Origin of the sequence: Pseudomonas gingeri (genome assembly GCF_013385635.1) — a bacterium.
Classification (GTDB): domain Bacteria; phylum Pseudomonadota; class Gammaproteobacteria; order Pseudomonadales; family Pseudomonadaceae; genus Aquipseudomonas; species Aquipseudomonas gingeri_A.
The window spans coordinates 57,672-102,099 of the sequence record NZ_JACAPR010000023.1; the positions used below are offsets into that span (position 1 = coordinate 57,672).

Genomic DNA, 44,428 nt, shown 5'->3' on the forward strand with positions numbered 1-44,428 from the left:
GCTCCTGGTCGCCCAACCGATGGCTGCCGATTTCCCCGGCTTGCGCCAGGGTCTGGCGCACCGACTTGGCGACGAACGCCTTGCGTTGTCGCACATGATGGATCGCCACCGGCAGTTCGGCGGCGAGACTGGCCTTGCTCAACAGTCCCATGACGCCCAGGTCCAGGATGTAGCGGAACAGCCCGGCATTGTTGAGCATGGTGACCACCAGGATCGGCAGGTCAGGGTAGTGTCGGACCAGGGCCTCGATCATTCGCAGGCCGTCATTCTGATCCGCTGTCGGCATCATGAAATCGGTGATCAGCACGTCGCACGGGCACTCGCCGAGCAGGTCGAAGAGCGCCTGTGGGGTGCTGGCTTCGCCGACCACGCTCAAGCCGGGGTCGCGCTCCAGTACGGCGCGCAAGCCAATCAGGAAAATCGGGTGATCATCCGCCAGGACAATCCGTAGTGGCGTGGGTGGGGGTGAACTCAAGACAGGTCTCCGGTGAACGCGACGGTGAGGCGGGTGAGAACAGGGCAACAAACCAGATGCCTCGCTGCATGTCTGTGAGCAAAGCCGACGCGGCCTGTAGTAAAAGGCTTAAAAGCCATTGATCTGATTCTAGCCAGTGCGGCCCCTGACTGTTTTTTCTCTGTCATCTTTCTCGTTCATGCTCGATAGACGTCGATCAGCTCGTGCGGCCCTGCGAGGACCAACGAACTTTCTTCTCTGACTGGCGGTCATTGACTCCAGGTTCTCTTGTTTTCGACCTTCCGGGTTTTCGACTATTGAGTGGTGATCGAGATGGAAAGTATCAGCCTGTTGCTCAACGAGGCATTGAGTCCGTATCCGGTGACCCTGACGCCATCCGGCGGCCATGGTGAGTGCTTGGTGAGTGTGAAGAGTGTTGCCGGCCTACTGCTGGTGGAGCGTGAAGTCAATCAGGCGCAACTGACGGACAAGCGTCTGCTGACGGACGTGGTCGATGGCTTGCATCGTGATCTTCGAATCGCCGAGGGGCGCCTGGAGCCCTGCGTGATTGCTGCCCTGCGTAATGCCGCCGAACACCGGGTGTTCCGCGCCGCCGGCCGTTAGAATTTTTTTTGGAACCTTCCTTCCCAAGAGGGTGTCAGATTTTATAACGGCAAGAGCAGGCATTGTGCTCCGGTGTGTGTGGCTTGTCGTACTGGTCTTTGTAGGCCACGTTTAACCCCGAGTCGTTTCCCCACTTCTCGGGGTTTCTTTTGCCCGCAATTTGTCATTGCTCTTCGGGTGCGAGGAAAAATTCCCTGGCGTCTTCCCGGTACTTGTCCCGTTCTGGCGGTGCAAGCCAGTGCGCATAGAGTTCGACCAGCGTCTGCCGGCGCAGTCCGCGCAGAATCTCGTTGATATGGGGAATCGCTGCCCGGCCTTGTGGGGTATTGGAGCAGGCGACACGGATGAACTGATAGTTGGCCGTGCCCTTGATGGGATAGAACACCAGGTCATCATCAGCGATCTGTTGCTGCTGGGCCTGATAGTGGATTTCCGCCCAGTAGCCAAGCAGTGCCTTCAATCGTCCCAGGCGTTGCATCTGCAACAGGCTGCCAAGGGCATCGTTGCCGTAGTGCGGGACCAGGTTTTGCGCGCGGGTGTGATGCAGCACGTCATCGATCGGATGGCCGTAGCTGCGTTCGGCGACGATACCCAGTTGCAGGCTGTTGCTGCCCAGCAGCGCAGCGAGATCGACCCGGCCGTCGAATACAAAGGGCGCGATCAGCGCCTGGTCGACCGGTCGAATCACCAGGCCATTGCTGGTGGTGCCCATGCTGGGGATGGAAAAGAGCATTTTCTGCGCCCGCGCCGCGTTCCACAGCAGCGCCGGGTCGCAGGTGAACAAAGGTCCGCCGAGCATCTGCATGCCTCGTGCCCGGTTGACCCGCAGCACCGTGTGCTCGTACTCCGGCAGCGCCGCCATCAACAGCGGCAGCATCCGGTCCACCGCCCCCTGGCCTTCTTTCGGGCCGTCGAAAATGCTCAGGGGCGGCAGGTCCCGCAGCAGCCAGGTCAAGGCCTCCCTGGCCTGGCCGGTTTGCGGCAGGGCACAGATCAGCACGGCCAACAGCGGGAGACCAAGGTGTCGCCACAAGGCACTGGGAGTCATGAGCTGGATACCTTCCCGGGTTCAAACCAGTCGTTGATGCACTTAGCAAGGCACGAGACGCTAGATGGCGCCGCTTTCACGCAGCCGTGCAATCGCTACCTTGTCATAACCGAGGCTGCCCAGCACCTCGCCATTGTGTTCGCCCAACTGCGGGCCGACCCATTCGCTGGAGCCCGGTGTCTGCGAGAGTTTCGGCACAATACCGGGCATCTTGAAGTCCTTGCCGCCGGGCAGCTTGGCCTGCAGGAACATTTCCCGGGCGAGGAACTGCGGATCGCTGAACATGTCTTCGGCGCTGTAGATACGGCTGGCGGGGACATCGGCGCTGTTCAGGGCGGCGATCACCACGTCCAGGGGCAGTGAATTGACCCAGCGGTCGATCACCCCGTAGATCTCGTCGCGCCGGCTGTCACGCCCGTCGTTGCTGGTCAGCAGCGGGTCGTTCGCCAGGTCTTCACGGCCGATGGCCTGCATGAAACGCTTGAAGATCGCATCGCCGTTGGCGCCGATCTGCACGTGCCGGCCATCGGCCGTGGTGTGGATCGACGAGGGGGTGATGCCGGGCATGATATTGCCGGTGCGTTCGCGGATGAAACCGAACACATCGAATTCCGGGACCATGCTTTCCATCATCGCGAAGATGGCTTCATACAGCGCGACATCCACCACTTGCCCCTGGCCGCCGTTCACTTCGCGATGACGCAGTGCCATCAGGGCGCCAATCACGCCCCACAGCGCGGCAATCGAGTCGCCGATGGAAATCCCGGTACGCACCGGCGGGCGATCCTCGAAGCCGGTGATATAGCGCAGCCCGCCCATGGACTCGCCGACCGCGCCAAACCCCGGCTGGTCCTTCATCGGTCCGGTCTGGCCGAATCCCGACAGGCGTACCATCACCAGCTTCGGGTTCAGCGCATGCAGGGTTTCCCAGCCCAGGCCAAGTTTTTCCAGGACGCCGGGGCGAAAGTTCTCGATCAGGATGTCGGCTTCGCCAAGCAACTGTTTGAGGATCGCCAGGCCGTCCGGATTCTTCAGGTTCAGTGTCAGGGATTTCTTGTTACGCGCCTGGACAAACCACCACAGTGACGTGCCTTCGTACAGCTTGCGCCATTTGCGCAACGGGTCGCCGCCGTCCGGCGATTCGACCTTGACCACCTCGGCGCCGAATTCGGCGCAGATCCGCGAGGCGAAAGGGCCGGCAATCAGGGTTCCGAGCTCGATGACTTTCAGGCCGGAGAGGGGTTTGGCGGTGAACGGCATGGGCGATCCTGTAGGACAAGACGAGGGCAGTAGAGCCTTTTAACATGACGCGCGCCATCTTCATAACCATCAACAGTCGTTGATTGACCCGCGTATCGGTTAGACTTGGCGCCTTTCCTCGTCTCTAGAAGCCCCGTTCATGGCCCAGCCGTCCACGACCTACAAGTTCGAACTCAACCTCACCGACCTGGATCGCAGCGTCTACGAAAGCGTCAAGCAGACCATTGCCCGCCATCCTTCGGAAACGGAAGAGCGGATGACCGTGCGTTTGCTGGCCTACGCCCTCTGGTACAACGAACTGCTGGCTTTTGGTCGTGGTCTGTCGGAAGTGGATGAACCGGCCCTGTGGGAAAAAAGCCTGGATGATCGCGTCCTGCACTGGATCGAAGTCGGCCAGCCGGATGCCGATCGCCTGACCTGGTGCTCGCGTCGTACCGAGCGCACCAGCCTGTTGGCCTACGGCAGTCTGCGGGTCTGGGAAACCAAGGTGGTCCCGGCGGTGAAGAACCTGAAAAACGTCAATATCGCCGCAGTGCCGCAGGAAGTCCTGGAAACCCTCGCCAAGGACATGCCGCGGGTCATCAAGTGGGACGTGATGATCAGCGAAGGCACGATCTTCGTCACCGACGATCGCGGCCAGCATGAAGTCCAGCTCGAATGGCTGATGGGCGAGCGCGGTTAAGCGCGGCGCCGCCGTTTCAACTCCTGTGTATTGAAGAGAACGTCCGCCAACGCCATGCGTATCGAACCCCGCCCGCTGCCCGCCACCCTGCCTTTTCTCGGCGACCTGCCGCCACTGCTGACCCGTTTGTACGCGGCGCGGGGGGTCGAATCGGCTGCCGAGCTGGACAAGAGCCTGGCGCGCTTGATTCCCTTCCAGCAACTCAAGGGGATCGACGCCGCGGTTGACCTGCTGGTGGTGGCGCTGGAGCAGCGCCAGCGGATCCTGATCGTCGGCGACTTCGACGCCGATGGCGCGACCGCCAGCACCGTGGGCTTACTGGGCCTGCGCCTGCTGGGCGCGGCCCATGTCGATTACCTGGTGCCGAACCGTTTCGAGTACGGCTACGGCCTGACCCCGGAAATCGTCGCCGTGGCGTTGCAGCGCGAGCCGCAATTGCTGATCACCGTCGACAACGGCATCTCCAGTATCGAAGGGGTGCTGGCGGCCAAGGCGGCTGGCCTGAAGGTGCTGGTGACCGATCACCACTTGCCGGGCAACGAACTGCCGGCGGCCGATGCCATCGTCAACCCGAACCAGCCCGGTTGCGAGTTTCCGAGCAAGGCGCTGGCCGGGGTCGGGGTGATCTTTTATGTGCTGATGGCCCTGCGCGCGCGTCTGCGCGGCCTGGGCCGGTATGAAAACCAGCCGCAGCCGAATATCGGTGAACTGCTCGATCTGGTGGCGTTGGGCAGCGTGGCCGATGTGGTGCCGCTGGACGCCAACAACCGCATCCTGGTGCATCAGGGTCTGGAGCGTATCCGCGCCGGTCGGGCCCGGCCGGGGCTCAAAGCGATCCTCGAAGTGGCCAAGCGCGATCACTCGCGCCTGACCTCCACCGACCTGGGGTTTATCCTCGGCCCGCGCCTGAACGCGGCGGGACGCCTGGACGACATGAGCCTGGGCATCGAGTGCCTGCTGGCCGAAGACCCGGCATTGGCCCAGGAAATGGCCACCCAGCTGGATGAAATGAACAAGGACCGCAAGTCCATCGAGCAGGGCATGCAGCGCGAAGCCCTGGCGCAGCTCAAGGACTTGCCGGTGGAGTCGATGCCGTTCGGCCTGTGCCTGTTCGATCCGGACTGGCACCAGGGGGTGATCGGGATTCTCGCCTCACGCATGAAAGAGCGTTATCACCGCCCGACCATCGCCTTCGCCGATGCTGGCGACGGCATGCTCAAGGGCTCCGGTCGTTCGGTCGCCGGGTTCCACATTCGCGATGCCCTGAGCGTGGTGGCGGCGCAGCACCCGGACCTGATGGGCAAGTACGGTGGCCACGCCATGGCCGCCGGCCTGAGCCTGCCGCAGGAAAACTTCCCGCTGTTCGCCGAAGCCTTCGATGCCGAAGTGCGTCGTCAGCTCAGCGAGGAAGACCTGACCGGACGCTTGCAGACCGACGGTACGCTGGCCCTGGAAGAGTTCAACCTGGAACTGGCGCGGGCCCTGCGTAACGCCGGCCCCTGGGGCCAGCATTTCCCCGAACCGTTGTTCCACGGGGTATTCCAGCTGGTGGAAAAGCGCATCGTCGGCGAGCGGCATCTGAAGGTGGTGCTGAAAAGCGAGTGTGGCTCGGTGAAGCTCGATGGCATTGCCTTTGGCATCGACCCGGAAATCTGGGCAAACGCACGGGTCGACTGGGTCGAGCTGGCCTACAAGCTCGATCTCAACGAGTTCCGTGGCAAGGAAAGCGTGCAACTGATGATTGCCCACATCGAACCGCGCTGAGCTTTAAATCGGCTGAACCCTCCGGCGTCCGTCATTGTCGACTAGGCTCTAAGCACTGTCTGAATGGTCTTGTGACGTTGTCTTCCTTATTGACCCGCCGGGGGGGCGGACGCCCACTTTTTCCTGTCACTCGTCGACGTTCTCACAGAACCCTGGAGCCAGCCCACTTGATTTGAGAGGTGCCCCATGAGTCTGCTGCTTGAACCCTATACCCTTCGTCAATTGACCCTGCTGAACCGCATCGCGGTCTCGCCGATGTGCCAGTACTCCAGCGTCGACGGCCTGGCCAATGACTGGCACCTGGTCCACCTCGGCAGCCGTGCGGTCGGCGGTGCCGGACTGATCTTTACCGAAGCCACGGCGGTGACCGCCGATGGCCGCATCACCGCCCAGGACCTGGGCCTGTGGAATGACCAACAGATCGAACCACTGCAACGCATCACCCGCTTTGTCACGGCCCAGGGCGCCGTCGCCGGGATCCAGCTGGCCCATGCCGGGCGCAAGGCCAGCACCCATCGGCCCTGGCTGGGCAAACATGGCAGCGTCAAGCCCGAGGACGGTGGCTGGACGCCGGTCGGACCGTCGCCGATTGCCTTTGACCCGCAGCACACGCCACCGCTACAACTGGATGAAGGGCAGATCGCCGAGGTGATCGAGGCGTTTGTCGCCGCTGCCAAACGCGCTCTGGTCGCCGGTTTCAAGGTGGTCGAGGTGCATGCCGCCCACGGTTACCTGCTGCACCAGTTCCTTTCACCCCTGAGCAATCAGCGGCGTGACCAGTACGGCGGTTCGTTCGAAAACCGTATTCGCCTGGTCCTGCAGGTCACCGAGGCGGTCAGGGCGGTGTGGCCCGAGGAGTTGCCGTTGTTCGTGCGCGTCTCGGCCACCGACTGGGTGGAAGACGGCTGGAACCCGGATGAAACCGTGGAGCTGGCACGGCGCCTGAAAGACCTGGGCGTCGACCTGATCGACGTGTCCTCGGGTGGCACCGCCGCCAATGCGGAAATCCCCACGGGGCCGGGTTACCAGACCCGTTTCGCCGAGCGCGTGCGCAAGGAGTCCGGCATCGCCACCGGCACAGTCGGGCTGATCACCGAGCCGGCCCAGGCAGAACATATCCTGCGTACCTGCCAGGCCGACATCATCCTGCTCGCCCGTGAACTGCTGCGTGATCCGTATTGGCCGCTGCATGCCGACGACGACCTGGGCGGGCGCAAGGCGACCTGGCCGGCGCAGTACCAGCGCGCGACCCATCGCGACCAGCCGATCCATGAATCGGATCTGCGTGAGTGACGGGTTGAGGTGCCCGCCGTGAAAACACCGAAGCCCGCCGACAAGGCGGGTTTTCTATGCATTGCATGATTTTTCTTCTGTAAATTCCGAAATGATCTTAGCTGAATGCGGATTCTTCCTACCCTTAGGCTATGTCTGAGACGGCCTGTCCAGACGGTTCCTGTGTAGTCACAGAAGGAAATCGTCCATGTCAAAGGAGCGAAGTATCCTCGGGTTCATGCTGTTTCTCTGGACATTCAGGGCGCCACCCCGCGCCAGGGTGCGCAGGCTCAGCGATGAAGAGCGGCAATTGGTGGAGCATTACCGGACCTTGACGGCAGAGGATCGCAATGCGCTGCACTGCCTGTTGAATGCGATGGGGAGTGTGTCGCGGTTTTGAGCTGTTCGATACCGCAGGCTTTGCCATCCTCGGGCGTTCGGCGGGCCGAGCGCCCAAGGGGTTCAGGCTGGGCTATACGGGGCTTTATCCCACTTCCCCCACCGCCCGCCAGGCTTCGTCGATCGCCGCATGGGCATACGCGCTCCAGGCCGCGTCCGAGTTGGCGATGCTGACCCGGCCCAGCGGCTTGCGTGCCAGCTTCATCAGTTTTTCGCTTTCGTCGGCGTCGTCGAACAGGCTGTTGGAGAAGTACGCGTAACCGTGGGACCAGCGGTTGACGGTGATCGCCAGGATATCGGTTTCATGATTGAAGCCGCCCGGGCCGAGCATGCGTTGCAACTGGTCGCGCAATTGCGCCTCCAGTTGCTCGAAGGTCTGGCCGTAGAGCTTGCCGCGTCCGGCCCGTGCCTGGTCGCGGGCGTTCATGCCGCTGTTCGGGCTGGTCGGCACGTAGACCATGTGCAGGCCGATCGGCTGGCTCGGGTCCCGCGTATGCTCGTAGCCGCCCATGCTCACCGGATAGTCGAGCTTGATCCGGCTGTAGGGCTGGGTGGCCGCGTAGATTTCGTGCACGCCGAGTTTCTGGAACGACTGCCAGTTGCGGATCACCACCTTGGTGTACACCAGCGGGAATTTCACATTCTGGCTCAGGGCATGGGCCTGGGGCGCCGGCAGGTCGCGCAGCAGATAGGGGATCATCATGTTGTAGCAGGCCAGGATGCAGTGCTTGCCGCGTACCTGGCTCAACTGGCCGCCGCGGCTGTAGCCGATGTTCACGCCCTTGCCGACATTTCGCACACTGACCACGGTGCTGTTCAGGCGCAGTTGCACCGGGGCCTTCGGCTGGTCGAGGCGGGCGTAGTCGAACGGTGCCAGCACGATGTCGTCCATGGTGTGCCCCGGCGCCACCGAGGGAATCAGGCTGCGCACCAGCAGACGCGCCAGGGACGCGTTGCCGTCCGGGAAATGGTAGATGTACGGCTCTTCCATTTCCGCCCTGGATTCTTCGCTGATGGGCTCCAGATTCATCGCGCCGAAACCGGGAAAACCGACGTTGTAGGCGTCGAACGCCGCCACCGCGTCGATGCTCAGGGCCGAGAAGTCATTGGTGCGGCTCTGGAAGTATTTCACCGCGTTTTCCGACAGGCCGACGTCCTTGAGCAGGAAGTCGCGGTAGCTGGTGGCGGCCAGGTGCTGGGCCTTCTCCGCGGCGCTCTTGCCTCGCAGGTAGTCACGGGGCGACTGGTGCAGTTCGATCAGCGCCTGGCGATCCGATTCGGGCAGCGGGAAATCATTGATGAAGTCGCGGATAGGGCGGGCATTCAGTTGCTGCGGAGCGATATCGTCGGCGACCATCGGTGTCGGGTCGCCGCTCACCAGTTTGTCCTCGCCGAAGTTCTCCTTGTCGAAGAACACCCCGCGGGACAGGCCCAGGCCCGGGTAGAACGGCCGGTCGAAGGCGGTTTCGAAGCGCTTGATATCGACCCCGAGCTTCTTCAGCAGGCCGTTGACCTGCTTGCTGTACAGATGGTTCGGCGACTGGAAGGCTTCGCTACCGCCGTAGCCGAGGATCATGCGTCCCCCGGCGGAGAATTCGTTGCGCTTGGCGTGACCGCCGAAGTCGTCGTGGTTTTCCAGGATCAGGATACGTGCCTTGGGGTGTTTCTCCCGGTAGAACCACGCCGCCGACAAGCCGCTCAGGCCACCGCCGACCACCACCAGGTCGTACTCTGCGGCAATGGGCAGGTGCGCGGTGTCGAAGACCTTTTTCTCCCAGCCCATCTGGTGGGCGACCTCGAAGGAGCCGACGTGGCTGCCCCGCAGGCCGGTCAGGGCCGGTGGGTAATAACGTCCGTCGGGCGCGGCCTGGAGCAGTTGCAGCGGGGTCATGCCGGCGGCGATGGTGATGGCGACGCCGTTGAGGAAGTCGCGGCGGGTGATATCCATGATAGATCCTTGTTTTTTATTGTTGGAACGACCCGGGCAGCCAGTGCACCGCCCGGGCGCCTGCCGTTACCGGCTGATTTTCCAGGCGTCGCCGGCGGGTGCGGTGCCGCGGTCGTAGGGCTTGCCCAGCCACATGTAGAGCAGGCCCAGACCAATGACGATAGCGGTGCTCAGGACCATGGCGTAGTTGATGTACCAGGCGGCATCCGGCGTACGTGGCCAGGCCATGTTGACGATGGCGCCGACGCCATAGACCAGTGCCCCGATATTCACCGGCAGGCCCCAGGCTCCCAGGGTGAACTTGCCACTGGGTTTCCAGCCACGCGCGCGGGCGAACAGGGCGGCGAGCACGATCATCTGGAAGGCCAGGTAGATGCCGATGGCGGCGAAGCTGACGATGGTCGCCACGGCGTCCTGGAGGAAGAAACCGAGGGCGATGATCAGCGCCGGCAGGACCCCGGAGACGAACAGCGCCGCCACCGGCACCTGGGTGGTCGGCGAAATCCGCTTCAGCAGGTTGCTGCCGATGACCATCTCATCACGGGCGTAGGAATACAGCAGGCGGCTGGCGGCGGCTTGCAGACTGATCACGCAGGAGATGAAGGAAATCATCACCACGCCCATCACCACTTTCGAACCGACGCTGCCGAAGGCATTGTTGAGGATGGTAGTGACCGGGTCCTTGTCGGTGCCGTTGATCACCGCCTGCATGTCCGGTACGGCGAGGATCAGCGCCAGGCAGGCGAACATCGCCGCGATACCGCCGATGTAGATGGTCATGCGCATGGCCACCGGGATCTGCTTGCTCGGGTTCGGGGTTTCCTCGGCGACATCACCGCAGGCTTCGAAGCCGTAGTAGAGGAACATGCCCGCCAGCGATGCGGTGAGGAATGCCGGCAGGTAGGAACCGTCGACACGGATATCGAAGGTGTTGAACAGCACGCTGATGGGCTGGTGGCGTTCGAACACCAGCAGGTACACGCCGACGATCACCGCGCCGACCAGTTCGCAGAGAAAGCCGAACATGGCGATGCGTGCCAGGACCTTGGTGCCGCTGAGGTTGACCAGGGTGGCGAACAGCGTCAGCAGCAGGGCGATGACGATGTTGGTGTTGTTGCTCGGCTCGAAACCGAGCATCGCCGCGAGGTAAGGACCGGCACCGACCGCAACGGCGGCAATGGTCACGCACAGGGCGATGGAGTAGATCCAACCGACCATCCACGCCCAGCGTTTACCCACCAGGCGCCGGGCCCAGGGATAGACACCACCGGAAATCGGGAACTGCGAGACCACCTCGCCGAAGATCAGGCACACCAGCAGTTGCCCGCAGCCCACCAGCAGGTAGGCCCAGAACATCGGTGGGCCGCCGGCGGCCAGGCACAGGCCGAACAGGGTGTAGACGCCGACCACCGGCGAGAGGTAGGTAAAGCCCAGGGCGAAGTTTTCCCACAGGCTCATGCTGCGATTGAAGTTCGAGGTGTAGCCGAGTTTGCGCAGCTGTTCGGCATCGCTGTCGGCTTCTGCGCCGAGGTGGGGTTGTGCACTCATGACGGTGTTGCTCCAGAAAATCGGCAGATTTCGGATGTCCGAGACCATGGCCGGGCCATGACGGCCCGTCCCGGTTCGGTATTCTTGTAGTGGAATTGTGCTTAGTGCTTGAGCATCACATGTGGCGAGCGGGCTTGCCCGCGCCGGGGCGCGAAGCGGCCCTGAAACCAGCGAATTCGGTCTATCAGGAAAACTGAGATAGCCGATTTTACGACTGCTTCGCAGCCGAGCGCGGGCAAGCCCGCTCGCCACAGGGATATCGGTGCTCGGGTAGATCTGTGTTCAGTGCTTGAACATCACATGCCGCACGGTGGTGTAGTCCTCCAGGCCGTACATGGACATGTCCTTGCCATAGCCGGACAGCTTCTGACCGCCGTGAGGCATCTCGCTGACCAGCATGAAGTGGGTGTTGACCCAGGTGCAGCCGTATTGCAGTCGAGCGGCCAGGCGGTGGGCGCGACCGACATCGGCGGTCCATACCGAGGACGCCAGGCCATAGTCCGAATCGTTGGCCCAGCCCAGTACCTGGGCCTCGTCGTTGAAGCGGGTGACCGAGACCACCGGGCCGAACACTTCGCGACGGACGATTTCGTCGTCCTGCTGGGCATCTGCCAGCACTGTCGGTTCGAAGAAGAAACCGTTGCCTTCCACGGCCTTGCCGCCGGTCACCAGGCGGATATGCGCCTGCGCCACGGCGCGCTCGACGAAACCGGCGACACGATCACGGTGCTGCGCGGTGATCAGCGGGCCCAGTTCGGTGGTCGGATCATCCTGCAGGCCGTATTTGATGGTGCTCACGGCCGCGCCGAGTTTCTCGACGAACTTCTCGTAGATGCCGTCCTGGGCGTACACGCGGCAGGCGGCGGTGCAGTCCTGGCCGGCGTTGTAGAAACCGAAGGTGCGGATGCCTTCCACGGCGGCGTCGATATCGGCGTCGTCGAAGATGATCACCGGGGCCTTGCCGCCCAGTTCCATGTGCATGCGCTTGACGCTGTCGGCGGTGCTGGAAATGATGTTCGAGCCGGTGGCAATGGAGCCGGTCAACGACACCATGCGTACTTTCGGATGGGTCACCAGCGGGCTGCCGACGCTCGGACCACGACCGAACACCAGGTTGAGCACGCCGGCCGGGAAAATCTCTGCCGCCAGTTCGGCCAGGCGCAACGCGGTCAGCGGGGTCTGCTCCGAGGGCTTGAGCACCACGGTATTGCCGGCAGCCAGGGCCGGGGCGATTTTCCAGGCGACCATCATCAGCGGGTAGTTCCACGGCGCGATGGACGCGATCACGCCCACCGGGTCACGGCGGATCATCGAGGTGTGGCCCGGCAGGTATTCGCCGCCGGCCGAACCGTTCATGCAGCGGCTGGCGCCGGCGAAGAAACGGAACACATCGGCAATCGCCGGGATTTCATCGTTGAGCGCCGCGCTCAGGGGCTTGCCGCAGTTGTCCGACTCCAGCTTGGCCAGCTCCGCGCCATGGGCCTCGATGGCATCGGCGAGCTTGAGCAGCAACAGCGAGCGGTCCTTCGGTGCGGTCTGCGACCAGTTGTCGAAGGCGGCATCGGCGGCGCGCACGGCGGCATCGACCTGGGCTTCGCTGGCTTCGTTGATTTCCACCAGCACGCGGCCCAGGGCCGGGTTGAACACGGGTTGTGCAGGGCCTTCGCCAGCGACGAGTTGGCCGTTGATCAGCAGTTTGGTTTGCATGGTTATGTCCTCATGACTCAATCAGGTATTTCGATGAACACCGAATCTCTTGGCGTACTTCACTGTAGGAGCCGGGTTTGCCCGCGAAGCTGTTGGCGATCTTGAGGGCCCTTTCGCGGATCAGCCCGGCTCCTACGGGTTCAGGTTTGGTTTCAAGATTCAGGTTCGGTTTTCATCCTTGGAAATCGGTTATTTGCCGCCACTGCCGGCCACGCTTTCACCGCCGCGGGTCAGGTAATAGGCGCCGAGGATCGGCAGCATGGTGACCATCATCACCAGCATCGCGACCACGTTGGTGACCGGTACATCCCTTGGTCGACTGAGCTGGTTGAGCAGCCAGATCGGCAGGGTGCGTTCATGCCCGGCGGTAAAGGTGGTGACGATGATCTCGTCGAACGACAGGGCGAACGCCAGCATGCCGCCAGCCAGCAGCGCCGAGCCGAGGTTCGGCAGGACGATGTAGCGGAAGGTCTGCCAACCATCGGCACCGAGGTCCATCGAGGCTTCGATCAGGCTGTGGGAGGTGCGCCGCAGCCGGGCAATGACGTTGTTGTAGACGATCACCACGCAGAAGGTCGCGTGGCCGACGATGATGGTGAACATCCCCGGCTCGATCCCCAGCGTCTTGAAGGTCGCCAGCAAGGCGATCCCGGTGATGATCCCCGGCAGGGCGATCGGCAGGATCAGCATCAGCGAGATGCCCTGCTTGCCGAAGAAGTCCCGGCGATACAGCGCGGCCGAGGCCAGGGTGCCGAGGACCATGGCGATCAGGGTGGCGATGGCGGCGATCTGCAGCGACAACTTGATCGCTTCCAGCACGTCCGGACGCGCGAAGGCCACGCTGAACCACTTCAGGGTGAAGCCCTGGGGCGGGAAGCTGAACGCGGCATCCTCGGTGTTGAAGGCGTACATGAAGATGATCAGGATCGGGAAATGCAGGAACACCAGCCCGCCCCAGGCCGCGATACGCAGGCCCAGGGACGCCCTGTCCCCGTGCTTTTCTGATTTAGAGTGCATCGAAGGCCCCCAGGCGTTTGACGATGGACAGGTACACGGCGATCAGCACGATCGGCACCAGGGTGAAGGCGGCCGCCATCGGCATGTTGCCGATGGCCCCTTGCTGGGCGTAGACCATGCTGCCGACGAAGTAGCCGGGCGGGCCGATCAGCTGCGGCACGATAAAGTCGCCCAGGGTCAGCGAGAAGGTGAAGATCGAGCCGGCGGCAATTCCCGGGATCGACAGTGGCAGGATCACCTGCATGAAGGTCTGGCGCGGCTTTGCCCCGAGGTCGGCGGAGGCTTGCAACAGGGACGGTGGCAGGCGTTCCAGGGATGCCTGGATCGGCAGGATCATGAACGGCAGCCAGATGTAGACGAACACCATGAAGCGGCCCAGGTGCGAGGTCGACAGGGTGCTGCCGCCGACTCCTGGGATACCCAGGACGAATTGCAGCAGCGGTTCCAGCCCCAGGTGCTGGACAAACCACTGGGCGACGCCGCCCTTGGCCAGCAGCAGGGTCCAGGCATAGGCCTTGACGATGTAGCTGGCCCACATCGGCATCATCACCGCGATGTAGAAGAACGCCTTGGTCTTGCCGGTGGTGTAGCGCGCCATGTAGTAGGCAATGGGAAAGGCGACGATCCCGGAGGCGATCGACACCACCACCGCCATGCTCAGGGTGCGCACGATGATGTCGAAGTTCGACGGATTGAACAGCGCGGCGAAGTTCGCCAGGGTCAGGTCGGGAGTGACCGCCATGGTGAAGTCGTCGAAGGTGTAGAAGCCCTGCCAGAGCAGGGTCAGCAGCGAGCCGAGATAGATCGCGCCGAACCAGATCAGTGGCGGCACCAGCAGCAGCGCCAGGTAGAAGTTGGGGCGACGGTAGAGCAGGTTGGAAAACCGCCGCAGCAGCGACGGGTTTGCCGTCGTGGGAGTCAGGGCCAGGGCGCTCATGTCAGACCTCGCTCGCCAGCACGGTCATGGCTTCCCGCGCCCAGCGCGCGGTGATGCGCTGGCCGGTCTGATGTTGGGCACTGGTGTCCAGCCACTGGGTATTGGCCTGGCTGATATTCAGGGTCTGGCCGTTTTCCAGCTTCAGTTCATAGCGGGTGGCGCTGCCCTGGTACTGGATATCGTGCAGCAGGCCGCTGACTTCGATTTCGTGGCCTTGTACCGGGCCTTCGGCGAAGCGCACGTGTTCCGGGCGGATGGAGAAAGGCAGGTCGCTGCCACTCAACTGCCGGGCCAGATCACCGCGAATCACGTTGGAGGTGCCGACGAATTCGGCGACGAAGGCAGTGGCCGGTTTCATGTAGAGGTTGCGCGGTGTGTCGACCTGCTCGATGCGACCCTTGTTGAACACCGCCACGCGATCGGACATCGACAGCGCTTCGGTCTGGTCGTGGGTGACGAAGATAAAGGTGATGCCCAGCTGGCGCTGCAGCTTCTTCAGTTCGCCCTGCATCTGTTCGCGCAGCTTGAGGTCCAGCGCGCCCAGGGGTTCGTCGAGCAGCAGCACCCGTGGGCGATTGACCAGGGCGCGGGCCAGGGCCACGCGCTGGCGCTGGCCGCCGGACAACTGCACCGGCTTGCGCTCGCCGTAGCCGCCGAGGGCGACCATGCCCAGGGCTTCTTCGGCGCGCTTGTGGCGTTCGCTCTTGCCGACGCCTTTGACTTTCAGGCCGTAGGCGACGTTGTCGCGCACGTTCATATGGGGGAACAGCGCGTAATCCTGGAACACGGTGTTCACGTCACGCTGGTAAGGCGGCAGCCCGGCGGCTTCTTCGCCGTGGATGCGGATCGAACCGGCGCTGGGTTGTTCGAAGCCGGCGATCAGGCGCAGGCAGGTGGTCTTGCCCGAGCCGGAAGGGCCGAGCATGGAAAAGAACTCGCCGTCCTGGATATCGATGGAAACCCGGTCAACGGCTTTCACTTCGCCGAACTGACGGGAAACGTGGGTGAACTGGACTGCAAGCGTCATGATGCGGTGCTCCAAAAAGGCGAGGGCCGTCGCAGCGGCCCGTCCTGGACTTCTGAAAATTCTGAAACGGTGAAGGGCGATCTGACTGGCATCGCGATCCTTTGTAGGAGCCGGCTTGCCGGCGATGAGGCCCTTGAGCCTTGCATCGCCTATCCGGACGCCATCGCCGGCAAGCCGGCTCCTACAGGATTTGTGTCGTACGCACATTCGGTGTTTGACACGGCCCCCCTGTAGGAGCTGGCTTGCCAGCGATGAGGCCCTTGAGCCTTGCATCGCCCATCCGGACGCCATCGCCGGCAAGCCGGCTCCTACAGGATTTGTGTCGTACGCACATTCGGTGTTTGACACGGCCCCCTGTAGGAGCTGGCTTGCCAGCGATGAGGCCTATGAGCCTTGCATCGCCCATCCGGACGCCATCGCCGGCAAGCCGGCTCCTACAGGTTCGTCATTACCCCCAATCCGGGGAATTACCTGCCGCCCATGATCGCAATGTAGTCCTGGGTCCAGCGGCTGTACGGCACGAACTTGCCGCCCTCGGCCTGTGGGGTTTTCCAGAAGGCGATCTTGTCGAAGGAATCGAAGCCGTTGGTCTTGCAGCCCTCGGCACCGAGCAGTTCGCTGCCCTTGCACGCCGCGGGAACCGCCGGCAGGGAACCGAACCAGGCCGCTACGTCACCCTGGACCTTGGGTTGCAGCGACCAGTCCATCCACTTGTAGGCGCAATTGGGGTGCTTGGCATCGGCGTGCAGCATGGTGGTGTCGGCCCAGCCGGTGACGCCTTCCTTCGGAATGGTCGAGGCCACTGGCTGTTTATCGGCCTGCAGGCCGTTGACCATGTAGCCCCAAGAGCTGGAGGCGGCGACGCCTTCGTTCTTGAAGTCACTCATCTGCACGGTCGCGTCGTGCCAGTAGCGGTGGATCAGCGGCTGCTGCGCACGCAACAGGTCGAGGACGGCCTTGTACTGGGTCTCGGTCAGTTCATAGGGGTTCTGGATCCCCAGTTCCGGCTTGGCGGACTTGAGGTACAGCGCCGCGTCGGCGATATAGATCGGGCCGTCATAGGCCTGCACGCGACCCTTGTTCGGCTTGCCGTCCGGCAGGTTCTGCGCGTCGAAGATCACCGCCCAGCTGGTCGGTGCCTGCTTGAACACGCTGGTGTTGTACATCAGCACGTTCGGGCCCCACTGGTAGGGAGTGCCGTAGGTCTGCTTGTTGACCACGTACCACGGCGCATCCTTGAGGCGCGGGTCGAGGTTCTTCCAGTTCGGGATCAACTCGGGGTTGATCGGCTGCACCCGCTTGCCGACGATCAGGCGCAGCGACGCGTCGCCCGAAGCGGTGACCAGGTCGTAGCCGCCCTTGGCCATCAGGCTGACCATCTCATCGGAGGTGGCGGCGGTCTTAACACTGACCTTGCAGCCGGTTTCTTTTTCGAAACCGGTGACCCAGTCATAGGCCTTGTCGCTTTCACCCCGTTCGATATAGCCCGGCCAGGCGACGATATCGAGTTGGCCTTCGCCGGCACCGACAGCTTTCAGCGGTTCGGCGGCCTGGAGACTGGCGCTGGCCAGCAAGGCGGTGGTGAGTGCACTGAGCAGTGCGGTCTTGTGCGCGAACATGGGGTTTCCCTCTACTTTAATTATGGTCGGGGCAGTCGAACGGGTATTACATGCCGGTTGTGGCTTCTTGTTAGCGTAGTGCGTGTTACAGATGCTGGCCGTGGCGCGCCATGATATGGCGCACCACGCTGTAGTCCTGGAGCGAATCGCTGGACAGGTCCTTGCCGTAGCCGGAGCGTTTCAGGCCGCCGTGGGGCATTTCGCTGACCAGCATGAAATGGCTGTTGATCCAGGTGCAGCCGTACTGCAGGCGCGAGGCGACCTGCATCGCTTTATCCAGGTTCTGGGTCCAGACCGACGAGGCCAGGCCGTATTCCGAATCGTTGGCCCAGTCCACCGCCTGGCTCAGTTCGTCGAAGCGGGTCACGGTGACCACCGGTCCGAAGACTTCGCGCTGGACGATCTCGTCGCTCTGCCGGCAGCCGGCGAGCAGGGTGGGCTGGTAATAGAAGCCGGCGCCGGAGTGCACGGCGGCACCGGTGACGCGCTCGATGTGCGGCTGGCCCAGGGCCCGTTCGACGAAACTGGCGACGCGGTCGCGCTGGCGGGTACTGATCAGCGGGCCGATCTCGTTGTCGGCGTCGCGTTTGCCGGCAAAGCGCAGGCTGCTGACGGCGGCCCCGAGTTCGGCCACCAGGCGGTCGTGGATGCCGGCCTGGGCGTAGATCCGGCAGGCGGCGGTGCAGTCCTGGCCGGCGTTGTAGTAACCATAGTTGCGCACGCCTTCGACCACCGCCTGGATATCCGCGTCGTTGCAGACGATCACCGGGGCCTTGCCGCCGAGTTCCAGATGGGTGCGCTTGACGCTTTTCGCGGCGGCCTGGAGGATCTTCTGGCCGGTGACGATATCGCCGGTCAGCGACACCATGCGCACCTTCGGATGGCTGACCAGATGGCTGCCGACGCCTTCGCCGCCGCCGCAGACGATATTGATCACCCCCGCCGGCAACAACTGCGCCAGCGCCGGGGCCAGGGCCAGGATCGACAGCGGCGTGTGTTCGGAAGGCTTGAACACCAGCGTGTTGCCGGCGGCCAGGGCCGGGGCGATTTTCCATGCGGCCATCATGATCGGGTAGTTCCACGGCGCGATGGAGGCGACCACGCCAATCGGGTCGCGACGGACCATGCTGGTGTAGCCCGGCAGGTATTCGCCGGACAGTTGCCCGGTCTGGCAGCGCACGGCCCCGGCGAAGAAGCGGAACACGTCGACGGTCGCGCTCAGGTCATCCTGGCGGGCCAGGTGCAGCGGCTTGCCGCAGTTCAGCGATTCCAGGCGGGCCAGCAGGTCGGCGTTTTTCTCCACCGCGTCGGCAATGGCCAGGAGGATGTTCGAGCGTTGTTGCGGGGTGGTTCGCGACCAGCCGGCAAAGGCCCGGTGGGCGGCGAGGATGGCGCTTTCGACCTGTTCGGTGCTGGCTTCGGCGATGTGCGTGAGGACCTCCCCCGTGGCCGGGTTTAGGATCGGTTCGACGAAACCAAGGCCGGCAACGAGTTCACCGTCGATCAGCAACGAGGTAAACAGTGGGGTCGGGTGCGCGCCAGCCATTTTGCGAATTCTCTTTTCTTGTGTGGCCATGGGAGCTTCCCTTGCAGCTGGAGTCCGGCCTTTCTCTATATGGACAGGAAGAGACTAGTGGCCGAACGAGAGGTCGACAAATACTAAATACTGAAAGTAGCGTTCGATTAAATAGATGGCTTGCGTCCGCCGTGGGGCTGTTCACGGGCGACGGTCAGGAACGGGTCCACCAGGGCCGGCCGTGCGGTGCCGCGGCGCCAGGCCAGGCCGACATCCAGGGTCTGGCTCAGGTCGGCCAGGGAGCGGGCTTCGATGATGTCGCCTTCCAGGGACCAGGGCCGGTAGGTCATGTCCGGCTGGATCGACAGGCCCAGGCCGGCGGCCACCAGGCTGCGCACTGCTTCGGTGGAGGCGGTGCGCAGGCTGATCCGTGGTTGCAGGCCGGCCCCGCGCCACATGCGCTGGGCATTGCGATCCATCTCATCGACGTTGAGCTGGATCAGCGGTTCGCGGGCGACATCGGCGAGGTTGATGCTGTCGTGTTCCAGCAAGGGATGCTGGGCCGGCAGCCATAGGCGGTGCGGGGAGTGGGTGAGGACTTCGGTCTGCAGGGCGTGGCGGTCTTCCAGGTTGGAGAGGATCAGCACCCCGACATCGATTTCACCGCTGACCAGCAAGTGCTCGATATACGGTCGCTCGTCTTCCATCACGCGGATTTCCACATTCGGGTAGGCGCGCTGGAAGCGGGTCAGCAGGTCGGCCAGGTAGTAGCCGGCCACCAGGCTGGTCACGCCGACGGTCAGTTGCCCGGCGACCTGGTCGGTGCTCTGCTGCAGGCTGCGCTTGGCATTGTCGACGGTGGCGAGGATCAGGTGCGCCTGGCGCAGGAACTGGTGGCCCTGATGGGTCAGGGTCATGCCCTTGGCGTGGCGATTGAACAGGCTGACGCCGATCTCCTGCTCAAGCTGCTGGATCGCCAGGGTCAGGGTCGACTGGGAAATGAACACCGCCTGGGCGGCGGCCGAGATCGAGCCGGTCTCGGCCACGGCGATGAAGTGACGGATCTGACGCAGGGTCATCATGGGAGAAATACCCTTGCCGGTTTTTTCGGCGAGTAGTTTTTATGGATTCGTACCAGTGTATATCTTTTTAATCGATGGCTTGGTTGGCGAGTCAGGATTCAGGCCAGGGCCGCGCAACATCTGGAAGCACACTCGCCGACCACCGTATGACAGGTCGTTTTACTCTGTGGGTCTATTCGCCATTTACGGAGTCTGCCGATGAATACCCGTGGGTTGCTCGACCAGTTACTCAAGTCCGGCCAGGACCTGTTGCAGAATCAGGCCGGGGGCAAGCAGGACAAGTCCGCTGATAAAGGTGCGCTCGGCAGTCTGCTCGGGGGTGGCTCCGGCGGCCTCGGCAGCCTGTTGTCAGGGGCCGGTGGTGGCGCATTGGCGGCGGGGGCCATGGGCTTGCTGCTCGGCAACAAGAAAGCCCGCCAGTTCGGCGGCAAGGCACTGACCTACGGCGGCCTGGCGGCGCTGGGCGTGCTGGCCTACAAGGCCTACGGCAACTGGCAGGCGCGGCAGGCCAGTGCGCCCCGGGGCGAGCCGCAAACCCTCGATCGCCTGCCGCCGGCGCAGGTCGAACAGCACAGTCAGGCGATTCTCAAGGCACTGGTGGCGGCCGCCAAGGCCGATGGGCATGTCGATGCCCGTGAGCGGGAACTGATCGAAGGCGAGTTCAGCAAGCTGGGCAATGACCGGGAGCTGCAACAGTGGCTGCATGACGAATTGAACAAGCCGCTGGACCCGGCCGATGTCGCCCGGGCCGCGGGTACGCCGGAGATGGCCGCGGAAATGTATATCGCCAGCGTGCTGCTGGTGGATCAGGAAAACTTCATGGAGAAGGCCTATCTGGATGAGCTGTCGCGACAACTGCGGCTGGACCCCGGGTTGAAACTGGAGCTGGAGCGGCAGGTGCGCCAGGCTTCGCTCTGATAGGGGGGGAGGGCTGCTGGCCTTTTCGCGGGCAAGCCCGCTCCCACAGTGATCGAGTTGAAACGAGGGACCGCGTACGGCTCGGAACTTGTGCAAGCGGGCTTGCCCGCGAAGCGGTCCGGGAGCCGGGCGCTAGAGGCCCGGCGACACCTCTTCCGACTGGTGAAAGTGCGCCTGTCCCTTGCCCGCATGCTTGGCCCGGTACAGGGCCTGGTCGGCCAACCCGAGCACATCGCTCAGGTCCGGGTTGTCGAGGGGCCAGACGGCACCGCCGATGCTGCAACCGATCCGTGCCGGAACGTTGTGCAACATGATCGACTGGCCCAGGCTGCCGAGCACGCGATTGGCAATGGCCCGGGCCTGGTTCAGCGCGTCGTTGCGCGGCACTTGCAGCACCATCAGAAACTCGTCGCCGCCGAGGCGCGCGACCATGTCGCCCTCGCGCAGGCAGGCTCGCAGGCGGCTGGCGACTTCTCTCAGCAGTTCATCACCGCCGGCATGGCCGAACTGATCGTTGATCGGCTTGAATCCGTCCAGATCCAGGTACAGCAGCGCCAGGCAGTTGTTCTGCGACTGGCTGCGTTGCTGCGCCCGTGGCAGGTATTTCTCCAGGGCCGCGCGGTTGGGCAGCCCCGTCAGCGCATCATGGTGTGCCAGGCTTTCCATCATCCCCAGGGCGGTCTGCTGGTTGCTCAGGCTGTCCACCAGGTGGCGGATCGACTGGCTCAACTGGGCGATTTCCCGGGTGCCCTTGATCTCCGGGATTTCCATCGACTCACCGACACTCAGGCGATCCGCGGCCTTTGCGATGGCCTGCAGCGGTCGGGTGAACCAGGTCGCCAGCAGCCAGCCGATAAAAGCGATGATCACCGCCAGGGCAATGCCCCAGACCACGATATCGCGCTGCAATTCCTTGGCCGGGGCGTAGGCTTCCTCGAGGGTCTGGCGGGTGATCACGGCCCAGCCCAGCCCGGCGTAGTGATCGTGACCACGACTCAGGGCGAAGCCGGTCAGGTAGTCGTTGCCATCCGGCCAACGCTGCACACCCCAGCGCGGCTGCTGTTTGTCCAGGCCTTCGAGCAGGGGCAGTTCCAGCAACTTGCCGATGCTGTCGCGTGGTCCGAGCAATACCCGATGGTCGGCCGCCACGACAAAAAACTCGACATTGCGCCGTGCCTTGATCGGTGCCATCACCGACTGGCGCATGCCTTCGGCCCAGGTCCATGAAAGATGCGCGGCCAATACACCGACTTTCTGTCGGGCGTCACCGCTTTCGCCATTGAAGATCGGCAGGCTGATATCGACGAACTTCAGTGTTTCACCGCTGGGGTTGGGCAGAAGCTTGGACAGCAGCACGGCGTCGTGGACATCGCCGACGAACAACCGCTCGTGGCCCTGGCTGAACACCGGACGCTGGCTGATGTTGGTGTCCTGGAGAATCCCGCCGGTCGCGGCCCGCACCTGGCCCCGGGTATCCAGCATGCCGAGCCAGGCAATATCCGGGAACTCCTCTTGCAGGTGATCGAGCAACTGGCGGATCTGCGTCAGATCGGAGGCCTGTTGCAAGACATTCAGGCGACTGATGACGCTCAATAAGTGGATGCGATTGGCCATGGCCCGGTCCAGCCGGTCGGACATCTGGTAAGAGACTTCTGCCAGGTCCTGGCCGATTTCGCCGCGCATCCGCACACTGGAGTCGTGACTGATGAAAGAACCCAGCAACCAGCTCAGCAGACCGACCAACAACGCGATGAGAAGCGCAAAACGGCTGCGCAGGCTGGGCAGAACGGGCATGAACTGGGTTCCTGAGCCGTAAGGGTTATATGATAATCGCCATAACTGGTGGCAATTTGCCTCTAATTAACACTGGCAGGTTCTGTACGGAATATCGGAAAGTACCTTGTCAGGGTAGACGTAGCTTGTCAGTTATATACCCCGCATTTTTAATCCATGCCGTAACCCGTGCATAAATGATGGCACACCCTCGGCTATACTGCCCTCCATTTGAATGGCTCTTGAGGACTGACTGTGAAGAACTGGACTTTGCGCCAACGAATACTGGCGAGTTTTGCGGTAATCATCGCAATCATGTTGTTGATGGTTGTCGCCTCTTATTCGCGGTTGTTGTCGATCGAGTCCAGTGAAGAGAGCGTGCGTACCGACGCGATTCCCGGCGTCTACTACAGCACCATGATCCGCAGCGCCTGGGTCGACAGCTATGTGCTGACCCAGCAATTGCTGGGGTTCAGTGCAGACGGGGTGATCAGTACCGCGGACCAGGAACAGTACAAGACCTTCGACAGCCGTTTGCTGGCCCAGATCGACAACTATCAGAAGACCATCAGCGGCAGCGAAGACCAGGCGGCGTTCGATGTGTTCAAGCGCGAGTACGAGGTCTATAAAAAGACCCTGGCCAATGTACTCGACCTGTATCAGCGCAAGCAGAACGACGAGGCGATCCGCCAGTTCAATACGCAGATGAGCCCGGCCTGGATGGACGGGCGCAAACAGCTCAATGACATCATTACCCAGAACAAGGATGTTGCCGACCAGGCCACCGACTCGATTTCCGAGGCGGTCTCGGCGGCGAAGATCAGCATGGGCATTTCCCTGTTGATCGCGGTATTGGCTGCCGGTTTCTGTGGCTTGCTGCTGATGCGCGCAATCATGGCGCCGATGCAGCGTATCGTCGAAATCCTCGAGATCATGCGTACCGGTGACCTCAGCAGCCGCTTGAACCTGGCGCGCAAGGATGAATTCGGCGCGGTGGAAACCGGCTTCAACGACATGATGACCGAACTCACCGCCCTGGTATCCCAAGCCCAGCGTTCGTCGGTGCAGGTGACCACGTCGGTCACCGAGATCGCCGCCACCTCCAAGCAGCAACAGGCCACGGCAACCGAAACGGCGGCCACCACCACGGAAATCGGTGCGACTTCGCGGGAAATCGCCGCGACTTCCCGCGACCTGGTGCGCACCATGACCGAAGTGTCCACCGCCGCCGACCAGGCCTCGGTGCTCGCCGGTTCCGGCCAGCAGGGCCTGGCGCGCATGGAAGAAACCATGCATTCGGTGATGGGCGCCGCCGACCTGGTGAACTCCAAGCTGGCGATCCTCAACGAGAAGGCGGGCAACATCAACCAGGTGGTGGTGACCATCGTCAAGGTCGCCGACCAGACCAACCTGTTGTCCCTCAATGCCGCGATCGAGGCCGAGAAAGCCGGGGAATACGGGCGCGGTTTCGCCGTGGTCGCCACCGAAGTCCGGCGCCTGGCCGACCAGACCGCCGTGGCCACCTACGACATCGAGCAGATGGTGCGCGAGATCCAGTCGGCGGTATCCGCCGGGGTCATGGGCATGGACAAGTTCTCCGAAGAAGTCCGCCGTGGCATGTTCGAGGTGCAGCAGGTCGGCGAGCAGCTGTCGCAGATCATTCATCAGGTCCAGGCCCTGGCGCCGCGCGTGCTGATGGTCAACGAGGGCATGCAGGCCCAGGCCACGGGCGCCGAGCAGATCAACCACGCCCTGGTGCAACTGGGTGATGCCAGCAGCCAGACCGTTGAATCCCTGCGCCAGGCCAGCTTCGCCATCGACGAACTGAGCCAGGTCGCAGTGGGTCTGCGCAGCGGCGTTTCGCGTTTCAAAGTCTGATGAGTGAGTTGGTGGCTAAGCGCGTCGCCAGCGCGTCGTCCAGGAACAGCCTGTTCCTGGTCTTTCGCATTGGTGGCGAGCGCTATGCGCTGGAGGCCGTCGAAGTCGCGGAAGTGTTGCCACGCCTGCAACTCAAGGCTATCGCCCATGCTCCGGCCTGGGTCGCTGGGGTGTTTGCCCACCGTGGGCTGATGGTCCCGGTGATCGACGTCAGTGCCATGACCTTCGGCCAACCCGCCGCCGCCCGCACCAGTACACGACTGGTGCTGGTGCATTATCGACCGCAGGCCGAGGGGACCGGATACCTCCTCGGGCTGATTCTCGAACAGGCCACCGATACCCTGCGTTGCCATCCGGCGGACTTCCAGCCCTATGGCCTGGACAATCGCCAGGCGCCTTACCTGGGGCCGGTGCGTGAAGACCGGCAGGGCCTGGTGCAGCGCATTCGCGTCAACGACCTGCTCAGTGCCGACGTTCGTGCGCTGCTGTTTCCCGAACCTGCCGGGGGCCTGGAATGAGCAGCGACCAGCGCTTCTTCGATTTTCTCAAGGAACGCATCGGCCTGGATGTGGCCTCGGTCGGCCCGGCCATTATCGAACGCGCCGTGCGCCAGCGTTGCAGTCAGTTGCAACTGGCCACGGCGAATGAGTACTGGACCCGGCTGCAAGGCTGCGCCGATGAGCAGCAAGCGCTGATCGAGGCGGTGATCGTTCCGGAAACCTGGTTTTTCCGTTACCCCGAATCCTTTTCGACCCTGGCCCGCCTGGCCCATGAACTGCTGGCGCAACGTCGCGGCATGCGTGCGCTGAAGATCCTCAGCCTGCCGTGCTCCACCGGGGAGGAGCCCTATTCGATTGCCATGGCCTTGCTCGATGCCGGCCTGGCGCCGCACCAGTTCAAGGTCGATGGCATGGATGTCAGCCCATTGTCGGTGGAGCGCGCGCGGCGGGGGCTGTATGGCAAGAACTCGTTTCGTGGGCAGGACATCGGGTTTCGCGAGCAGCATTTCACCGCGCAGGACGAGGGCTACCTGATCAGCGAGCGGGTGCGCGAGCAGGTGCGCCTGCGCGCCGGCAACCTGCTGGAACCGGGGCTGTTGGCCGGCGAGGTGTATGACTTCGTGTTCTGCCGCAACCTGCTGATCTATTTCGACCTGGAGACCCAGAAGCAGGTCTTCGAGATTCTCAAGCGTCTGACCCATTCCGACGGCGTGCTGTTCATCGGCCCGGCCGAGGGCAACCTGCTGGGCCGAATGGGCATGCGTTCCATCGGTATCCCTCAGTCGTTTGCGTTCCGTCGGCATGTGGCGGTCGAGTCCGAACCGCCGCTGTCGTTTGTGCCGCCACCCTTGCCGGTTCGTGCGCCTCCAGGCATCGCTGCTGCGCCGCCGGTGCGGCCTCGACCCTTCATGGTCGCCGCACCGGTCATGCCAGTCGCGCCGGTCGCGCCATCGAACGACGCGGCGGGGCTGCTCGCACGAATTGCCGGTCTGGCCAATGAAGGCAAGAGCCAGGAAGCCCGTGAGGCCTGCGAAACCTATCTGAATCAATACGCACCGGTGGCCCAGGTGTTCTACTGGCTCGGCCTGCTCAGCGACGTCGCCGGCAGTACCCTGGAGGCCCAGGGGCTCTACCGCAAGGCCTTGTACCTTGAACCGCAACACCCCGAAGCCCTGGTCCATCTGGCCGCGTTGCTGGCGTCCCAGGGCGATGTGGCCGGAGCCCGGCGATTGCAGGACCGCGCGGCCCGTAGCGGGCGTGCCGCTGACAGTGAGCGTAAACGATGAGCGGTCTGACAGCCCTGAACCTGACCCATGAAGACGCCGAAGTCATCGACGATTGCTGGAACCGCATCGGTATCCACGGCGACAAATCCTGCCCGTTGCTGGCGGACCATATCCACTGTCGCAACTGCTCGGTGTATTCCGCCGCCGCCACGCGCCTGCTGGACCGTTATGCCCTGCAGCAGGAGCATCACGAGCAGGTGGCGGTGGCCGTGGGCGAGGAGATCGCCACCCGCTCGCTGCTGATGTTTCGCCTGGGTGAAGAATGGCTGGGCCTGGCCACGCGTTGCCTGGTCGAGGTGGCGCCGTTGCAGCCGATTCATTCCCTGCCGCACCAGCGCTCGCGGGCCTTGCTCGGCGTCGCCAATGTGCGCGGGGCACTGGTGGCCTGCCTGTCGCTGGTGGAGTTGTTGGGCCTGGAGGCCAATGTCACGGTCGCCGCGAGTGGACGGATCATGCCGCGCATGCTGATCATCGCTGCCCAGGGCGGGCCGGTGGTGGTGCCGGTGGATGAAGTGGACGGCATCCACGCCATCGACCAGCGCCTGCTCGACAGCGCGTCCGCCGCCGGCCCCCAGGCCAGCGCCAGATATACCCGGGGCGTATTGCCGTTCAGGGGCCGCAGCCTGCGCTGGCTGGATGAAGAGCAATTGCTGTCGGCCGTGACCCGGAGCCTCACATGACCCCCGATCAAATGCGCGACTCCTCGTTGCTGGAGCTGTTCAGCCTGGAGGCCGAGGCCCAGACCCAGGTGCTCAGTGCCGGCCTGCTGGCGCTGGAGCGCAATCCGACCCAGGCCGACCAGCTCGAAGCCTGCATGCGGGCAGCTCATTCCCTCAAGGGCGCAGCGCGGATTGTCGGCGTGGACGCCGGCGTGAGCGTGTCCCATGTGATGGAGGATTGCCTGGTCAGCGCCCAGGAAGGGCGCTTGTACCTGCAACCGGAACATATCGATGCCTTGCTGCAGGGCACCGATATGCTGATGCGCATTGCTACGCCGGGCAGCGCCAATGTCGGTCCGCTGGACGTCGAGGCCTATGTCCAGTTGATGAATACCTTGCTCGACCCGGCGGCGCTGAGTGCCCGCGTCGCACCCGTCGTCGCGCCGCCACCGCTGGAACCGCTGCCGCCGATATCGGCACCGGAGCCCGAGCCGGCAGCGGTCGAGCCCGAACCTGCCATGCAGGGCAAGCGCGTCAGCACCGAAGGCGGCGAGCGGGTCTTGCGGGTCACCGCCGAGCGCTTGAACAGCCTGCTCGACCTGTCGAGCAAATCCCTGGTGGAAACCCAGCGGCTCAAACCGTACCTGGCCACTCTGCAACGCTTGCGGCGCATGCAGAGCAACGGCCTGCGCGCCCTGGACAATCTCAGCGATCACCTGAAAAGCGTCGGCCTGAGCCTGGAGGCCGAGGAGGCCCTGGCCGATGCCCGGCGCCTGCTGGCCGAGTCGCAGCAGGTGCTCACCGCGCAGACCGTCGAGCTCGATGAGTTCGGCTGGCAGGCCAGCCAGCGTGCCCAGGTGCTGTATGACACCGCCCTGGCCTGTCGCATGCGGCCCTTCGCCGATGTCCTCAGTGGACAGGTGCGAATGGTCCGCGACCTCGGGCGCAGTCTGGGCAAGCAGGTCCGCCTGGAAATCGAGGGCGAGAAGACCCAGGTCGACCGCGATGTCCTGGAAAAACTCGAGGCGCCGCTGACCCACCTGCTGCGCAATGCGGTCGATCACGGTATTGAAAGCCCGGAGCAGCGCTTGCTGGCCGGCAAGCCCGCCGAAGGCCTGATCCGTTTGCGCGCCTCGCACCAGGCCGGCCTGCTGGTGCTGCAGTTGAGCGACGACGGCGGTGGTGTCGACCTGGAGCGCCTGCGCCGCAATATCGTCGAGCGCCAATTGTCGCCGGCGCAAACCGCCGCGCAGCTCAGTGAAGAGGAACTGCTGACCTTCCTGTTCCTGCCGGGCTTCAGCCTGCGGGACAAGGTGACGGAAGTCTCCGGACGCGGTGTCGGCCTGGATGCCGTGCAGCATATGGTCCGGCAACTGCACGGCGCGGTGGTGCTGGAGCAGACGGCGGGGCAGGGCAGTCGTTTCCATCTGGAAGTGCCGTTGACCCTGTCGGTGGTGCGCAGCCTGGTGGTGGAAGTCGGCGGCGAAGCCTACGCCTTCCCGCTGGCGCATATCGAGCGGATGCGCGACCTGGAACCGGATGAAATCGTGCAACTGGAAGGTCGTCAGCACTTCTGGCACGAGGGTCGGCATGTCGGCCTGGTGGCGGCCAGCCAGCTGTTGCAGCGTCCGGCCGGCGAGCACGCGGGAGACAGTCTCAAGGTGGTGGTGATCCGCGAGCGCGATGCGGTCTACGGGGTGGCGGTCGAGCGTTTTATCGGCGAGCGTACCCTGGTGGTGTTGCCGCTCGACCCGCGCCTGGGCAAGGTCCAGGATATCTCCGCCGGCGCCTTGCTCGACGACGGTTCGGCGGTGTTGATCGTCGATGTCGAGGACATGCTGCGCTCGGTGGACAAACTGCTCAATACCGGGCGCCTGGAACGTATCGATCGACGCAATCGCCTGGCCAATGAGGTCGTGCGCAAGCGCATCCTGGTGGTCGACGACTCCCTGACCGTACGCGAACTGCAACGCAAGCTGCTGCTCAACCGGGGTTACGAGGTGGCGGTCGCGGTGGATGGCATGGACGGCTGGAACGCCCTGCGTGCCGAAGACTTCGACCTGCTGATTACCGATATCGATATGCCGCGCATGGACGGGATTGAATTGGTCACACTGTTGCGTCGAGACAATCGCCTGCAATCGCTGCCGGTGATGGTGGTGTCCTACAAGGACCGTGAAGAAGACCGCCGGCGTGGACTGGACGCCGGGGCCGACTATTATCTGGCCAAGGCCAGCTTCCATGACGACGCGTTGCTCGACGCGGTGGTGGAGCTGATTGGAGGCGCCCAGGGATGAGGATCGCAATCGTCAATGACATGCCCATGGCGGTCGAGGCCTTGCGCCGTGCCCTGGCGTTCGAGCCGGCGCACCAGTTGATCTGGGTGGCGAGCAATGGCGCGGAGGCGGTCAAGCTCTGCGCCGAAGACACTCCCGATCTGATCCTGATGGACCTGATCATGCCGGTCATGGATGGCGTCGAGGCCACGCGGCGGATCATGGCCGAGTCGCCGTGCGCGATTGTCATCGTCACCGTCGACCGCCAGCAGAACGTGCATCGGGTCTTCGAGGCCATGGGGCATGGCGCGCTGGATGTGGTCGACACGCCGGCCATCGGCGGGGCCCATCCCAAGGAGGCCGCCGCGCCGCTGTTGCGCAAGATCCTCAATATCGGCTGGCTGATCGGCCAGCGCGGCAGCCGCGTGCGCAGCGCGGCGACGCCCGGCCAGAATAGTGGCCCGCGGCAGAAGCTGGTGGCCATCGGCTCTTCGGCCGGTGGCCCCGCGGCCCTGGAAGCCTTGCTCAAAGGTTTGCCGGTCAACTTCCCGGCGGCGATCGTGCTGGTCCAGCATGTGGACCAGGTGTTTGCCGCCGGCATGGCTGAATGGCTCAGCACGGCTTGCGGCCTGCCCGTCCGGCTGGCCCGCGATGGCGAGGCGCCGCAAAGTGGTACTGTGCTGCTCGCTGGCACCAACCACCATATCCGCTTGTTGCAGAACGGTACCCTGGCCTATACGGCCGAACCGGTGAATGAAATCTATCGTCCCTCCATCGATGTGTTTTTCGAAAGTGTCGCCAGTTACTGGAAGGGCGACGCGGTGGGCGTGCTGCTCACCGGCATGGGCCGCGATGGTGCCCAGGGGCTGAAATTGATGCGTGAGCGAGGCTATCTGACGATTGCCCAGGACCAGGACAGCAGTGCGGTGTATGGCATGCCCAAAGCGGCTGCCGCTATCGACGCCGCCGTGGAAATTCGCTCACTGAACAGGATCGCTCCACGTTTGCTGGAGATCTTCCCCACATGAACCTTGCAACCAGCCCGCCTGGCTTGAACGCAGTAATGCAGGTGACCGCGCATGAATGATTTACAACTGGATGGTTTCAAACCCACGGATGAGAACGCCGCGATGGTGCTGCTGGTCGACGACCAGGCCATGATCGGCGAAGCGGTACGGCGCGGCCTGGCGACGGAAAGCAATATCGATTTCCATTTCTGCGCCGATCCTCATCAAGCCATTGCCCAGGCGATCCGGATCAAGCCGACGGTGATTCTGCAGGACCTGGTGATGCCGGGTCTCGACGGCCTGACCCTGGTGCGCGAATACCGCAATCACCCGGCGACCAAGGACATCCCGATCATCGTGCTGTCCACCAAGGAAGACCCGCTGATCAAGAGCGCGGCCTTTTCCGCCGGAGCCAACGACTATCTGGTCAAGCTGCCCGACAATATCGAACTGGTGGCACGGATCCGCTATCACTCGCGTTCCTACACGATGCTGTTGCAGCGCGATGCGGCGTACCGTGCCCTGCGGGTCAGCCAGCAACAGTTGCTCGACACCAACCTGGTCCTGCAGCGCCTGATGAACTCGGATGGCTTGACCGGCCTGTCCAACCGCCGGCACTTCGACGAGTACCTGGAACTGGAGTGGCGCCGGGCGCAGCGCGAGCAGACGCAACTGTCGTTGCTGATGATCGATGTGGATTACTTCAAGTCCTATAACGACAGCTTTGGTCACCTGGAGGGCGATGAAGCCCTGCGCAAGGTGGCGGAAGCGATTCGCGACGCCAGCAGCCGGCCTTCGGACCTGCCGGCGCGCTACGGCGGTGAAGAGTTCTCGCTGGTGCTGCCCAATACGTCCCAGGGCGGGGCCCGCCTGGTGGCGGAAAAACTGCGCCAGACCGTGGCGGGCCTGAAGATCCCGCACAATATGCCGGGCGAGGGTTCGGTGCTGACCATCAGCATCGGCCTGTCGACCATGACGCCGCAACAGGGCAGCAACTGTCGCGAACTGATCTCGACGGCGGACAAGGGCCTGTATGCGGCGAAGAACAACGGGCGCAATCAGGTGGGGATCGGCCAGGGGGAATGAACCACCCGGTGATCGACCGGGAGGAACGATCAAGTCCTGTGTAGTGGAAGAAGTCTTCGCCACCCCGCCAGGCGGGCTGCCGGGATGGTTACAATTCGGTTATACTCGTCGGCTTTCAAAAGTTCACCGACGAGTGCTGCCCGCCATGGAAATCAACCCGATCCTTAACAGTATCAAGGACCTGTCCGAGCGCTCCGAAACTATTCGGGGGTATCTTTGACTACGATCAAAAGCATGAGCGCCTGACCGAAGTCAATCGCGAGCTTGAAGATCCGGCTGTCTGGAACAACCCCGAATACGCCCAGAACCTCGGCCGCGAGCGTTCCGCGCTGGCGCTGATCGTCGAGACCCTGGACGACATGTCCAGCGGCCTGAGTGACGCCCGCGACCTGCTGGAAATGGCTGCCGCGGAAGAAGACCAGGGCGCTGTCGATGATGTCGCCGCCGAAGTGGAGCGCCTGCGCGAAGCCCTGGAAAAGCTGGAGTTCCGGCGCATGTTCAGCGGCGAAATGGACCAGAACAATGCCTACCTGGATATCCAGGCCGGTTCCGGTGGCACCGAAGCCCAGGACTGGGCCAACATCCTGCTGCGCATGTACCTGCGCTGGGCCGACAAGCGCGGTTTCGACGCGACCATCATGGAACTGTCCGCCGGTGAAGTCGCCGGGATCAAGGGCGCGACCGTGCATATCAAGGGCGAATACGCCTTTGGCTGGCTGCGCACCGAGATCGGCGTGCACCGCCTGGTACGCAAGAGCCCGTTCGACTCCGGCAACCGTCGCCACACCTCGTTCTCGGCGGTCTTCGTGTCGCCGGAAATCGATGACAACATCGAAATCGACATCAACCCGTCGGACCTGCGGATCGATACCTATCGTTCCTCCGGTGCCGGTGGTCAGCACGTAAACACCACCGACTCGGCGGTACGGATCACCCACGTACCGACCAACACCGTGGTCAGCTGCCAGAACGAACGTTCCCAGCATGCGAACAAGGACACCGCGATGAAGATGTTGCGGGCGCGCTTGTACGAACAGGAAGTGCAGAAGCGCAATGCCGCTTCCCAGGCCCTGGAAGACACCAAGTCGGATATCGGCTGGGGTCACCAGATCCGCTCCTACGTACTCGACGCCTCGCGGATCAAGGATCTGCGGACCAACATCGAGCGCAGCGATTGCGACAAGGTGCTGGACGGCGACATCGACGAATACCTGGTAGCCAGCCTCAAGCAAGGGCTTTAAGGCACTACTGTGGGAGCCGGCTTGCTGGCGATCCCCGGCCGCAGGCCGGGGCAACGAACCTGTGATGGAAAATCTGAAGACATGAGCGACCAACAACTCGACCCGCAAGCCCTGCAACAGGAAGAAAACGCCCTGATCGCGCTGCGCAAGGAAAAGCTTGCCGCCGAGCGTGCCAAGGGCAACGCCTTCCCGAACGACTTCCGCCGCGACGCCTACTGTGAAGACTTGCAGAAGCAGTACGCGGACAAGACCAAGGAAGAGCTGGCAGAGGCAGCGATCCCGGTCAAGGTTGCCGGTCGCATCATGCTCAACCGTGGCTCCTTCATGGTGATCCAGGACATGTCCGGGCGCATCCAGGTGTACGTCAACCGCAAGACCCTGTCGGAAGAAACCCTGGCCGCGGTGAAAACCTGGGACCTGGGTGACATGATTGCAGCCGTTGGCACCCTGGCCCGTTCCGGCAAGGGCGACCTGTACGTCGAAATGACCGAAGTACGCCTGCTGACCAAGTCGCTGCGCCCGCTGCCGGACAAGCACCACGGCCTGACCGATACCGAGACCCGTTACCGCCAGCGCTATGTCGACCTGATCGTCAACGAAGAAGTCCGCCAGACCTTCCGCGTGCGTTCGCAAGTCATCGCCCATATCCGTAACTTCATGATGAAGCGCGACTTCATGGAAGTGGAAACGCCGATGCTGCAGACCATTCCCGGCGGTGCCGCGGCCAAGCCGTTCGAAACCCATCACAACGCGCTGGACATGGGCATGTACCTGCGCATCGCGCCGGAGCTGTACCTCAAGCGCCTGGTGGTCGGTGGCTTCGAGCGCGTGTTCGAGATCAACCGCAACTTCCGCAACGAAGGCGTGTCGACCCGGCACAACCCTGAATTCACCATGTTGGAGTTCTACCAGGCCTACGCCGACTACGAAGACAACATGGACCTGACCGAAGAGCTGTTCCGTGAGCTGGCCCAGGCCGTCCTCGGCAGCACCGACGTGCCTTACGGCGACAAGGTGTTCCACTTCGGCGAGCCGTTCGTGCGCCTGTCGGTGTTCGACTCGATCCTCAAGTACAACCCGGAACTGACCGCCGCCGACCTGCAGGATGTCGACAAGGCGCGCGCGATCGCCAAGAAGGCCGGCGCCAAGGTGCTTGGCTTCGAAGGCCTGGGCAAGCTGCAGGTGATGATTTTCGAAGAGCTGGTCGAGCACAAGCTGGAGCAGCCGCACTTCATTACCGAATACCCGTTCGAAGTCTCGCCGCTGGCACGTCGCAACGACGAGAACCCGAACGTCACCGACCGTTTCGAGCTGTTTATCGGTGGCCGTGAGATCGCCAACGCCTATTCCGAATTGAACGATGCGGAAGACCAGGCCGAGCGCTTCCAGGCCCAGGTGGCCGAGAAGGACGCGGGCGACGACGAAGCCATGCACTATGACGCCGACTTTGTGCGTGCGCTGGAGTACGGCATGCCGCCAACGGCCGGTGAAGGTATCGGCATCGACCGCCTGGTGATGTTGCTCACCAACGCCCCGTCGATCCGTGACGTGATCCTGTTCCCGCATATGCGGCCACAAGCCTGACTATGCTGAACCAGAAGCCGCCTTTACCAGGCGGCTTTTTATTGTCTGTGTGGCACTGGCGTACTGATTCTGATTTCACCTTTCTTTGACCTGTGAGGGATACCTGTCGTGAACCGTGCAATGGCTCAAAAGGGCGCAGCTGGCATCGCCACTGCGGTAGCTGAAAGCGTCCAGTACCAGGGACGCAAGGCCAGCCGACAGGGCAGTGAGCAACGGCGACAGGACATTCTCGATGCGGCGATGCGCATTGTCGTGCGTGACGGCGTGCGAGGCGTGCGTCACCGCGCGGTGGCGGCCGAGGCGTGTGTGCCGTTGTCGGCCACCACCTACTACTTCAAGGATATCGATGACCTGCTGACCGATACCTTCGCCCAGTACGTCGAACGCAGTGCGGCCTTCATGGCCAAGCTGTGGGAAAACAACGAAGGGCTGCTGCGCCAGATGGTCGCCTACGGTGATGGCAGCCCGGCGTCGCGGGCGCAGTTGGCCGATGATATCGCCCGGATGACCGCCGACTATATCCAGCGCCAGTTGCACAACCGTCGCGAACACCTGATGGCCGAGCAGGCGTTTCGCCAGGAGGCCTTGCTCAATCCGCGCCTGGCGATGTTGGTACGTTCCCATCAGCAGATCCTGCTGCAGGGTACCTGCCAGTTTTTCCAGGTCCTGGGCTCCAGGGAGCCACAACAGGATGCCAAAGTGTTGACGGCGATTATCGGACGGATGGAATATCAGGGCCTTCTCAGTGAAGCGGGGCCCGAGGCGGAACAAGACATGCTCGGGATCCTCACACGTTACATGCACCTGGTGTTGGCGTCTGTCTAGGCTGTAGCCAGTACGCGAGCAGTCACCGAAGCAACGATCAGGAGTTTTCCTTGGACGATTACCAGCAGACGATACGCAGCCTGTCCGACCGCATTGTGCTGGCGCAGACACCGATTCGTGTGCTCGATGCGGTGAAGTGGGACGAGAACATCCGCAAGGGCTTTCTCAAGGCCAAGGGCAAGGAAATGCCGGCGGTGGACCGCGAGTACTACGCCTCGCGGCCATTGTCGTTCGATTCCAGCGCGGTGAAGCTGGAGTTCCAGAATATCGAGCGGGACATCACCCGCCAGCTCGGCCAGTTCAACCCGGTCGGGCAGATCATGCGGCGCATGTGCAAGGAGTACCGCATGGTCGTGCGGATGCTCGAAGCGCGGGGCACGGCGGATTTCGGGCTGATCTCCCAGGAGCTCTACGGCGCCGCCTCGGACGCGTTCCATGCCGGCGATCCGACCCTTGCCGACCTGGGGTTGATGCTCTCCGACTACCTGAACAATATCGACGGCCGTGGCGACCTCAAGGACGAACCCAAGACCCTGACCGCCAAGGATGCCGTCGGCCTGTTGCAGAGCCGCCTGAACAAGGTGTTCGGCGAGGCCGAGGAAACCATCCGGGTGTTCGAGTCCGATGGCATCGTCGCCGATGCGGCGGCCGGTGCCGACTACATCAAGATCCGCGCCGATGCGCTGTTCAATTCGCGGGACGTCCGCGCGCTGGAGGTGCATGAAGGCCTGGTGCATGTCGGCACCACGCTCAATGGCTTGAACCAGCCGATCTGCACCTTCCTGTCCAAGGGCCCGCCCTCGTCGACGGTGACCCAGGAAGGCCTGGCGATCCTGATGGAAATCATCACCTTCGCCTCCTATCCGAGCCGCTTGCGCAAGCTGACCAACCGTACGCGCGCCATCGACATGGTGGAACAGGGCGCGGACTTCCTGCAGGTATTCGAGTTCTTCCGCGAGCAGGGGTTCGAGATGGCCGAAAGCTACGGCAATGCCAGCCGGGTCTTCCGTGGGTCGACGCCAACGGGGCTGCCCTTTACCAAGGACCTGTCCTATCTCAAGGGCTTTATCATGGTCTACAACTACATTCAGTTGGCCGTGCGCAAAGGCAAGCTCGAGCAGGTGCCGCTGTTGTTCTGTGGCAAGACCACGCTGGAGGACATGCGGACCTTGCGCCAGTTGGTGGACGAGGGCCTGGTGGTACCGCCCAAGTACCTGCCGGAGCAGTTCCGGGACATGAATGCGCTGTCGGCCTGGATGTGCTTCAGCAACTTCCTCAATCACCTGAGCCTGGACCGGATCGAGGCGGACTACTCGAATATCCTCTGACCGCTGCTCAGGTTTTTGCGCATGGCGATAGTGTTTCGCTGCAACACCCATTTGTGGGAGCTGGCTTGCCGGCGATGGCGTCCGGATGGGCATCATCAGGCTCAAGGGCCTCATCGCCGGCAAGCCGGCTCCTACAGTTATCCGCGTTGACTGGCTCACGAGGTTTCAAACGGATGAGAATCCTCGGCATCCTTTGTCTGCTGCTGACCCTCAACGGTTGCAGTTCGCTGCTGTTCTATCCCGAGCCCGGCCTGCCGTTCACCCCGGACAAGGCCCATCTCGAATACCGCGATATCACCCTGACGACCGCCGATGGCACTCGCCTGCATGCCTGGTGGCTGCCGGCAAGGGCCGGGGTGGCGGTCAAGGGTACGGTGCTGCACCTGCATGGCAATGGCGGCAATCTGTCCGCGCATCTTGGTGGGAGCTGGTGGTTGCCGGAGCAGGGCTACCAGGTGCTGCTGATCGACTATCGCGGTTATGGCCTGTCCGCGGGCGAGCCGAGCCTGCCGGCGGTCTATCAGGATATCGCTGCCGCATTCCAGTGGTTGCAAGCGGCTCCCGAGGTACAGGGCCGGCCGCTGGTGGTCCTGGGGCAGAGCCTGGGGGGCGCGATGGCGGTGCATTACCTGGTCGAGCACCCCGAATACCAACCCCGGCTCAAGGCTCTGGTGCTCGACGGTGTACCGGCCAGTTATCGCGCTGTCGGCCGCTTCGCCCTGGCCGGCTCCTGGCTGACCTGGCCCTTCCAGGTACCGTTGTCCTGGCTGGTGCCGGACAGCGACAGCGCGATCAATGCCATGCCGCGCCTGACCGGTGTGCCGAAGCTGATCTTCCAGAGTATCGATGACCCGCTGGTACCGATGTCCAACGGTATTGTCCTGTATCAGGCCGCGCCCCCGCCGCGGGTGCTACAACTGACCCGCGGCGGTCATGTGCAGACCTTCGCCGATTCGACCTGGCGCCAGGTGATGCTGCGCTACCTCGAGGATCCGCAGCATTTCAACGGCCTGCGCCGATTGGGCGAGATCCCCAATTATCCCGCTGTACCGAATTCGAATAGTGAACCAGAGAATCCGCAATGACTGAAGAACGCAACGCCATTCCCCTGATCATCACCGGTATCGGCAGCATCATCGGCACGGTGGCGTGCCTGTGGTACTACGGCTACCTGCATTTCGCCAAGCCGGAGGATGCGCTGCAGCTCGACCAGTTCACCATGCTCAAGACCGTTCCCGGCGAGGACTACAAGGTCTCCCTGACCCCGGCCAACCAGGTCGCGCAGTGTATCGACGGGGTGCTGGTACTGTTCGACACCGAACAGAAGGGCCTGACCGGTGTGCTGGTCAATGACAGGAAGCAGGCGGTGCGCTGCATGGGCCAGGAGACGCCGAAGCTGCAGCAGTGACATCGGCTGATCGTACCCACGTTCCGGGTGGGCATGCAGCCCGTGACGCCGTGCGTCACAGAAGCGGACGCGGAGCGTCCGGAGAGGCGTTCCCACGCGGAGCGTGGGAACGATCATGGCAATCGATCAGTAGGCGCTGCTGACCGACGAACGGGGTGCCACAGGCTGGTTGTCGTTGGAAATGGTCACTTCCACGCGACGGTTCATGGCCCGTCCCGAGACACTGCCGTTATCCGCCACCGGATACTCCTTGCCGTAACCCTGGGTGACGATGCGGGAAGGGTCCACGCCCATCTTGATCAGGGCCACCTGGACCGAAGTCGCACGACGCTCGGACAGGCTCTGGTTGTAGGAAGCCGCGCCGGTGCTATCGGTATAACCTTCGATAATCACCTTGCGGTCCGGGTTTTCCTGGAGGAACTGTGCCAGCTTGTTGATGTTGACCAGTCCGTTGGACTTCAGGTCGGCCTTGTTGGTGGCGAACAACACGTCACCGAAGGTCACCAGCGTGCCGCGATCGGTCTGCTTGGCGTTGAGGCTGTCCTGCAACTGCTTGATCTGCGCGTCACGGGCATCCAGGCGGGCCTGGGCCCGTTGTGCCGCGGCATTTTTCAGGTTGGCTTCGGCGGTGCGCAGGGCGATGGTCTGCTTGGCCACTTCCACCCGCTGGTTGGTCAGGTAGGCCAACTGGTCGACGGTCTGTTCATTCTCACGGTTCTGGTAGGCCTTGTCGGCCTTGTCCAGGTAGTCGCTGGCGTCCTTGGTTTCCAGGGCTGCCACCTTGCTCGCCTGAGGGTTGGCCTGCAGGCCGGAGAAGTTGGTGCGAGCCTGTTCCAGGTTGGCGTTCGGCTGCGATGAGCAGGCGGCGAGGCCCACGCTCAGAGCCAGAAGGGCTGGGATCATCAATTGTTTACGCATAATGGTAGGTCCTTTCTATCCGTTGAAACTTCAGGGTGCGGGAAGCGGTGCGGGGGCTTATTGCGCCGGCTGCACGGGGCGCTGGCTTTCCTGACGCAGTTCCTGAACCCCTTTCTGGGAGTCCTTCAGCGCAAGCTCGGCCTTGGCGGCCTGGGCCTTGCGTTCGGCGACACGGGCATCCCATTCGGCCTGTTCGGCCAGGCGCCGGGCTTCGTCGTACTTCTTGTCGTGCATGGCCAGCTCGGCTTGCTTGAGCTTGTCCTGGGCCGACTTCATTTCCACGGCGGCGTATTCGGTGCCTCCGGCGCTGACCGCGCTGTTCACGGCCGATTGCGTCACCGCGTATTGCTCGCTCGGCGGGTTCCCGGCGCAACCGGCCAGGATGAAGCTGGTGCCGAGAGCCAGCGCGGCCAGTTTCAGCCCGCGCAGGTGGTTAGACGAGGATTTGGCAGTGCTGGTTTTCATGGTCTTCAACTCCATTGGATAACTCCTGAAAAACATCAATACCCATCACGGTCCCGAAGGCCTTCAGCATCGATCCCGCCTTGTTGGCCGGGGGCGTTCTACAGCAGCTGTTCCGGTGATGGCTACTGGCTGTGACCCGAGGCTTTTTTGAATAGTTCAGGAAAAGATGGCCTGTTGCCGGAAAGAATACTGACCGAGTGGTCAGGGAAAAAAGTCTGAACTTTTGCGGGGTGCAGGGGTATCGAGGGGCGGGAACGGAGGAGGATGAGCGATTTTTGAATACGCAGAGAAACCTGTGGGAGCCGGCTTGCCGGCGATGGCGGCCGACCAGGCGATGCAAGACCGACCGGCCTCATCGCCGGCAAGCCGGCTCCTACAATGACCGCGTTGACTGACGTTGTGGGTGGAGTGTCGGCAGGGCGTTGTGCCAGGATCTAGTGTTTCGGTTTGTCCTGGGACGCCAGGTCATGCAGATGTCGTCGCGACAGCGAGAGAAAACGCGGTGTTGCGCCGACGTCCTCATAAAGGGGGTCACCCTCTTCGTCGGTGGCGACCACATGTTGTCCCTGGACATAGGGAAAGCTCGCTTCGAGCTCTTCGAGGGCGGCGCCGATCAACTCGCCCAACAGCTCCTGCGGACTGCGCTTGGGGTACATCTCGGTGATCGCGGCGAGACGGGCGGCGGCTTCCACGTCCAGGTGGACGGCGTAGCCGGTATCGGTCAGGCGACCCTTGGCATTCTCTTCCCAGTGCTGGGCTAGCTCGCGGATTTTCATATCGACCTCAATTCGCACCCGCTGGTGACGGGTATTTGATGAGTGGCCGGGCTGGCATCGAGGCAGGGCCGGCGATCAGCCTTTGTAGGGCCTAATTATCAGACTAGCCGCAGGAGACTAGGTTCAGCGGGGAATATTTGTCGGCAGGCAATCGTTCGGTCGGCTTGTAAGCGTTCGTCGCTGTGGTGCACTCTTGAATTCTGGAACCGTCTCAGAGTCCGCCGGAGAGCCTGTCGATGTCCGATATAGATGTGCGTTTGCGTGAAGACGTTCACCTGCTGGGTGAGCTGCTGGGCAATACCATCCGAGACCAGCATGGCGATGATTTTCTCGACAAGATCGAGCGCATTCGCAAGAGCGCCAAGGCTGACCGTAGCGACTCCGCGAGTGCCGAATTGAGCGCCAGCCTCGATGACCTCGGTGACGACGAGCTGCTGCCGGTGGCCCGGGCGTTCAACCAGTTTCTCAACCTGGCGAATATCGCCGAGCAGTATCAACTGATCCATCGGCGTGACGAGTCCCAGCCGGCCCCGTTCGAGTCGCGGGTGCTGCCGGAGTTGCTCGCCCGCCTGCGGGCCGAAGGTCATGGCGCCGAGGTCCTGGCGCGGCAATTGGGCCGCCTGGACATCGAACTGGTGCTCACCGCGCATCCCACCGAAGTGGCGCGGCGCACGCTGATCCAGAAATATGACGCCATCGCCGCGCAACTGGCGTTGCAGGACCACCGTGACCTGACCGGGGCCGAACGCGAACAGATCCGCCAGCGCTTGCAGCGGTTGATCGCCGAGGCCTGGCACACCGAGGAAATCCGCCGCACCCGGCCGACGCCGGTGGATGAAGCCAAGTGGGGCTTCGCGGTAATCGAGCATTCCCTCTGGCAGGCGATCCCGAATTACCTGCGCAAGGCCGACCAGGCCCTGCACGCCGCTACCGGCCTGCACTTGCCATTGGAGGCCGCGCCGATTCGCTTCGCCTCCTGGATGGGCGGCGACCGCGACGGCAACCCGAATGTCACGGCCAAGGTCACTCGCGAGGTCCTGCTGCTGGCCCGTTGGATGGCCGCCGACCTGTATCTGCGTGATGTTGACCGCCTGGCCGCCGATCTGTCGATGCAGCAGGCCAGCGAGGCGTTGCGCGCCCAGGCCGGTGACAGCGCCGAACCTTACCGCGCGGTGCTCAAGCAACTGCGCGAGCGACTGCGGGCGACCCGCCAGTGGGCCCATGCTTCGCTGGCGGTGACGCAGCCGGCGTCGGATGAGGTGCTGCAGAACAATCGTGAGCTGCTGGAGCCGTTGCAGCTCTGCTATCAGTCCCTGCACGAATGCGGCATGGGCGTGATTGCCGATGGGCCGCTGCTCGACTGCCTGCGCCGGGCCGTGACCTTCGGCTTGTTCCTGGTCCGCCTGGATGTGCGCCAGGATTCGTCGCGGCATGCCGCCGCCATGAGCGAAATCACCGACTACCTGGGGTTGGGGCGTTACGAAGACTGGGACGAAGATGCACGCCTGACCTTCCTCATGCGTGAACTGGGCAATCGTCGACCGCTGCTGCCCGCGTACTTCAAGCCCTCGGCGGACACCGCCGAAGTGCTGGCGACCTGCAAGGAGATCGCGGCGGCACCGGCGGCCTCCCTGGGCTCCTACGTGATTTCCATGGCGGGCGCGGCTTCCGACGTACTCGCGGTGCAACTGTTGCTCAAGGAATCCGGGGTTCTGCGGCCGATGCGCGTGGTGCCGCTGTTCGAGACCCTGGCCGACCTGGACAACGCCGGCCCGGTGATGGAGCGGTTGTTGCTGCTGCCCGGTTATCGCTCGCGCCTGCAAGGACCGCAGGAGGTGATGATCGGCTACTCCGACTCGGCCAAGGACGCCGGCACCACGGCGGCGGCCTGGGCGCAGTACCGGGCCCAGGAGCGGCTGGTGGAGATCTGTCGGGAACAGCAGGTCGAACTGCTGCTGTTCCACGGTCGCGGCGGTACCGTCGGGCGTGGCGGTGGTCCGGCCCATGCGGCGATCCTGTCGCAGCCGCCGGGTTCGGTGGCGGGGCGTTTTCGCACCACCGAACAGGGCGAGATGATCCGCTTCAAGTTCGGCCTGCCGGACATCGCCGAACAGAACCTCAACCTTTATCTGGCTGCCGTGCTCGAAGCCACCTTGCTGCCACCACCACCGCCACAGCCGGCCTGGCGCAGCCTGATGGACGAACTCGCCGCGGACGGGGTCAGTGCCTACCGCGCCGAGGTGCGGGACAATCCGCAGTTCGTCGAGTATTTCCGCCAGTCGACCCCGGAACAGGAACTCGGACGCCTGCCACTGGGCAGTCGTCCGGCCAAGCGCCGGGCGGGGGGAATCGAGAGCCTGCGGGCGATCCCGTGGATTTTCGGCTGGACCCAGACCCGCCTGATGCTGCCGGCCTGGCTTGGCTGGGAAGCGGCCTTGCGCAAGGCTCTGGAACGCGGTGAAGGCGAACTGCTGGGGCAGATGCGTGAACAGTGGCCGTTTTTCCGCACGCGGATCGACATGCTGGAAATGGTCCTGGCCAAGGCCGACAGCGATATCGCACACTCCTACGACGAACGTCTGGTGGAGGCCGAGCTGTTGCCATTGGGTGTGCACTTACGCGACCTATTGTCGCAGGCCTGTGCGGTGGTCCTGGGTCTGACCGGTCAGTCGCAACTGCTCGCCCATAGCCCCGAGACCCTTGAGTTCATTCGCTTGCGCAATACCTACCTGGATCCCCTGCACCTGTTGCAGGCCGAGTTGCTGGCCCGTTCGCGCCGCCAGGAAACCGCCCAGGACAGCCCTCTGGAACAGGCTTTGCTGGTGTCCGTGGCGGGGATCGCCGCCGGGTTGCGCAATACCGGCTAAGGTCTGCGAGGCTGCCGGGCTGCGGGTAGCAGGGTAAAAACGACCGCCGGGTCACGGGCGGTCGTTTTTGTGTGGCGACACTTTGTTGCCGGGTTGCGACTCGGGATACCGGGTTTCGGGTGCCATGCCGGCATCGGTTACTGCGACTTTCGGCGGCTTGTGTGGGGTCGGTCGGCTGTGTATCTTGATCAGCCTTTGGCCGTTTGGGCGGCCATCACCCCATTGTTGAGATTGGCCCCACGCGGCGAATCCGAGCGTTTCTAAATAAAAAATTGAGGAGCACATCGATGCGCGTCATTCTGCTGGGAGCTCCCGGTGCCGGTAAAGGTACTCAGGCTAAGTTCATCACCGAAAAATTCGGCATCCCGCAAATCTCCACCGGCGACATGTTGCGTGCCGCGGTCAAGGCCGGCACCGAGCTGGGCATCAAGGCCAAGGGCATCATGGATGCCGGTGGCCTGGTTTCCGATGACCTGATCATCGCGCTGGTCAAGGACCGTATCGCCCAGGCCGATTGCGCCAAGGGCTTCCTGTTCGACGGTTTCCCTCGCACCATTCCCCAGGCCGAAGCCCTGGTGGAGGCCGGCGTCGAGCTGGATAACGTGGTCGAGATCGCCGTCGACGACGAAGAGATCGTCCAGCGCATCGCCGGTCGCCGTGTCCACGAAGCTTCCGGTCGCGTCTATCACACCGTCTACAACCCGCCAAAGGTTGCCGGCAAGGATGACCTGACCGGCGACGAGCTGATCCAGCGCAAGGACGACACTGAAGAAACCGTTCGTCATCGCCTGTCGGTCTATCATTCCCAGACCAAGCCGCTGGTGGCTTTCTATCAGGATCTGTCGGCTGCCCAGGGCAAGCCGAAGTACAGCCACATCGCTGGCGTCGGCTCGGTCGAAGCGATCACCGGCAAGGTGCTCGAAGCGTTGAGCTGATTGCTGCCTGCCTCTACAACAGCCCGCTTGCGGGCTGTTGTTGTTTATACTGTTGCACTTTTTTCATTCTGACCTGACGGAAACATCGATGAGCACCTTGTTGGCCCTGGACACCGCGACTGAAGCTTGCTCCGTTGCCTTGCTGCATGACGGCAAGGTCACGAGCCACTACGAGGTGATCCCGCGCCTGCACGCGCAGAAGCTGCTGCCGATGATCCAGCAATTGCTGGCCGATGCAGGTATCGCGCTGTCGGCGGTCGACGCCATCGCCTTTGGTCGCGGCCCCGGAGCCTTCACTGGTGTGCGGATCGCCATCGGCGTGGTCCAGGGCCTGGCTTTCGCCCTGGAGCGGCCAGTGTTGCCGGTGTCCAATCTGGCAGTGCTGGCACAGCGGGCGTTTCGCGAGCATGGCGCCGGTCAGGTCGCGGCGGCCATTGATGCGCGGATGGATGAGGTGTACTGGGGTTGCTACCGCGAAGAGGCCGGGGAAATGCGTCTGGTCGGTGCCGAAGCGGTCCTGCCGCCGGAAGCCGCGGCCTTGCCGGACGGTGCCAGCGGTTCCTGGTTCGGTGCGGGGACTGGTTGGGGGTATGGCGAGCGGATCAACGTCGCCTTGACCGGCCAGGATGCTTGCATGCTGCCCCATGCCGAAGACCTGCTGACGCTGGCGCGATTCGCCTGGGAGCGGGGTGAAGCCATTGTCGCCGATGAGGCGCAGCCGGTTTACCTGCGGGACAAGGTCGCCACGCCGAAGGCCCGTTGAGGCCGAACCCATTCCCCTGTAGGAGCCGGCT

Annotated in this window: 38 protein-coding genes (1 of these 38 running past the window's edge); 22 read left to right on the forward strand and 16 right to left on the reverse strand. The window is 63.2% G+C overall.

Going from position 1 to position 44,428, the window contains the following annotated elements; all coding sequences use genetic code 11:
• Positions 1–475 carry the 5' portion of a response regulator gene (locus HX851_RS25980; RefSeq protein WP_177059223.1) on the reverse strand. 188 nt of this gene lie to the left of the window's left edge, so 475 of the gene's 663 nt are visible here — the first part of the coding sequence; the start codon lies at positions 473–475; its stop codon lies beyond the left edge, outside the window.
• 312 nt (positions 476–787) lie between these two features.
• On the opposite strand from HX851_RS25980, the gene HX851_RS25985 reads away from it, so the two are divergent.
• Entirely contained in the window at positions 788–1,078 is a 291-nt protein-coding gene (locus HX851_RS25985; protein WP_177059225.1) for a DUF3509 domain-containing protein, read from the forward strand.
• A gap of 163 nt (positions 1,079–1,241) precedes the next feature.
• On the opposite strand, the gene HX851_RS25990 is transcribed toward HX851_RS25985, so the two are convergent.
• Both HX851_RS25990 and HX851_RS25995 read right to left on the reverse strand, forming a co-directional pair.
• Positions 1,242–2,126 (reverse strand): TIGR02285 family protein, encoded by an 885-nt coding sequence (locus tag HX851_RS25990; RefSeq protein WP_177066168.1) that lies wholly within the window; start codon positions 2,124–2,126, stop codon positions 1,242–1,244.
• Between the two features lie 60 nt (positions 2,127–2,186).
• On the reverse strand, positions 2,187–3,386 hold the full coding sequence (locus tag HX851_RS25995; protein ID WP_177059229.1) for a CaiB/BaiF CoA transferase family protein: 1,200 nt from the start codon (positions 3,384–3,386) through the stop codon (positions 2,187–2,189).
• A gap of 139 nt (positions 3,387–3,525) precedes the next feature.
• Between HX851_RS25995 and HX851_RS26000 the strand changes: the two genes are divergently transcribed.
• The 4 genes from HX851_RS26000 to HX851_RS26015 all read left to right on the forward strand — a co-directional run bounded on the left by HX851_RS26000 (position 3,526) and on the right by HX851_RS26015 (position 7,504).
• Positions 3,526–4,068, forward strand: coding sequence for a YaeQ family protein (locus tag HX851_RS26000; protein ID WP_017124044.1), 543 nt, complete (start codon positions 3,526–3,528; stop codon positions 4,066–4,068).
• Between the two features lie 54 nt (positions 4,069–4,122).
• Positions 4,123–5,832, forward strand: a complete 1,710-nt coding sequence (gene recJ, locus HX851_RS26005) for a single-stranded-DNA-specific exonuclease RecJ (protein WP_177059231.1) — start codon at positions 4,123–4,125, stop codon at positions 5,830–5,832.
• Between the two features lie 186 nt (positions 5,833–6,018).
• Positions 6,019–7,125, forward strand: a complete 1,107-nt coding sequence (locus HX851_RS26010; protein ID WP_177059232.1) for an NADH:flavin oxidoreductase/NADH oxidase — start codon at positions 6,019–6,021, stop codon at positions 7,123–7,125.
• A gap of 187 nt (positions 7,126–7,312) precedes the next feature.
• Positions 7,313–7,504: a hypothetical protein gene (locus HX851_RS26015; protein WP_177059234.1), complete on the forward strand. Its 192-nt coding sequence runs from the start codon at positions 7,313–7,315 to the stop codon at positions 7,502–7,504.
• Between the two features lie 84 nt (positions 7,505–7,588).
• Here the strand turns inward: HX851_RS26015 and HX851_RS26020 are convergent, their stop codons facing one another.
• The 9 genes from HX851_RS26020 to HX851_RS26060 form a co-directional block, all read right to left on the reverse strand.
• Positions 7,589–9,451 (reverse strand): NAD(P)-binding protein, encoded by a 1,863-nt coding sequence (locus HX851_RS26020; RefSeq protein WP_177066167.1) that lies wholly within the window; start codon positions 9,449–9,451, stop codon positions 7,589–7,591.
• 66 nt (positions 9,452–9,517) lie between these two features.
• Complete coding sequence (locus HX851_RS26025) at positions 9,518–10,999, reverse strand: APC family permease (RefSeq protein ID WP_177059238.1); 1,482 nt, start codon at positions 10,997–10,999, stop codon at positions 9,518–9,520.
• 282 nt (positions 11,000–11,281) lie between these two features.
• On the reverse strand, positions 11,282–12,706 hold the full coding sequence (locus tag HX851_RS26030; protein WP_177059240.1) for a gamma-aminobutyraldehyde dehydrogenase: 1,425 nt from the start codon (positions 12,704–12,706) through the stop codon (positions 11,282–11,284).
• Between the two features lie 189 nt (positions 12,707–12,895).
• A complete protein-coding gene (locus tag HX851_RS26035) occupies positions 12,896–13,723 on the reverse strand; it encodes an ABC transporter permease (RefSeq protein ID WP_177059242.1) in 828 nt (275 codons plus the stop codon).
• The gene (locus tag HX851_RS26040) at positions 13,713–14,660 is read right to left on the reverse strand and encodes an ABC transporter permease (RefSeq protein ID WP_177059244.1); all 948 of its coding nucleotides are present in this window, start codon (positions 14,658–14,660) and stop codon (positions 13,713–13,715) included. Before HX851_RS26040 ends, HX851_RS26035 begins: the two co-directional genes overlap by 11 nt.
• A 1-nt stretch (position 14,661) precedes the next feature.
• A complete protein-coding gene (locus HX851_RS26045) occupies positions 14,662–15,687 on the reverse strand; it encodes an ABC transporter ATP-binding protein (RefSeq protein WP_177059246.1) in 1,026 nt (341 codons plus the stop codon).
• 467 nt (positions 15,688–16,154) lie between these two features.
• Positions 16,155–17,306: a putative ABC transporter substrate-binding protein YdcS gene (gene ydcS, locus HX851_RS26050; protein WP_017127072.1), complete on the reverse strand. Its 1,152-nt coding sequence runs from the start codon at positions 17,304–17,306 to the stop codon at positions 16,155–16,157.
• 85 nt (positions 17,307–17,391) lie between these two features.
• A complete protein-coding gene (locus HX851_RS26055; protein WP_177066166.1) occupies positions 17,392–18,882 on the reverse strand; it encodes a gamma-aminobutyraldehyde dehydrogenase in 1,491 nt (496 codons plus the stop codon).
• 107 nt (positions 18,883–18,989) lie between these two features.
• A complete protein-coding gene (locus tag HX851_RS26060; RefSeq protein ID WP_177059254.1) occupies positions 18,990–19,904 on the reverse strand; it encodes a LysR family transcriptional regulator in 915 nt (304 codons plus the stop codon).
• A 198-nt stretch (positions 19,905–20,102) separates the two neighbouring features.
• Between HX851_RS26060 and HX851_RS26065 the strand changes: the two genes are divergently transcribed.
• A complete protein-coding gene (locus tag HX851_RS26065; RefSeq protein ID WP_177066165.1) occupies positions 20,103–20,822 on the forward strand; it encodes a tellurite resistance TerB family protein in 720 nt (239 codons plus the stop codon).
• A 132-nt stretch (positions 20,823–20,954) separates the two neighbouring features.
• On the opposite strand, the gene HX851_RS26070 is transcribed toward HX851_RS26065, so the two are convergent.
• Complete coding sequence (locus tag HX851_RS26070) at positions 20,955–22,616, reverse strand: diguanylate cyclase domain-containing protein (RefSeq protein ID WP_177059264.1); 1,662 nt, start codon at positions 22,614–22,616, stop codon at positions 20,955–20,957.
• A gap of 234 nt (positions 22,617–22,850) precedes the next feature.
• Here HX851_RS26070 and HX851_RS26075 point away from each other — a divergent pair, with 234 nt between their 5' ends.
• The 13 genes from HX851_RS26075 to HX851_RS26135 all read left to right on the forward strand — a co-directional run bounded on the left by HX851_RS26075 (position 22,851) and on the right by HX851_RS26135 (position 37,673).
• On the forward strand, positions 22,851–24,473 hold the full coding sequence (locus HX851_RS26075) for a methyl-accepting chemotaxis protein (protein ID WP_177059266.1): 1,623 nt from the start codon (positions 22,851–22,853) through the stop codon (positions 24,471–24,473).
• Positions 24,473–24,991: a chemotaxis protein CheW gene (locus HX851_RS26080; RefSeq protein ID WP_177059267.1), complete on the forward strand. Its 519-nt coding sequence runs from the start codon at positions 24,473–24,475 to the stop codon at positions 24,989–24,991. Before HX851_RS26075 ends, HX851_RS26080 begins: the two co-directional genes overlap by 1 nt.
• Positions 24,988–26,259 carry a CheR family methyltransferase gene (locus tag HX851_RS26085; RefSeq protein WP_177059269.1) on the forward strand — a complete coding sequence of 424 codons (1,272 nt, stop codon included), beginning with the start codon at positions 24,988–24,990 and terminating at the stop codon, positions 26,257–26,259. Before HX851_RS26080 ends, HX851_RS26085 begins: the two co-directional genes overlap by 4 nt.
• Positions 26,256–26,939 carry a chemotaxis protein CheW gene (locus tag HX851_RS26090; protein ID WP_177066164.1) on the forward strand — a complete coding sequence of 228 codons (684 nt, stop codon included), beginning with the start codon at positions 26,256–26,258 and terminating at the stop codon, positions 26,937–26,939. The genes HX851_RS26085 and HX851_RS26090 overlap by 4 nt, the downstream gene beginning before the upstream one ends.
• Positions 26,936–29,215: a hybrid sensor histidine kinase/response regulator gene (locus HX851_RS26095; RefSeq protein ID WP_177066163.1), complete on the forward strand. Its 2,280-nt coding sequence runs from the start codon at positions 26,936–26,938 to the stop codon at positions 29,213–29,215. The genes HX851_RS26090 and HX851_RS26095 overlap by 4 nt, the downstream gene beginning before the upstream one ends.
• Entirely contained in the window at positions 29,212–30,222 is a 1,011-nt protein-coding gene (locus HX851_RS26100) for a chemotaxis response regulator protein-glutamate methylesterase (protein ID WP_177059275.1), read from the forward strand. The genes HX851_RS26095 and HX851_RS26100 overlap by 4 nt, the downstream gene beginning before the upstream one ends.
• Positions 30,223–30,273: 51 nt before the next feature.
• The gene (locus HX851_RS26105) at positions 30,274–31,287 is read left to right on the forward strand and encodes a response regulator (RefSeq protein ID WP_177059277.1); all 1,014 of its coding nucleotides are present in this window, start codon (positions 30,274–30,276) and stop codon (positions 31,285–31,287) included.
• Positions 31,288–31,432: 145 nt separating this feature from the next.
• Positions 31,433–32,528, forward strand: a protein-coding gene (gene prfB / locus HX851_RS26110; protein WP_177059279.1) for a peptide chain release factor 2 whose coding sequence is annotated in 2 segments (ribosomal slippage) — positions 31,433–31,504 and positions 31,506–32,528 — 1,095 coding nt in all. Because the reading frame shifts where the segments join, the coding sequence is not laid out codon by codon here.
• An 81-nt stretch (positions 32,529–32,609) separates the two neighbouring features.
• Entirely contained in the window at positions 32,610–34,112 is a 1,503-nt protein-coding gene (lysS, locus tag HX851_RS26115) for a lysine--tRNA ligase (RefSeq protein WP_177059281.1), read from the forward strand.
• A 108-nt stretch (positions 34,113–34,220) separates the two neighbouring features.
• Positions 34,221–34,937, forward strand: coding sequence for a TetR/AcrR family transcriptional regulator (locus HX851_RS26120; RefSeq protein ID WP_177059282.1), 717 nt, complete (start codon positions 34,221–34,223; stop codon positions 34,935–34,937).
• Between the two features lie 50 nt (positions 34,938–34,987).
• The gene (locus HX851_RS26125; RefSeq protein ID WP_177059284.1) at positions 34,988–36,265 is read left to right on the forward strand and encodes a flavohemoglobin expression-modulating QEGLA motif protein; all 1,278 of its coding nucleotides are present in this window, start codon (positions 34,988–34,990) and stop codon (positions 36,263–36,265) included.
• Between the two features lie 173 nt (positions 36,266–36,438).
• A complete protein-coding gene (locus tag HX851_RS26130; protein ID WP_177066162.1) occupies positions 36,439–37,350 on the forward strand; it encodes an alpha/beta hydrolase in 912 nt (303 codons plus the stop codon).
• Positions 37,347–37,673, forward strand: a complete 327-nt coding sequence (locus HX851_RS26135; RefSeq protein WP_177059288.1) for a PA3694 family proteiin — start codon at positions 37,347–37,349, stop codon at positions 37,671–37,673. The genes HX851_RS26130 and HX851_RS26135 overlap by 4 nt, the downstream gene beginning before the upstream one ends.
• 126 nt (positions 37,674–37,799) lie before the next feature.
• Here the strand turns inward: HX851_RS26135 and lptF are convergent, their stop codons facing one another.
• The 3 genes from lptF to HX851_RS26150 form a co-directional block, all read right to left on the reverse strand.
• A complete protein-coding gene (lptF, locus tag HX851_RS26140) occupies positions 37,800–38,591 on the reverse strand; it encodes a lipotoxin F family OmpA-related lipoprotein LptF (protein WP_177059290.1) in 792 nt (263 codons plus the stop codon).
• Between the two features lie 57 nt (positions 38,592–38,648).
• Positions 38,649–39,071 carry a DUF4398 domain-containing protein gene (locus HX851_RS26145; RefSeq protein WP_177059292.1) on the reverse strand — a complete coding sequence of 141 codons (423 nt, stop codon included), beginning with the start codon at positions 39,069–39,071 and terminating at the stop codon, positions 38,649–38,651.
• Positions 39,072–39,490: 419 nt separating this feature from the next.
• On the reverse strand, positions 39,491–39,832 hold the full coding sequence (locus HX851_RS26150) for a pilin assembly protein (RefSeq protein ID WP_177059294.1): 342 nt from the start codon (positions 39,830–39,832) through the stop codon (positions 39,491–39,493).
• A 236-nt stretch (positions 39,833–40,068) separates the two neighbouring features.
• Between HX851_RS26150 and ppc the strand changes: the two genes are divergently transcribed.
• From ppc to tsaB, 3 genes are all read left to right on the forward strand, one after another.
• Positions 40,069–42,699 carry a phosphoenolpyruvate carboxylase gene (gene ppc, locus HX851_RS26155; protein WP_177066161.1) on the forward strand — a complete coding sequence of 877 codons (2,631 nt, stop codon included), beginning with the start codon at positions 40,069–40,071 and terminating at the stop codon, positions 42,697–42,699.
• A gap of 287 nt (positions 42,700–42,986) precedes the next feature.
• Positions 42,987–43,634 (forward strand): adenylate kinase, encoded by a 648-nt coding sequence (gene adk / locus HX851_RS26160; protein WP_177066160.1) that lies wholly within the window; start codon positions 42,987–42,989, stop codon positions 43,632–43,634.
• Between the two features lie 88 nt (positions 43,635–43,722).
• A complete protein-coding gene (gene tsaB, locus HX851_RS26165; protein WP_177059300.1) occupies positions 43,723–44,397 on the forward strand; it encodes a tRNA (adenosine(37)-N6)-threonylcarbamoyltransferase complex dimerization subunit type 1 TsaB in 675 nt (224 codons plus the stop codon).
• Positions 44,398–44,428: the final 31 nt, after the last annotated feature.

What these genes read in the sequence shown, in the direction of transcription:
- HX851_RS25985 (WP_177059225.1), top strand. Translation starts at nt 788, where the DNA reads ATGGAAAGTATCAGCCTGTTGCTCAACGAGGCATTGAGTCCGTATCCG.
- HX851_RS26130 (WP_177066162.1), top strand. Translation starts at nt 36,439, where the DNA reads ATGAGAATCCTCGGCATCCTTTGTCTGCTGCTGACCCTCAACGGTTGC.
- HX851_RS26045 (WP_177059246.1), bottom strand. Translation starts at nt 15,687, where the DNA reads ATGACGCTTGCAGTCCAGTTCACCCACGTTTCCCGTCAGTTCGGCGAA.
- HX851_RS26095 (WP_177066163.1), top strand. Translation starts at nt 26,936, where the DNA reads ATGACCCCCGATCAAATGCGCGACTCCTCGTTGCTGGAGCTGTTCAGC.
- HX851_RS25990 (WP_177066168.1), bottom strand. Translation starts at nt 2,126, where the DNA reads ATGACTCCCAGTGCCTTGTGGCGACACCTTGGTCTCCCGCTGTTGGCC.
- ppc (WP_177066161.1), top strand. Translation starts at nt 40,069, where the DNA reads ATGTCCGATATAGATGTGCGTTTGCGTGAAGACGTTCACCTGCTGGGT.
- HX851_RS26040 (WP_177059244.1), bottom strand. Translation starts at nt 14,660, where the DNA reads ATGAGCGCCCTGGCCCTGACTCCCACGACGGCAAACCCGTCGCTGCTG.
- HX851_RS26010 (WP_177059232.1), top strand. Translation starts at nt 6,019, where the DNA reads ATGAGTCTGCTGCTTGAACCCTATACCCTTCGTCAATTGACCCTGCTG.
- HX851_RS26070 (WP_177059264.1), bottom strand. Translation starts at nt 22,616, where the DNA reads ATGCCCGTTCTGCCCAGCCTGCGCAGCCGTTTTGCGCTTCTCATCGCG.
- tsaB (WP_177059300.1), top strand. Translation starts at nt 43,723, where the DNA reads ATGAGCACCTTGTTGGCCCTGGACACCGCGACTGAAGCTTGCTCCGTT.
- HX851_RS26150 (WP_177059294.1), bottom strand. Translation starts at nt 39,832, where the DNA reads ATGAAAATCCGCGAGCTAGCCCAGCACTGGGAAGAGAATGCCAAGGGT.
- HX851_RS26145 (WP_177059292.1), bottom strand. Translation starts at nt 39,071, where the DNA reads ATGGAGTTGAAGACCATGAAAACCAGCACTGCCAAATCCTCGTCTAAC.
- HX851_RS26085 (WP_177059269.1), top strand. Translation starts at nt 24,988, where the DNA reads ATGAGCAGCGACCAGCGCTTCTTCGATTTTCTCAAGGAACGCATCGGC.
- lptF (WP_177059290.1), bottom strand. Translation starts at nt 38,591, where the DNA reads ATGCGTAAACAATTGATGATCCCAGCCCTTCTGGCTCTGAGCGTGGGC.
- HX851_RS26030 (WP_177059240.1), bottom strand. Translation starts at nt 12,706, where the DNA reads ATGCAAACCAAACTGCTGATCAACGGCCAACTCGTCGCTGGCGAAGGC.
- lysS (WP_177059281.1), top strand. Translation starts at nt 32,610, where the DNA reads ATGAGCGACCAACAACTCGACCCGCAAGCCCTGCAACAGGAAGAAAAC.
- HX851_RS26055 (WP_177066166.1), bottom strand. Translation starts at nt 18,882, where the DNA reads ATGGCCACACAAGAAAAGAGAATTCGCAAAATGGCTGGCGCGCACCCG.
- HX851_RS26015 (WP_177059234.1), top strand. Translation starts at nt 7,313, where the DNA reads ATGTCAAAGGAGCGAAGTATCCTCGGGTTCATGCTGTTTCTCTGGACA.
- HX851_RS26020 (WP_177066167.1), bottom strand. Translation starts at nt 9,451, where the DNA reads ATGGATATCACCCGCCGCGACTTCCTCAACGGCGTCGCCATCACCATC.
- HX851_RS26025 (WP_177059238.1), bottom strand. Translation starts at nt 10,999, where the DNA reads ATGAGTGCACAACCCCACCTCGGCGCAGAAGCCGACAGCGATGCCGAA.
- HX851_RS26000 (WP_017124044.1), top strand. Translation starts at nt 3,526, where the DNA reads ATGGCCCAGCCGTCCACGACCTACAAGTTCGAACTCAACCTCACCGAC.
- HX851_RS26100 (WP_177059275.1), top strand. Translation starts at nt 29,212, where the DNA reads ATGAGGATCGCAATCGTCAATGACATGCCCATGGCGGTCGAGGCCTTG.
- HX851_RS26080 (WP_177059267.1), top strand. Translation starts at nt 24,473, where the DNA reads ATGAGTGAGTTGGTGGCTAAGCGCGTCGCCAGCGCGTCGTCCAGGAAC.
- recJ (WP_177059231.1), top strand. Translation starts at nt 4,123, where the DNA reads ATGCGTATCGAACCCCGCCCGCTGCCCGCCACCCTGCCTTTTCTCGGC.
- HX851_RS26035 (WP_177059242.1), bottom strand. Translation starts at nt 13,723, where the DNA reads ATGCACTCTAAATCAGAAAAGCACGGGGACAGGGCGTCCCTGGGCCTG.
- HX851_RS26065 (WP_177066165.1), top strand. Translation starts at nt 20,103, where the DNA reads ATGAATACCCGTGGGTTGCTCGACCAGTTACTCAAGTCCGGCCAGGAC.
- HX851_RS25995 (WP_177059229.1), bottom strand. Translation starts at nt 3,386, where the DNA reads ATGCCGTTCACCGCCAAACCCCTCTCCGGCCTGAAAGTCATCGAGCTC.
- adk (WP_177066160.1), top strand. Translation starts at nt 42,987, where the DNA reads ATGCGCGTCATTCTGCTGGGAGCTCCCGGTGCCGGTAAAGGTACTCAG.
- HX851_RS26105 (WP_177059277.1), top strand. Translation starts at nt 30,274, where the DNA reads ATGAATGATTTACAACTGGATGGTTTCAAACCCACGGATGAGAACGCC.
- HX851_RS26090 (WP_177066164.1), top strand. Translation starts at nt 26,256, where the DNA reads ATGAGCGGTCTGACAGCCCTGAACCTGACCCATGAAGACGCCGAAGTC.
- HX851_RS26060 (WP_177059254.1), bottom strand. Translation starts at nt 19,904, where the DNA reads ATGATGACCCTGCGTCAGATCCGTCACTTCATCGCCGTGGCCGAGACC.
- ydcS (WP_017127072.1), bottom strand. Translation starts at nt 17,306, where the DNA reads ATGTTCGCGCACAAGACCGCACTGCTCAGTGCACTCACCACCGCCTTG.
- HX851_RS26135 (WP_177059288.1), top strand. Translation starts at nt 37,347, where the DNA reads ATGACTGAAGAACGCAACGCCATTCCCCTGATCATCACCGGTATCGGC.